This window comes from Exiguobacterium sp. E4787 (assembly GCF_018618375.1).
Taxonomy (GTDB): Bacteria; Bacillota; Bacilli; order Exiguobacteriales; family Exiguobacteriaceae; genus Exiguobacterium; species Exiguobacterium chiriqhucha.
Genome location: NZ_JACSLY010000008.1, coordinates 115344 through 163425, shown reverse-complemented (window position 1 = coordinate 163425; position 48082 = coordinate 115344). Strand labels below are relative to the sequence as shown.

The following is a 48082-nucleotide window of genomic DNA, read 5'->3' as shown; positions in this document are numbered from 1 at the left end:
GGTCGGTGACGGTGAACTCGCGGATGCGCTAGCCAAGATCAACGGGCGACCGAGAAAGTGCCTGGACTGGAAAACCGCACACGAGGCCTTCACCGAGGAAGTGTTGCGCTTAATTTGACAAACCGTCATATAAAAAGGGTTTCAATAACGAAAAATATAAAAAGGTGATGTTTTTTTGTCTAGGGTGTCAACATCCTTCTCCATTTGTCCGATACAGAGGTTAACATAACGAGTTTTCTCGAGAATGGGAGATGTTTTATGAGACGAAAGCACGACCGTACGATTACCATTAAACAAAAACTGATTACGATGTCGTTGGTGTTATTATTGATTCCTTCTTTATTGATTGGCTTTGTCGCCTACAATCAGGCGAAACAGAAAATCACCGAACAAATCATGCAATCGGCCCACGCGGGAGTGGAGCGGATGAATGATGAGATCACCAACCTGATTGAACCGATTCAACGCGATGTCGCTTTCTTTGCCGGACGGATTGATTCGTCCCTCTACGAGTCGGGGACGGAGAATCTTGACTTGGAAGAGAAGTTTCTCGAGTATTTGGAGACGCATCCGAACGTGACGAATATTTACTACGCCTCGACTGAAGGCGAGATGACGATTTATCCGGCGCAAGAGTTACCGGATGATTACGACCCACGGACACGACCGTGGTATGAGGCGGCAGAAGCGGCCGGTGGGAACGTCGTCGTGACGGACCCATATGTCGATGCAGCCTCGAACAAGATGATGATCACGCTGTCGCAGACAGGGACAGATGGTCGCGGGGTGATCGCGGTGGACGTCGACGTCGACGATATCGCAGCCGTCGCGGCGAGCATTCAAATCGGGAAAGAAGGCTACGTGACGATTCTTGATGCGTTGCAACAGTTCGTCACCCATCCGACAATGGCGGTCGGGGAGAAAGGGGAAGGCGAATGGATCGAACCGCTCTATGCAGAAGATGCGGGCCGCTTTGCCTATGAGTTCGAAAATAAAGGCAAGCAGATGGATTTCATGACGAACGAGTTGACTGGTTGGAAGATTGCCGGGACGTTACATGATGAGGAAATCACGGATGAGACGTCCGGAATTCTTTGGACGACCGTTGGGGTCATCGGATTGATGCTCGTCTTGGCAGCGGGACTGCTCTATGTCATCTTACGCTCGATTTTGCGACCATTGAACCGTTTGACGGTCGGGGCTGAACGGATTCAAGCCGGCGATTTGACCGAAGATATCGTCGTCGAGTCGAATGACGAAGTCGGTCGTGTCGCCGCGAGCTTCAACGAGATGACGCGTTCCTTGCGTGCCATCATCCAAAATCTCGATCAATCAATCGGACAAGTCGCCGCCTCGTCACAGGAACTGATGGCGAACTCGGCGCAGAACACGGCTGCCTCGGAACAAATCGCCGGAGCGGTCCAACAGATGGCCGCCGGAGCGGACGACTCGAAACGTCAACTCGACGATAACGCTGTCTCGCTCCAAGCTATCACCGGTGGCATCATGCGTATCGCAGAAAGCTCGACCGACGTGTCCGAGCTGTCCCGCGAGACGGCGCTCGAGGCTGAGAACGGGACGACTGCCGTCACTGAAAACGTGGCCCAGATGCAAGCGATTGACTCATCGGTCGAGACGTTCGGGAAAGTCATTCACTCGCTCGCCGAACGTTCGAACGAGATTGGCAATATCGTCGACGTCATCAACGGCATCGCGACCCAGACGAACTTGCTCGCTTTGAACGCTGCGATTGAAGCGGCACGGGCCGGTGAGAACGGGAAAGGCTTCGCCGTCGTCGCGAGCGAAGTGCGGAAGCTCGCCGAACAATCGCAACAGTCGACGAAACAGATTTCTGAGTTGATTGACAATATCAAACAAGAGACGGAGCGTTCGGTCCAGTTGATGAAAGAAGTGTCGGCCCATACGAAAGCCGGGCTCGAGACGACGGAAAACACGGCCAAGCGATTCCGAACGATTATGACCCAGACGCAGGCGATGACGCCGCGCATCGAAGACGTGACGGCGACGGTCGAAGAGATTGCCGCCAACGTCGAAGAGGTCTCGGCCGCAGCGACACAAATCGCCCATATCGCCGACGAGAACTCGGTCGCCTCGAAGCAAGTGGCGGCGACGACGGAGGACCAACTCGGTTCGATGGAAGAAATCGCTCAATCCGCGAAGTCACTTGCGGATATGGCCGAAGAATTGCAGGAGCTCGTATCACGCTTCAACGTATAATAAAAAAAGGGATGATGATCTGTTCTAGGCAGATTATCATCCCTTTTTGTTGTTACAAATATGCTTTACTGACTGATGACCGATTGAATGCTCTGGTTGGAAAGATAGTCATAGAATTGTGTTTCAGCGCTATCCATGACGCGCTTGATTCTGCATTCCGAGGCAGGTGTTTCCTGGACGAGCATGTTGTGTTGTTTGGACGTCGTGTTCGAGCATTCGAACAGGTGTTGACGGCCCTCCAACGCGAGAATGACATCGAGAAACGAAATACGGGATGCCTCGCGTGCCAGTTCATATCCTCCTTTTGCGCCAGGAATCGCATTGACGAGTCCATCTTTACGCAAGTTGGTCATGATTTTTGACAGATAGGTTTCCGATACGTTCAACACATCAGCCAGCTGTTTGATCCCGGTCGGTTCGGACGAATTGAGGTGTGCCAAATAAGCCAACGCATGAAGGGCGTAGTCCGTACTTTTAGAGAATTGCATGGATCATGCCTCCTTTTTGGCAATAATGATATAGACTGGTTGATTCGCAATCGTCGAATCGGGGTGAACGATTTCAAGGATATTGAATCCGCTCGCCCGCATCGATTGCTCCATCTCGTTGGCAGTGACGCGGGGTCCTCGTGCCGTAGCCTGTTTCTCCAATTCGAGACATAAGAAGCGTAAGCCAGGTTTTAAAGTCCGGTAAATTTCCGTGAGGGCGTCGTGCAGCGGAGACACCTCGTGGAGCGAAATCGAGGCGACGGTCTTGTCAATCGTGCCATTAGCCAAAGGTAGCTTTCGAAAATCTGCTAGAAGGGGAGATACATTCTCATGACCGAGCTTTAGCGCTTTCGTCTCGAGGTAATCGAGAATGCTTTGATCGTGATCGGCTGCAAACACCCGTGTGACCAAAGGAGCGAGTGGGAGACTCAAATAACCGGTCCCTGCGCCTAAATCGAGAACGTGGTCATCAGGTGCCAAAGACAAGTAACTTAATACTTTTTCTGCCGGCATCCGTTGAAATGAGTCAAGTCGGGCCGCTTTTTTAGTGACTTGCTCATGCATGATAAACACTCCTTTAATTATAGATATAATGAGTCTGTAATAACTATAATCAATTTTCTCAAGGTTGTAAAGGCTAGCCATCTTGACGGAATCGGATGTCCATATAAAAAAGGATGCACGGGCGCATCCTTTTAAGAACTATCGCTTACTCGACACCTGGTTACGACCACGGTTCTTGGCGACGTAAAGTGCCTCGTCCGCGTCTTGTAGCGCCTGTTCGACCGTCTTTCCGCCCTCGAGCGAACTGACACCGAACGAGCAGGTGACGCGTGGAACGGGGCCGAACGGTTCGGCATTAATCTTTTGACGGAGCTTATCGGCGAGCTGGACACCATCGGCGAGCGTCGACTGCGGGGCGACGATTAGAAACTCTTCACCGCCCCAGCGGCCGATTGAGTCCGACTTGCGAATGTTGCGCCTGAGCAGTTGGGCGATCGATCGCAAGACGAGGTCACCGGTCGGGTGGCCAAACGTGTCGTTGACGAGTTTGAAATAATCGATATCGAGCATGATGACGGCGGCGGGTGCCCGGGTATCGACCGTCTCTTGAGCCGTCGTCGATAAGACGTCACCGACTTTCTTTCGGTTATAGAGCTCCGTCAACGGGTCGAGTGACGATAAGTGCTCCATCCGCTCTTCGTAGCGCCGTTGTTCGGTCGCATCCTCTAAAATACCGACACCGCCATCGAGTTGTCCTTCGGCTGAGAAGCTCGGGGACATCGTCGTCCGGATGAAGCGTGGCTGCCGCTCCGGTGCCTTGTACCAGCCCGCCATGCGAATCGTCTCCCCGTTCAAGACGTTGCGGATGGCAGCCGCCAAATCGAACGAGGAGGACGAGCATCGTTCAAACGATAAGTTCGAGCTCGGTATCAGGCCAAGCAAATCAATGAATGCTTCGTTATAGCTGACGATTTGGCCGTGCAGGTTGAAGGCGAACAAGCCAATCGGAAGCTGGTCCCATGAGGAAGGATCGGGTTTCGTGGTGTCTCGGTCTTGGTGAATGGGTTCATGATCTGCCATTGCATGACATATGCGTGAACGCATACTTCCTCCTTTCCTAGCCGTAGCGGTAGTGTAGGACGTTAGTACTGATACTTTATACCCTAATTCGGGAAAGAACTAGCGAGTAATCTTTAAAAAGCTAACAAAATTTAGAATATGACGAGAAATCGTCACAGCTTGTTGTGAGGTGATCTTTCAGCTCAACCACATCAAAATCGCCCCATCATGTCGATGGCTAATCCGACACGATAGGGCGACTCAAAAGAATAGAGATTATAAGATTGGACTGAGCAATCGTGACACGCCTTCGCGCATCCGGACGGTCCATTTCCGGGCTGCGTAATCGTCGACAGTGTACTTCCGGCTGACGGCGACGTCTGACTCGAACAATGAGGCAAGTTCGAGCGCGACTCGCTCGTCATAAATGACGGCGTTCACTTCGAAGTTCAAGCGGAAGCTGCGGGCGTCCAAGTTCGTCGTCCCGACGGTTGAAATCTCATCATCGACGACGAGCGTCTTGGCGTGCAGGAAACCTTGTCCGTACATATACACGTTCGCCCCATAGTCAAGCAGTTCACCGAGAAACGATAGTGACGCCCACATGACGAACGGGTGGTCGGGTTTGCCGGGAATCATGATGTCCATCTTGACGCCGGACAGGAGTGCCATCTTACAGGCGTCCATGAAACTCGCATCCGGGATGAAGTAAGGCGTCTGAATAATGACGCGCTCCTTCGCCGACATAATCATTTTAATCATCATGTTTTTCAAATGTTCCGTGTCGGAGTTCGGACCGCTCGTCACGATCTGCATTGGCGACATATCCTTGATATCGTGGCGCGCGAAACAGAACGAGTTCTCCGGGTCGTGATGCTTGCTGCCGGAATAGTTCCAATCGAGAATGAACCGGTGTTGCAGGTGATAGACGACATCCCCCTCAACACGGAGGTGTGTATCGCGCCAGTAACCAAACTTCTCGACGAGGCCGAGGTATTCAGTCCCGACGTTGAACCCGCCGACGTAACCGATTTTGCCGTCGATGATGACAACTTTCCGGTGGTTCCGATTATTCAATTTAAAGTTGATGAGGCCAAGTGTCGGCGGGAAGAAGACACGGACCTCGCCGTTATGGGCAATCAATTCTTTGAAGTCGGAGTTGCGGAGGCTGCGCGAACCGACCGCGTCATAGAGGAGCCGCACTTTGACACCGGCCTTGGCCCGTTCAATCAGTTCATGGATGAGCGCCTTCCCGAGCGCATCCCGCTGAATGATGTAGTACTGGATATTGATTTCCGTCTCGGCGCTCCGAATATCGTCCATGAGCGCTTTAAACTTCTGTTCCCCGTCGTGCATGATGGCAGATTTGTTGTGGACGCTAATGAGCGATTTCGAAGAGCGCAAGTTCATCTCGAGCAGTTGCTCGTACTTCTCGAATAACGGTTGAGCAATCATCGTCTCTTTCCGGCGAATCTGCTCGATTTGACTGTCGACTTGAAGGGCGTGGAACGAGCGCTCTTCGACGCTCAAGTTGAAGAAGTTATCTTTCTTCAACTGACGTCCGAGAAACATGTAGACGATGAACCCTAGGATTGGTAAGAAAAATAAAACGAGCAGCCATGCCCACGTCGCCCCGACGTCACGGCGCTCCGCGAATATGACGGCTAATGCGAACAATAAATTCAATCCGAGGACGATATACAGTCCCCAACTAATAATGACCGACCAATCCATGCGACCAACTCCCTAAACGACAATTTCACTGCATAGATTAATAATACCTCATTCAAGGGAATAGTAAGCTATCGAAACATAAGGAGGAGACAGAGATGCATTTACAAGTGAATTGGAAACAAGGGATGGCGTTCCAGACGACGACGCCGTCGGGGCATGATGTGACGCTCGACGCCGGGGAGGAAGTCGGTGGTCTCAACACCGGTCCACGGCCGACCGAGATGCTCCTGCAGGCGACGGCGGCCTGTACAGGCATCGATATCGTCTCGATTTTGCATAAGATGCGCTTACCGCTCGAGCGGTTCGAGATGAACATCGACGGTGTCCGGGCGACGGAACATCCGAAGAAGTTCACGGCGATTCACATCTTATACGTCCTCGATGGGGACATGCCTGAAGAGCGGGTCCGTCGTGCCATCGAGTTGTCGGTTGATCGCTACTGTTCCGTATCGCACAGTCTGAACGTGACAATGACGTATAGTTACCAGTTGAACGGAGGCGAGGTCGTCCCGTTCACGTGATGTGAGCAAGATGGTTGAAACGAGTCGAAACAGTCCGTTATATTTGTATTTCAAATACTGCAATACAAAGGAGGACGTTATGATTCGACTCGCGACGAAACGCGATGCCAAGCACATCGCGGACCTAATCGAACAACGAGCCGTAGCGCTAAAACAACAAGGTAGCGACCAATGGACGGAATATTTGGAGCAGGACCTCATGGATCGGGTGCAGACGGACATCACCTCGGGACACGTTTACGTGTACGAGCAAGACGAATCGGTATTGGCCTCGATCGCCTTACTTCCGGCAGATGACTGGGATCACAATTTATGGGAAGATGGCGAACGCGGTCAATACATCCATCGAATCGTCGTCAGCGAACGGTTAAAAGGCCAAGGCGTCGGTCAACAACTGATGGAGCACGTCTTGCGTGAGGCCGACACACATGAACCGATTCGACTCGACTGTGTGGCCGACAATGCGTTCTTGAATAGTTATTATCCACGGTTTGGCTTCGTTTTCGTGGACTCACGGGACGGATACAACACGTTCGAATACAATATGGATGAGAGTGTCAGTGCATAAGGGGTCAACCAACCCCTTTTTTTGATATACTGAGAAGCGAATTGATGGGAGGAAACAAGATGATCAACACAATACTTGTCGGTTTCGGTTTTTCCGCGACGACATTCCATGTACCATTTTTACAGGAACTTGATGACTTCCATATTGCCGGTGTCGTCTCATCACGCCCGGAAGACGTACGAGCCGTCCTCGGCGACGTAATGGTTTATGCGACGCTAGACGATGCACTTGCAACAGAGGCCTCGTTGTTCGTCATCACGACGCCATCCGATTTACATAAAGACATGGTCGAACGGTGCCTGATAGCAGGGAAAGACGTACTCGTCGAAAAGCCGGCGTTCGTGACGACGGAGGAAGGCGAGGCATTGATTGCGCTCGAACAGGCAAGTGCGGGAATCGTTAACGTCTTCCATAACCGCCGAATGGACGGAGACTTCTTGACTGTCAAACGATTGCTCGAAGAACATCGTCTCGGTGATTGGAAAGTCGTCGAGTCACGGTTCGACCGGTTCCGTCCGACTGTCCGTGACCGTTGGCGCGAGAACGCTGGGCCGGGCGCGGGCATTCTATTTGACCTCGGCAGCCACTTGATCGACCAAGCACTCGTCTTGTTCGGGAAGCCGGACAAAGTATCGGCCGATGTCATGGTTCAACGTGACGGGGGCCAGTCCGATGATGGGTTCCATGTGACGTTGCACTATGGAGAGAAACGGGTCTATCTTCGCTCGAACCCGTTCATCGCCATCGAGGCGCCGCGATTCGAAATGCACGGGACGGAAGGCAGCTTTCTCAAATTCGGGCTCGATCCGCAAGAGGCGTGTCTCCGGAACGGGGAAGTCAGATGCCCCGACCGTGAGACCGGAACGGTCGTCACGGATTCTAAATCTACGATCGACATCGACCCAGGCGGTTACGTGACGTTCTATCAAGCGCTCGCGGATAGTTATACGACGCGGCGCCCGTTCGTCCCGCTTCGTGACGCGCTCTTGACGACACGGATCATCGAGACTGCCCGTGAGTCGTCCCGGTCCCAACGTATCCTCGACTTCAAAGCTTAATCTTGTGAGACGACCTGTCGTGCTCGGCACAGTCGTCTTTTTCCATAATTCAAAAGAAATCATGATGATTTTATTGTGAATGAACAAACTCGCTTCATGTTTGTTAACAACAAAAAGCTATCCGTCTCTTTCAAATAGTCAGCGGTGAATGGGAACAGGACATAGGAAACGACTTCAGACTGTCCTGTCACGCTTCGAACCAATGACGAATTTTAGGAAGAGGGGAACGAATGATGTTCAATCAAATCGTGAAACACCGTTGGGAGTGGGAGAACTGGTTACGGGAGGTCAACTGTGATTCGTATGACCATTACGACTACGTGTTGGCCAACTGTGAACCCGGCGAGCAGCCTGAGTTGTATATCGCGGCCAAGGATGACGGGATTTTACTGTACCCGTACATCCGTCGTCTGATCGCGCATCGCCATGACGACCTCGTGACGGCGTACGGTTATGGCGGCCCGTTCCGTGAAGGTAACTTCACGAACGAGGACGTCAAGGAGGCACGCCGACTCTTTCTGCAACGCGCTGAAAATCAAGCGACCGTCACCGAGACGATTCGTTATCATCCATGTCGCGTCGACCCGGACTTGATGCAAGTATTCGGGCAAGCCATCCCTATTCGGCAGACGGTCCACGTCCGACTTGATGATTCGTTCGAACAGCTTGAGCAACGTTTCAGCAAGATGACGAAACGGAACGTGAAGCGGGCCGTCCGTGAACAGGTGACGGTCGCTCGTGGTCAGGCGCATGAATTGTATGAGTTCATTCGACTGTATCGGGCCACAATGGACCGGCGTGCTGCGAATGACGCCTATTATTTCCCGGATCGATACTTCGAGGACCTATGGAACAGCGATACGTGTGAGACGGAATTATTGTTTGCCGTCCATGACGGCATCATCGTGGCGGGCGTGTTCATGTTATTCGGAGATGACGGGGCCCACTATCATCTTGGCGGGTCGGAAGCAGACTATTTGGCGCTCCGGCCGAACCACTTCTTGTTCCGGGAGATGATTCGTCGTGCGGTCGAGAAGGACAAGGTGTACCTTCATCTCGGTGGCGGTGCGACCGGGGAAGATGCGCTCTTTCATTTCAAGCAGAGTTTCTCGAGTGACGAGCCGCTCACGTATTACATCGGTCAAGCCGTGCTCGACGAGGTGGTCTATCACCGGTTGAATCAAGATCATCTGCTCCGCCACGGACCATCTGATTTCTTTCCGCTCTATCGGACACCGGTCGCAGAGACGGTCGCCGAAGTGCAAGCGGAACGATAACAAAAAGGTTCTCACTCGAGATGGAGTGAGAACCTTTTGTATTAAGCGGCCTCTTCGTCGGAAGCGGCCATTTTTTCGGTTTGGCGGGTGATTGGGAAGTTTTTGAACAGCTTACTACCGACGAGTCCGGCCACGATCCCGACACCGAACAAGATGAGCGCCGTCACGGTCACGGTCTGCCAATCGTTGAATCCGTACATGACGAGCAATCCCGGAATCCCGGCAGCGGAACCTGGGGCATCGTTCACCATACCGGTCATGGCGACGATGAGTCCGGCAATCGCACCGCCGACAAAGTTGACGCTGTAGATGGGAATCGGGTTCGCCGAGATGAGGTCGGCTTGCGTGAGCGGTTCGATGGCGACTGATAGTTGGTCTTTCTTCGTCCCGATGTTCAACCGCTTGAACAGCAAGAAGTTCATCGAGATCGACGCCGTCAACGCAAGGGCGGCGATGGCCATCGGCACACCTGTCAAACCGAGCATGGCTGTGAGAGCCATCGAACTAAGTGGCGACGTCGAGACGACCGTGACGATGCCACCAAGGACAAGTCCCATCACGACCGGGTTCTGTGTCGCAGCAAGTTCGATGACCGCACCGATTTGTGTCAGCGTGTTCGTGACGAGCGGATCGACGCCTGTCGCGACGAGGCGGGCGAGCGGAGCCATGATGATGACGTAAAAGATCATGTCGACACCGGCCGGCAGGTGCCGGTCCAATTTACGACCGGCGAGCGCGAGGATATAGCCGGCGAAGAAGCCGGGAAGAATCCCGAATCCGGCGACCGATAGTCCGAGCATGAGCGCGTAGACCGGATTGATACCGAGGGCGATTGATACGAGCGCGGCAGCGGCCGGACCTGATAATGAACCGGCTGCTTGTCCGACTTCTTCATATAAAGGAAGCGGGAGCAGACCGCCGATGGCGTAGGCGTTGAATGCCTCGACCAGGAAACTGGCGATGGCGGCGCCGGCAAGGGCGCCCATCGCTTTCATCCCGAACGGGGCTTTGTAGCTGAATAATGTGAATAAGGTAAGAATCAACAGTAAAAGTGCGATACCTTGAATAATGACCATATGGTGTACCTCTTTCTCTCTGTTCTATATTTCCTCTATAGTTAACCATTCGAACGGTTCTGTAAAGCCATTTCATCCATCTGACACGACTTTTTTTGGTGGTAGCGTTTCCATCTTAGGAATTGGATAATTGTGAACAAAATTAACTTTGAAATTCGCGAAAAAAACAAGCTCATATGTGTCAGTCCGGTCCGGAGTGGGAACAGAAAGAGGAAAGACTTTTCATATAGGAATGACCAAGGAGGAGTAGAGATGCAGATGGAGAACAAAAATTGGCACGCACTCGAACCGGATGCGGTACAAAGTTCGCTCGAGACGGACACGGACAGTGGTCTGTCGAAAGGGGAAGTGTCAAGTCGGCAAGAGCAGTACGGGAAGAACGTACTGCCCGAGAAAGAGAAGACACCTGAAATCATAAAATTTTTACGTCAATTCAATGATATTCTTGTCTTTGTCTTACTCGGTGCCGCGGTCGTCACAGGTTTTTTAGGGGAGTACATCGATACGATTGTCATCGTACTCGTCGTGACGATTATCGCGGTCGTCGGTTACCTTCAAGAGAACAAGGCCGAGCAAGCGTTAGAAGGCATTAAAAAGTTACTCGAGACGAAGGCGAGCGTCATCCGTGACGGCAAGCAGAGTCAAGTCGACTCGAGCGACCTCGTCGTAGGGGACATCTTGGTCCTCGCTGCCGGAGACAAGGTACCGGCTGACGCCCGTGTCATTCAAGCCGAGAAATTCAAAGTCGAGGAGTCGGCATTGACGGGAGAAGCGACGACGGTCGAGAAGAAAATCCAAGTCGTCCCGGAAGACGCCGTCCTCGGCGATCGCAAGAACATGATTTATTCAGGTACGAGCGTGGCGACAGGAAGCGCGAAAGCAATCGTCACGTCCATCGGAGAAGACACGGAGCTCGGCCAAATCAACGCCTCGATTGCTGAAGTCGAGACGGTGAAGACGCCGCTCATTCGCCAGACGACGAAGTTTGGTCAGACGGTATCCATCGCCATCCTCGTCATCTCGGTCGTCATTTACGCGTTCGGTTACTTCGTCCGCGATTTCGACCCGATTGAGTTGATGCTGACGACAATCGGTCTCGCCGTCGCCGCGATTCCAGAAGGGTTACCGGCCGTTATCTCGATCATCCTCGCGCTCGGTGTCCGGAACATGGCTGAGAAAAAAGCCATCGTCCGCAGCCTACCATCGGTCGAGACGCTCGGCGCCGTATCGGTCATCTGTACCGATAAGACCGGGACGTTGACGAAAAACGAGATGACCGTCAAACAAGTCGTCTCGGCCAAACACGACATCGAAGTTTCAGGGAGCGGTTATGAGCCGGACGGTGATTTGGAATTGAACGGTCAACCGTTCGATTTGGATGATGACGAGTCGATGATCGATTTGCTAACGGTCGGGAAAACGTGTAACGACGCCCAGTTGTACGAAGAAGGCGGCGAATGGGTCGTCAATGGTGACCCGACGGAAGCATGCTTGCTCACGCTCGCCGAAAAGGCGGAGCGGCCGATCGAACGTTTGGACGTCATCTCGAAGATTCCATTTGATTCGGAGTACAAATATATGGCGACGCTCGTCGATTATAAGGGCGAGCGCATGATCTTCATCAAAGGGGCGCCGGACCGCCTGTTCGATATGGCGGAAGACACGGAGTTTGACCGCACCTATTGGGATGAGAAACGAAAAGAGATTGCCGACCGCGGACAACGCGTGCTCGGAGGCGGTTTCAAGCGCGTCGACGCCTCGAAAGAGACGGTCGACCACGAAGACGTCGAGAACGGCATCACGTTCCTCGGGCTTTATGGTATCGTCGATCCGCCACGTCAAGAAGCAATCGAAGCGGTCGCGGCTTGTCGTGACGCTGGGATCCGTATCAAGATGATCACCGGTGACCATAAAGACACGGCCGTCGCCATCGCGCGAGAACTCGGCATGGAAGTCGAAGGTGCCCTCGAAGGGAAAGAATTGACGAACATGTCCGACGAAGAAATCAAAGAGGCGTCGGTTCATAATGACGTCTTCGCACGGACGAGCCCGAACGATAAACTTCGTCTCGTCAAAGGGTTGCAACAGAACGGCTTAATCACGTCGATGACCGGAGACGGCGTCAATGACGCACCAGCCTTGAAACGGGCCGACATCGGTGTCGCGATGGGGATTAAAGGAACGGAAGTCGCGAAAGAGGCCTCGCAGATGGTCCTCGTCGATGACAACTTCAAGACGATTTACAACGCCGTCCGTGAAGGACGCCGTGTCTACGATAACTTGAAGAAGACGATTTTGTTCTTGCTCCCGACAAACGGTGGACAAGCACTTCTCGTCGCCATGAGCATCTTGCTTGGTGCAGCGGCACCACTCAGCCCGGTTCAAATCCTCTGGGTCAACATGGTCGTCGCCATCACGCTCTCGCTCGCTATCGCGTTCGAGCCGCTTGAAGAGAGCACGATGAAACGGCCGCCACGTCCGGCGAACGTCCCGCTATTAAGTCGCTATTACATCTTCCGCATCACGTTCGTCTCAATCTTAATCGGGGGCGGTAGTTTAATTATCAACTATATGCTCGGCGATTTCGATTACTCGACCGATAAGTTACAGACGATCACGCTCAATACAATCGTTATGGCGCAACTGTTCCACTTGTTCAACTGCCGGACCGAACTCGCGCCAGCGTTCAACCGTCATTTCTTCGACAATAAAATCGCGTTTGTCGTCTCAGCATTATTGATCGGGCTCCAGTTGTTCATCACTTACGTACCGTTCATGCATACGCTGTTCGGTACCGCACCGCTCGAGCTGCAAGATTGGATTTATCCGGTCGCGTTCGGTCTCATCGTCTTTGTCATCGTCGAAATCGAGAAAGCCATCTCGCGTCGTGTTATCGGTAACAAAGACATACACTGATGTTTTAGTGAAGACGGAATGTGGAATTAATGCATTATGCAGAGGAGGGATGCTCAATGAAACGTGATGAATCACAGCCTGGGGTACACCCAGATCCAGTCCCGGATGAACAGTCAGATCCGGCCACAAAACCGGCACCGACACAACATCCAGATCCGGACCCGGAACAGGACAATGATGACTCAAACTAAGGACGCCGATGCTTGATCGGCGCTTCATACAAAAAGGGATTTCCGATCAATGTCGGAAATCCCTTTTTATTGTTATTTCTTCGGTGCCGGGCTGCGATACTCGGTCATCTTGTCGAATTCTTTCTCATTGAAATACTCGACGACGACGAAATCGCCGACCGGACATTCCCAACGGTCTTTGGCGATTTGACACTCTTTCAGTGTCACTTTCTGGTCGTACATATCAAGCTCGAGCGTGTCCTTCAAAAACTGATCGACTTGTTTGTCGTTAATTTTGAAGTATTCGCTCAAGATGATGTCTTCGCCTCTGTCGTTCGTATGCGTCATCACTTTAAAAAATCTCATTGGTGTACCTTCTTTCGTCTGTAAGCTGAATTCTCAGTATAAAGGAGCTGGACTGATTTGGGAACCGTCATCCCGGTTTCCATAGAGATGCCCCTTCCTTGTTGAATGTGAAAGGGGCTCGTCTCATTTTAATTTGTGGCGGTTCGGTGGTGCCTCGTTGAACGGTTGTTTATGGCGAATGATTAGCCAGAACAACAAACCGAACAAGGGGATATAAGGCAGAGGCCACAAACTCATCTTGTAGCGCTTGGCATCCCGATTCATCAACGTGATTTGGATGAAGGCGAGCAAGACGAAATCGACCGTCATCGTCCGGACGAACTGGTTCTGTTCGACGTAAGACCAATATTCGGCCACGTTCCCGGTCGTTGATGCGGCGATGAACAAGCCAATCGTGACGAGCAAGAGTAGCACCCCGAGCAGTCGCGTCGGGAGCGGCTTAATCGGTGTCGGATAAGGCGACTGCCGCGCGAACGCCAAGTACGGGGCAATGATGAAGCCGCCGACGATGAAACCGGTCGCTGCCGGTATGAGAGGATTCGGGCGCAACTGGTTCACTTCAGACCAAAGAAGCGGGAACAAGGCGAGCGGATAGACGCCTAGGATGCTGAAAAGGGAAAGCGAATATCCTTCATAGGCGTCCGTATTATACGTGATGAAATCGAGCAAAAACCGGCTCGAGAACGGTTCATTCGGGCCGAGGAGCGCGATAGCAATCGCAGTGGCCCACGGAATGAGTAAAAACTTTCTAGTCATGCCCAACACCTCGAGTCTGTCTCTGTTTCCATTAGTATACCCTGGAATCAAGCGAACAAAAAATGAGAAGTGTCAATCGACACGTTCTCATTGATTTTCACGAGCATACGCTTTAATCATCGTCACGAGTTGCTGGGTCTCGTCTGAGTCTGATTCGAGTCGGATCCCGTAATCATATAGGCTTCCCATTTGTCCGCGGTGCCTGACGTGGCCCGTTAAGTCGAGCGGTTGAATCAACGGGACGAGATCCAATTTGACCTGAACTTTCAGCCCTTCGGAAAGTGGGAATAAGTAGTCGCACCGCATCTTCAGACCGTGGGCACTGATATTGAGCAGCTGTGCTTCCCCGTCATGCAGTTCTTTGTCTTCCCAAATGAGGCGATATGGGATGAAGCGGGGATTCGGTAAAATATAGCGAAACGTTTCTTGTCGTCGATAGCGCATCGGTTCACCTCATTTCTCTACCTAGATTATCGGCTATTTGAAGTGAATCGTGAAGGGGGAAAGCCACCAAAATTTAGGAAGCGCGGTTTACAGGATTGCAAACGCTTTCTATAATAGAAAGACAGAGTTGGTGAAGGAGGGATCGCATGAACGTCAAGGACTTACTCCGACGCTATTCGATCGACGAACCAATCATCTACGCGAAAAATTTACACGGGCAGTGGATCAAATTGGAACAACTGCCGCCCTACACCATACTAGAGGTCGAGGCGACGGACGAGGCCATCGAGGCGCTCGCCATCGACGCGTACGTGGCGCTCACCGTTTGTCGGGAGAAATCGTCGCTTGAAGATGCACGCCCTTATGCGGTGCGGCTTCATATCAAAGGAAAGTAAAAACCGCGAGCCCATCGGCTCGCGGTTTTTGATTAAGCAGCTTTTTCTGTCTCGTCGTCCTGTGGGACGGTCCGTTTCGCATAATACATGAACGGTGTCGCCATCCAGGCGATAATGAACTTGGCGACATATGTCGTGATGAAGATGTTCCACCAGATATCCCATTCCATGCCCCAGAAGGCAATCGTACAGAAAGTGAGCGTATCGATGAACTGAGAGACGACGGTCGAACCGGTCGTCCGAAGCCACAGTTTTTTCTCACCCGTTTTGGCGCGAATCTTCGAATAGATGAAGACGTCGAACAGTTGCGAGACGAGGTACGCGGCGAGACTACCGAGCGTGATGAGCGGAAGCATCGAGAACAGCGCTTTGAAGCTCTCATGCATGAACAGTGCCTCTTCAAACGGCTCATAAAGCAATGCGAATTGCATGAGCACGGTCGAGACAATCAAGATGAAGAAGCCGAGCCAGACGCCTTTACGGGCGGTGTGACGACCGTATTTTTCATTCAAGATATCTGTCGCTAAATAAAGGGAACCGTAGACGATATTCCCGAGAGTAAAGATGAAACCACCGATTACAATCTGCTGCGTCACTTGGATGTTGGCGACGACCGAGGCCATCGCAATCCAGGCGAACAGTCCGACGCGTCCGAACAGCTTGTAGCTGAGGACGAGCAGACCGAGCGTGAGCAAGGCAGAAGGAATCCATAACCATTCATTGAGCATGGGGATCGTACTCCTTCCAAATCATTCATTCTGTCAACTTTACAAGTTTATAGAGGAACGGAAACCGTGTCAAGACAGTTTCTATGACCAAAAGAAAAAGCGACCTGTCCTTAAAAGGAAGGTCGCTTTATTTTGATGCCTCCGACGAGAATCGAACTCGTGCTGCAGCATTACCATTGCTGAGGTCTGCCACTAACCTACAGAGGCGGTTACATCTAGTATGTTACACAGTCTGTCATGAAATTTCAAGCTTTTTTAGAATAATAAGACCCCCGTCCTCCTCATGGTGAGAAGGGCGGGGGTGCGTTGAATCATGCTTACTTCGTCCGGACCCAAACAGCTCCAGCCGAATTGTCTTTCGCTTCGCCGACGACGTCGACGACGAGTCCGTATTGTGGAAGTTTACGGCCCGCATCTGGGATGAGCGAGTTGATGTACGTGTTGGCGTCGTTGAACTGTTTCACGCCTGGTTGAGCTTTGTAGTCATAGATGCCACGGCTCGGTGAATCGATGTACCATGGGAGCGTCTTATCTAAGCTGAACGCCGCATCTGCGATCTGGTAGCGCGTGCTGCCAGCGACTGTCTCTTGACCGTTCAAGTTACCGATAAGGGCCTCAGGATGCGAGTCGACGACACCGAGGAAACCTTCACCCGGGTGAATCCCGACCCAGTTGTCTGAGAACGAATCATCCGCATACCAGACGACGAGACCTGTGTTGTACTTGACGCCACGGCCGTTCAAGAGACCTGTGTCTGCACCAGCATGGTTGCGCCATTCAAGGTAATAGTAGTGAGGTTTCGTGTCATAGCCGTCCGACTTGACGAAACCGTCGAGCGTGACTTTCTCTGCGCCTTCCGCATCGTCTGCGAGAAGCGATTGACCGCCTGACGTAATCGACAAGTTGTCGAGTGCGAACCCTTCAAGGGCAAGTCCACCGTCTGTCACGTATTCGAAGACGATTTGCACGTCTTGACCCGCGAATTGAGACAAGTCGTACGATTTGTTCACCCAAGCACCGTTCGTCGATTCCGCACCGTTTCCAGTGTTGTCATCGCCGTAGACGTCAAGGACGACTTCTTTGCCACCGCTGAGTGCTTTCACGTACAAGTAGTCGTAGTCAAATTCGATATCGAAACGTGTGTCGAAAGCGAGCGTACCGTCCGCGCCGAGTTTGACCGTCGGTGTTGCGAGTTCGGTATGCAAGTTATCGCCTTTTGTCGAGTAGTAGTAATACTCGCCGAATGCTGGCTCGATGCCTTTTACTTTCTTGTCTGGAAGGTTTACTTTCAACAATCCAGGGTTCGTCGATTTCGTCACGGATTGATCTAGTTTCGAGACGAAACCTTGTTGTGTGATGTCTTCAAGATCAACTTCCGTGATGTTCGCCCAGTTGCCGCCCATCAATTTTTGGAAGTACTCTTTGTTTTGTGGCGAGAAGCTCGTCGGCTCCGTACCTGCCACTTTACCAGCCCAGCTGCCGCCACTCATGATCGACCATGATTGGACCGGTTCGCCTTGACCTGTGTATTGTGTGTCGTATTCATCTGGAAGACCGAGGTCGTGACCATATTCGTGAGCGAAGACGCCGACTGCGCCGTCTTCCGGTTGAATCGTATAATCGAATGCCGCCATTTGACCGCCCCAGTACGGGACGTCTGCTGTCGTTCCAGCTACACGGTAAGGGCTGTTCCCGACGACCCAACGGTGTGACCAGACTGCGTCATCACCAAGGACACCGCCACCCGCTTCTTGGCCAGTACCGGCATGGATGATCATCAAGTGGTCGACCAAGCCGTCCGGCTCGTTGAAGTCGCCGTCACCGTCGAGGTCATATAAATCGTATTCATCGTATTCGGCGAGGTCCATGCCTGAGGCGACCGCCGCGTTCAACGTATCTTTGACGAGTTGACGCGGACCTGGTCCGATGTTGTCATTCCCGCCAGCCGGATTATCACCACCGTAGTCTTTCGCCGTACCCGGGACAGTCAACCAGTCAGAAACCGTGCCGTCGACCGTGTAGCTGCCGCCCGACTGCTCTTCATAATATTGTTTGAACGTTTGGACTTTTTCACCGTTGAACAGTTCGAACGACTCATCGCCGAACATATACTGCTCGTAGTGTTCTTTACTGAAGTTGTCGCTATAGAGATAGCCTTCTTCTTGAACGACGTTGTTATGTTTGAAGTCGCTATACTCGACGAGAAGGACGAGTACTTTGTCTTCACGGACGGCTCCGTTATAGCCAGCTTGCTTGGCCGGGTCGACTTTGACTTGACCGTTCGGCTTGCCTTTCCGATAGTTCGCTTGTCCTTTTTTCGCTTTGTTGAGGAGACGTTTCGATTCTTTCTCGAATTGGTTATGTATCTTCTCTTTCGCTTCAGCGGCTTTATCGTTCAAGCCGTGCTTATGGGCGTCTTTCGCATTGCCTTGCTTCTTCTCGATATAGGCATCGACGGCCTTGTGGCGCTCAGTAGCCGAAAGCCCTTTTTTGATGACGCCTCGTTTCTCGAGCGCTTTGGCGAGCCGATCCTCATCGATGATGTTGTGATCGAATGGAGCATTCGTGCTCGGGGTTGGTAGCGGTGAGGCGGCGAGTGGAGCGGCACCGACGGCCGGGATCGCACTGACGCTCATGACCGATGTCAGCGCGACGGCGAGCGTCGTGCGACCGATGGAACGTTTTTTCATTTGTACTAACCTCCTGTGAAAATAATGGGAAATTGTGTGAGCTTGAATCCAACATTAAACTTGTGTCGGATTAATGTCAATATTCAGAAAATAAGAATCAAAAAAAGAGACTTTCGTCCCGATTGGTCCTAAAGACCTAAGGGGTCAAGTCTCTACATCGATGATGCCGTAATGAAATTTGGACGTTTTGCGAACAATCCTTTTAAAACCAAACGTTTCGAACGTCTCACTCTCAAAATGAGCCTTTAGGACAATCCGTCTGGCCGCGACACGACGGGCCTCCGTCATGAGTTCAAAAGACAGTGGATTCGTATTGGCGAGCGATCGTAATGGGTTCAAGTGAACCGATTCTGAAATCGTCTTTTCGAACATCGGATCGAAGTAGACGACGTCGAACGAATCGTCCGGACATGTCTTCAAATAGGTGAGGGCTTCCATCCAAACTACCTCGAGTCGACGCATCGCCTCATTGACCGCGTCGTGTTTCTCTTTCCAGACGGTCAGGCCTTCCTTGACGAGCACCGCGGTGACGAACTCACTCTCGAGTCCGACGGCGCGACCGGTCGGACCGACGGCGTGACTGAGGACGATGCTGTCCGAACCGAGCCCGAGCGTGCAGTCTAGGACTCGGTCACCTGGCTTGATTGCGGCAGCATCGACGAGCGGGTCGTTCCCACCGCGCGCAAGTTGCTTCACACGGAAAACCGAGCTCGATGGGTGGAAAAAGAACGGTTCATCTCCGTCGAGCGGGGTATATTCGACACGGCGCTTATCAAAGACGAGGACGCCTGTCTGGTGGCGTTGCTTTAACGTGTCGATGGAGTGTTTGCGTCGGGGGATAAAACGGACGTCGTACGTTGCTGCGTGAGCCGCGGCCCGTTCGATGGTTGCCTCGGTCGGGCGTAAACAAGTCGTAACGATATAAGTCATAGTATCTCCTTACTGAAAAAATGAGACGCAGAGGCGTCTCATTTTTTCTTGCTGAGTAAATCCGACAATTCATCGATGAGCGCCTTATGCGAGGCGAGTTCTTTCTTCTTCTCATCGTTCGGGTTGATCGGGCGTTTCGAGCGGCTTTGAAGCGCTTCGAGCGTCTCATCGATTGACGATTTGAGCGTGTCGCGATCTTCCGGCTTGAGCGTCACTTCATGCGGGTTTTCACCGCTTGCGTCGAGTTCGCGTAGACGAGCCATCAATTGTTTTGCTTCTCGGTTCAAATCGGCGAGTAATCTGTCAATTTGTTCCAAACGAAGCTTGATTCCATCACGTTCTGTAAACATTCGTTTCACCTCTTTTGTTGGGTAACCGTTAGGTATCTTCTCATTTACTTTACCATAATTATCGAAAGACGAAACTACCGGGAATATATTCCATTTTATTTGACTGAGGGAAACACTGTTTCTCTATGCCCACACGACATTCGACTGGTATACTGACTTAGCTAATAAGGAGGTGGTCGGATGCAGTCGACAACTCATCCACCGAAAGCGCTCAAAGGCGCCATTTTATCCATCACGACGTATTTGGTCTTATCTGTCCTAAAAGTCGTATTCGGTTATTTGTATAATTCGGAAGCCGTCCTCGCCGACGGATTCAATAACACGACCGATATCATCGCTTCAATCGCCGTCTATATCGGCATTCGCATCGCCGCGCTGCCCCGAGACGCGGAACATAAATACGGGCACGCCAAGATGGAGACACTCGCCGCACTCGTCGCATCACTGATCATGGTCGCCGTTGGGGTGTTCGTTCTATTGAACAGTATCGCCACTCTGATTGGGGGCGAATACGTGGAACCGAACCCGCTCGCGGCCGTCGTCGCGTTCGTGAGTGCGCTCGTCATGTTCGGCGTATATGCGCACAATTCGAGATTGGCCAAGCAGACCCGGTCACTCGCCTTGAAGGCGGCAGCGAAAGACAATCTCGCCGACGCCATGATTTCAATCGGGGCTACGCTCGGCGTCCTGTTTGCCTACTTTAAATTGCCGTGGATGGATACGGTGCTCGCCGTCCTCATCGCGGGGATGATTATCCGGACGGCGATTCAAATCTTTCTCGACGCGACCCATCAGCTCTCGGACGGGTTCCCACCGGACCTTGTCGATTCGTATGAAGAGACAATCCAACACTTTGATGCCGTCAAGGAAGTCCGTGAAATCAAAGGACGTCACCTCGGCAATCACGTCATGCTCGATGTGACGATTGCCGTCGAAGGAAGCCTCTCCGTCGAGGAGGCGCACGATTTATGTGATGACATCGAGCGCGAACTCGACGAACACCATGCCGTCGATACAGTCCACATTCACATCGAACCGGTCTGATTTCGGTTATCTTTTGCGCTTCACGGCGCCGTTCGTATATAATGAGTGTGGAAAGACAATGAGATAACTGTTAAGGAGGGCACGGGATGGAAATCGTGCGTCAACCTATTCGTCAGATTGATGAGATCGAATATGAGCATTTTAAAAAATACGGTCAAAGTTCTTACGGCATGTCAGCCGAAGAGTTAAAAGGCATCTTTGTCGAGATGGGCGAAGAGCAGGTGTACTCAGCCGACGCCCATAGCTATGGGGAAGACTTCTATTACGACCTCCGTGTCGATGGTCAAGTCGTCGGAAAAGTGTTGCTCTTGAAACTGGCTCGTGTCTATCAGCTTGATTTGATGGTGTTTGACCCATACAAAGACAAGGGCTATGCGACTGAAGGGCTTCGCCTCGCGCTCGAGCAATCCGATTTGAAAGAAGGGCATACCGTTCGTGCCGGCATCCCGCCGACTAGTCCGCATCAGAAAGCGGTACGCCATGTCCTCGAGAAGAACGGCTTCGAGAAACGGAACGGTCTTTACTATTTAAACTTTAAAAAACGATATGTAATCAACCATTGAACTGACGGCGTCTGACGCGTCAGTTTTTTCGTATGGAGGTTTTTGAGATGAAACAAGTGACAATCAATGACATCGCCAAACTGGCCGGGGTCGCGAAAAGCACCGTTTCCCGTTACTTGAACGGGGGCTCGGTCGGACAGGCGACCCGAGATAAGATTGAGCGCGTCATCCAAGAGACGAACTATGAGCCGAACCAGTTCGCGCAAAGCTTGAAGTCAAAACAGACAAAAATGATTGGTGTCATCGTCCCGCGGCTCGATTCCTATGCCGCTTCGCGGACGATGATGGGCATCGATGAACGACTGACCGAACGCGGGTATCAAATGCTCGTCGTCAACACTGCCCAACAGACCGAACGGGAGATTGAGCAGCTATATAACTTGGCGAAACAAAAAGTGGCCGGTATCATCTGGCTCGGGACGACCGTGACGGAACGGCACTTACAGGCGATAAAAGATATTCAAATCCCAGTCCTATTGATCGGTCAGGAACATGGACACGTTCATAGCCTCGTCTATCCCGACTTTGACGCGGCGTACGCCCTCGGAAAGCAGTTCATGGATTGGGGGCATCGCGATGTCATCTATGTGGGTGTCGAGGAGTACGACATCGCCGTCGGTCAAACGAGACGTGACGGTTTCTTACGCGCTTTCAACGAGGCAGGGGCGGATGTGAAGACGTACACGACGTCATTTAAAATCGATGACGCGATTCCGATTGGGGCTCAGATAGGGCATGAACTGTCGGCGTCACTCGTCGTCTGTGCGACCGACAACATCGCTCTCGGCGTATTGAAGGGACTTGCCAACGCCGGCAAGACGGTCCCGGGCGACATCTCGGTGAGTGGATTTGGAGGCTATGATTTCACCGAAGTGCTCCATCCGTCCATCACGACGGTCCACCTCCCATACCGTCGGACCGGGTCCCGAGCGGCTGACATGATTCTCCAGTTGTTAACAGGTGAAACCATCCCGATGAAAACGTTCACAATTTTTGAATTAAAATTGCGCGAAAGCGTTGACATTTTAAATTAAATCGTTTACATTTGTGTTGCGGAACCGGTTCCGCAACATTTTTTATTCGCTTATGGAACCGGTTCGATAGAAGCTACGAAGCAACACATTTGGACATGGAGGTGGACGGATGAACACCGTACATTGCATTGGTGAACTATTGATTGATTGGGTTTGTGAGGACGCGTCGAGCGACCTCGTCAACGGAACGACTTTCGTAAAGAAAGCAGGGGGAGCACCGGCAAACGTCGCCGCGGTCGTCAGTAAACACGGCGGAAGCTCAAGTTTCCTTGGTCAAGTCGGGGCAGACCCGTTCGGGCGCTTTTTAAAACAGACGCTCGTCGACAATGGCGTCGGTGTCGAAAACTTGGTGGAGGAAGGGGACACGACGTTTGCGTTCGTCTCGATTCAAGAGGACGGGGAGCGAGACTTCACGTTTCGACGCGGCAGCGATGGCGACTATGCCTTCGAGTCAATCGACTTGTCGGTCTTCAAATCAGGGGACATCGTCCACTTCGGATCGGCGACGGCACTCCTCGACGGCGAGTTAAAGAACGCCTATTTCAAACTGCTCCAGTTCGCCAAGCGTGACGGCCTGTTCGTCTCGTTCGACCCGAACTATCGGGACGCGCTCGTGACCGACCTCGAGGCGTTCAAACAAGATTCGCTCCACTTCATCGCCGAAGCGGACTTCGTCAAATTGAGCGAAGAAGAAGCGCACTTGTTGACGGGGCTTGAAGATTTGAATCAAGCGGTCGCGTCACTGCTTGAAGCGGGTGCGAAACGAATCGCCATCACGCTCGGCTCGCGCGGGACGCTGATTGCGACGAAAGATGTCAAAGATGTCATCGCTTCAGTGAAAATCGACAGCGTCGATTCGACGGGAGCGGGCGACGCCTTCGTCGGAGCCTATCTATATCGGTTGTCGACACTCGGGATGGATGACGACCGACTCTTGCAGGACATCGAATATGCGAACGTGACCGGTGCATTGACATGCACGGCATACGGCGCGATTCCAGCCATACCATCACAACAACGCGTGCTTGAAGCGCTAGGAGGGAAACCAGCATGAACTACAGACAAGAAGCAGAAGCGATTTTAGAGGCGATCGGCGGGAAAGACAACGTCGCCGCCGCGGCCCACTGTGCGACCCGGCTCCGCCTCGTCTTGAACGACGAATCAAAAGTCGACGAGAAGAAATTGGACGCCTTAGACGTCGTCAAAGGAACGTTCTCGACCGGTGGCCAGTACCAAATCATCATCGGTGCAGGTACGGTCAACAAAGTGTACGCCGAATTTGCTCAATTGACAGGGCTCGGCGACATGTCGACAAGCGACGTCAAGTCGGCCGGCGCAAAGAAAGGCAACCCGCTCCAACAGTTTGTCAAGATGTTATCGGATATCTTCGTCCCAATCATTCCGGCCATCGTCGCCGGTGGTCTCTTGATGGGGATTAACAACTTGCTCACGGCACCTGATTTGTTCTTTGACGGCAGCTCATTGATTGACCAGTACCCTGGCATCGCTGATCTCGCCGCGATGATCAACACGTTCGCGAACGCCGCCTTCGTCTTCCTACCTGTCCTGATAGGTTTCTCCGCCGCCAAGCGGTTTGGGGGGAACCCGTACCTCGGCGCCGCGCTCGGGATGATCATGGTTCACCCGGACCTCGTCAACGCCTATGCGCAAGCAACGGTTGGCGATATCCCGGTTTGGAATATTCTCGGCTTTGAAATCGAGAAACTCGGTTATCAAGGACAAGTGTTACCGGTCCTCGTATCCGCTTATATTTTGTCGAAACTTGAAATCAATATCCGTAAATTCATGCCAGCTTCACTCGATATCTTGCTCACACCGCTCCTCTCGCTCCTCGTAACGGCGTTCGTCACGTTCGCCTTCGTCGGACCGATCACACGCGAAGCGGGTAACTTGATTATCGACGGTCTCGTTTGGACGTACGACTCACTCGGCTTCTTCGGCGGTCTCGTCATGGGTCTCTTGTACGCACCGATTGTCATCACAGGGATGCACCACAGTTTTATCGCTATCGAGACGCAACTTCTCGCCGATATCGCACGTACGGGCGGATCATTCATCTTCCCGATCGCAGCTATGTCGAACGTCGCACAAGGTGCGGCCACACTCGCTGTCTTCTTCTTGACACGTGATCAAAAGATGAAAGGTGTCGCTTCGGCATCTGGTATCTCGGCACTCCTTGGAATCACGGAGCCGGCCATGTTCGGGGTCAACTTGAAACTACGCTATCCGTTCATCGCGGCCATTATCGGCTCAGGAATCGCCTCGGCGTTCATCGTCGGACGTGAAGTCCTCGCCGTCGCCCTCGGTGCGGCAGGTCTTCCAGGGATCATCTCGATTGCACCAGCGTCAATCGTCTCGTATATCATCGGTATGGCCATCGCTTTCGCGGTCGCCTTCGGATTGACGTTCGTGCTCGCAAAACGCCAAGCGAAAAAAGAAGCAGTAAAAGAAGCAGCTTAAGAAAAAGGAAGTGATGTTATGAGTTGGACGAAGGCAGAGCGTTATCGCTCGTTACGTGACGTGAGTGCCCTCGAGATGGAGACGCTCCGCACAAAGACGGCGGCTTCCCCGTGGCGGTTCGGATACCACATCCAACCGCCGACGGGACTCCTGAACGACCCGAACGGATTCACATATTACAACGGGGAATATCACATGTTTTATCAGTGGTTCCCTCTCGGACCGGTACACGGTCTCAAGCATTGGTATCATGTCACATCACCCGACCTCGTCAAGTGGACGGACCGCGGGGTAGCGTTAGTCCCGGAGACGACCGAAGATTCACACGGTGCCTATTCAGGCAGCGGGTTCGTGAAGGACGGAGAACTCCACGTCATGTACACCGGCAATCATCGGACGGATGACTGGACGCGTCACGCCTCGCAAGTAATCGGTGTGTTACGAGATGGGAAGATTGAGCGACGTAACGTCGCGATCCCGGACGTTCCGGCCGGGTACACCGAACACTTCCGTGACCCGAAAGTGTGGATCGAGGACGGTATCTATTACGCCGTCGTCGGCGCACAACGCACGGACGAGACAGGATGCGTCGTGTTGTATCGCTCAAGCGACTTGGACGAGTGGACGTTCCTTGGTGAGATTGAGACGGGACTCGATTCGTTCGGCTACATGTGGGAATGTCCTGACGTGTTCGAACTGAACGGGCAGCATGTCCTCGTCTTCTCGCCGCAAGGGATTGAACCGGATGGGCATCGCTATCACAACATCTATCAGTCCGGATTCTTGATCGGCAAGCTCGACCTTAAAACGTTGACGTTCATACACGGCGCGTTCGAGGAGCTCGATTTCGGTTTCGATTTTTACGCTCCACAGACGACAGAACAGGACGGACGTCGCGTTCTCGTCGGTTGGATGGGACTCCCGGAAATCGAGTATCCGACGGACCGGTTCGGCTGGGCCCACGCCTTGACGTTACCGCGTGTGCTCACAATCGAGGACGGATCGCTCAAGCAGCGTCCGGTAACGGAGATGACAACGCTTCGCCAAGACACATTCCTCGATGCGTCTGGAACGTCAATCAGCGTCGCGACACCGGAACGGTACGAGCTGGAGCTGAAAACGGACGGCTTAGACTTCAGCCTCGACTTGCTTCAAGTCGGAGACGAGTCGCTCGTCATCCGTTACGACGCGTCGGCGGGCGAATTGACAATCGACCGGACGAATGCCGGCGAGCCGTTCGCGACCGAGTATGGCACGACACGGACGAAAGCGATTGCCGTGACGTCGCTCCATGTGTTCGTCGACTCGTCGAGTGTCGAGTGCTTCGTCAATGACGGTGAAGCGGTCGCTACGCTTCGCGTCTTCCCGAGCGAGCTCGAGAAACAGTTGCGCTACGAAGGCGCGACTGCGAGCCTGACCGGTTGGACGTATCAATAAGGAAAAGCTGAGCTTCGGCTCGGCTTTTTTGTTTCCCATTAAATTGAGCACTATATGCTATTCTGAGAATAGGTAATAAATTACATATGATAAAGGGGATGGTTTACGTGTGGATGATTTTGGGATTACTGGCGATTGGGGCGACACTGGTCAATTTATATACGTTCAGCGTCGGGAAAGATTACAAGCTGCCGATGGCGATTGCGTTGTCCTTGACAGCATTGACAGTATGCGCGGATTACAGCTATTTATCTGTCTGGGTCGAAGCGGAGGATTGGAGTGCGTTGGCGGATGTCATACCAGGTATGGAACGGGCATTATGGGTTCTCACCAGCATCTCAATCATCTTGAACCTGTTGCCGATTTTCTTAGAGAGATCGCGAAGACAGGCATGAGTGATTCGATGTCAAAAATTGTGAAACCTTTCGTCCGGATTTTCGTAAAAGATGACTATCAACGCGAATGGGGTGGAGGGAATGAAGCGAAATCGAGCCATTATGACAGTGGCTTCGGCGATGTTCAAGGCTTTCATAGAGCCGGAGGAAAGTGAATTGGATAGAGAAGAAATGATTCAAGCGCGAGTCGCCCAGTCGTCAGGGATCGGTTCGTTCAATGAGACGGATTTCATCATGTTCAATGGAATCGAGAAAGTGAGACCGTTTGCGGACATGTTGCGGAATGCAGATGAGGCGCTCGAAGATTCCATTCACGGGGAACCTGACTTTGACCTGGAACTTCATTGGAAGGGCGGCGTGATGGCACAGTATCAGCTTTGGCTCGGTCAGAAACAGCAACCGAGCTATTTGATGGACGTGACCCATCCTCACTTCATCTATCGCGTGTCGGGAGACACGACGAATCAGTTGATTCAAGTGCTTGGGGTGGATGAGTGACCGACTGACGTGTGATGTGAAACTTTACCTGCTTGATTTGCGTATATCAACCATATACAGACAGAGGGAGTCTATTTTATGAAACAACGTCATATATCAGTTCTTGGTCTGACTGTATTAACACTTACTTTGACCGGCTGTGGCTCGAACGATTTCCGGACGGATGGGATGGAAGAGGTCCGTGTCTCGGAATCGGATGGATTCTCAAGTTTTCAGGAGAGTGACATCGTGACGTTCGACGAACCTGAAGCGATTCAAGTATTCGAGAACATGCTTCGTGAGGCAGACGAAATTCCAGGTGTTGCCAATGTGGTCGGACCGGAATACGATATCGAAATCCGGTTCGAAGATGGGGAGACGGACCGCTATTACCTGTGGCTCAATGATGATCCGAAATCGGACAGCAGCCTTTACGACGCGGACGACACGAACATTGGTTACCGCCTGCCCGCTGACGTGACAGAGGAATTGATTGGGCTCCTCGAGTCAGGTGACTAAAAAAGACGCCTTGCTGGCGTCTTACGAGTTGAAGCGGATAAAGCGTTCAATTCGTTGCTCACTCTTTCGCGCTTGACGCCCGATCCAAATCAAATGGCCGGGGCTGTTCAAGATGGTGAGCTGGGCATGCGGGATGAGTCGCTTCGCATGATGCGCGTGTCGGACCGGAACGGCCTTGTCATTTTTGGAGTGGACGATATACGTCGGGCACGTCACCCCGAGTAGCGCTTCATCGGTCACTTGTTGCCGCAAGTCGAACTGGGCACCGAGACCGAACGCCATTTGGTTCGCGACCCGTTTCAATAAGAAGATATCGTACGGGGTCACTTCGTCACGAATGACATCGAGTGCGAGCAGGCTCGTCGATTGAATCATGCGGGCTGTCGCTTCGAAAGGCTGTTTTTGAATCGCCCGGAGGACGAACTGTCTCGTGGCGAACTGTAGCGCGATGAACGCCGGTTGGGCGACGTTACGGCTGACGTAGTGCCGATACGGGAAGTCGACGACACTCGTCACTGCGGCCGCGAGCGTGAGACTGAGCGCATGCTCATTCTGCGACGCGAGCTCGATGGCGGTTGGTCCCCCGGCCGAGATACCGTACACGTGATACTGATGGATGGCCATGACTTCCATCATGCGACGCAAGCTAGCGGCGAACACTTGAGGTGAGGCTGAAAATGAGTAAGGAGTCTCACCGTAGCCGGGACGGGATGGGACAATGACCCGGAAATCGGACAAAACGAGCCGGTCCACATGGTACGGTTCGAGGCTTGACGACTGGGTCCCATGAATCAGGATGATGACCGGACCGTGACCTCGGTCCATATATTCGATTTTCGTGCCGTTGACGTGCGCGTAATGTTTCAAAACGGAATGGCCTCCTTAAACCGATTGTAATGGAAAATAACTTTATTTCATGGAAATAACATGCTAATGTCTGTTTATACATATTATACATAGAGAAGTGAAAGGGGATTAAACCGTGAACAACCGAGAACGGTTACTCGAGGTGAGACGGTTTTTCGAACGCCACACAGATGACAATCATCCAAAGACGTTAGAAGACTTGCTCGAATATTTATCTACTATCGGAGATACTTCTAAGTTAGCAAAAAAATCAGTGAAAGACGACATCCAAGCATTGACCGATTCGGGGTTCGAGGTGCAGGATGAGCTCGAGAAGAACGGCCTTGCCAAAAAGTATTGGCATTCGGCCCGCCTCTTCGAAATCCATGAGCTCCGGATGATGGTCGACGCCATCGTCGCGGCCAAGTTCATCTCGGAAGACGTGACGGAGCGCATCGTCGAGAAGCTCCAAAAACTGACGAGCATTCCGGAAGCGGAGACGCTCCAGTCGATTATCAAGACACCGAAGAAGAAACACGGCCAGATTCCATACCATATCGACCGTATCCAGCGCGCGATTCAAGAGCAGAAGGCAATCTCGTTCCAATACACGGACGTCGTCGGCTTTGACGCCACGAAGCGGACGTTCCCGCTCCGTCGGGATGGTGAACGTTACGTCGTCAATCCGATTGACCTGCACTGGAACCATGAGCAGTACTATTTGATCGGCATCGATGAATCAATCGGGGAAATCCGAAACTATCGCGTCGACCGGATCGTCAACTCAGAAATCGTCGAGGACGATCAACCGCGCATGAAACATCATTTGCCGGACGACTATTTCCAAAAGTCGTTCAACATGTATAACGGGCTCGACGAGGAAATCGTCATCGCCGTCGACGAGCGGGTCCTCCCGGTCATCTTCGACAAGCTCGGCGAAGACGTGTCGATCACGCAAGAAGGGGACCGCTTCCTGATCCGTTTTGACGCGGCCGTCTCGGACGGCTTCGTCTACTGGCTCTTGTCGCTCGGGACGCAAGTCGAAGTGCTCGAACCGGTGACGCTCCGCGACCATATGCGCGAGACGATCGAGGCGATGGCAGGACGATATGCGAAGGCGAGCATTCACTGAAACGATTGAAATGAAGGTATGATATACTGCTTGCGACACTTGTAGAAAGGGGACAGGCGGATGTTGAATTGGATGCCTTTAATCATTCCGATTGTCGCTGTCATTTTTGTCGCCGTCGTCGCAAGACGCGCCATGAAAATGGACCGAGAAAAATAAGCTAGGACGGACATCCTCCTCGTCATGAGGGGGATGTCTTTTCCATCATCAAAAGGAGGAGACCGTTGGATACGATTACACATACGCTATTCGGTTTGACGCTCTACGGAGCAGCCGATAAGCGTGAGCTACAGAAAAACGAAAAACGGGCCTTGTTCGTCACGACGCTCGTCGGGAGTCAAATCCCAGATAGCGACGTAATCTCGCGCCTATGGGACACGGAAGGCATGTATCAGATGTGGCACCGCGGCATCACCCATTCGATTTTCCTCGTGCCATTGTTCGCATTGCTGATCTACATGCTCGTGCGTCTCTTGTTCAAGGTGACCGATGTCCGTTATTTCTGGTGGGCGCTATTGTCCGTGTTCATCCATAATACGGCAGACCTGTTCAATGCCTGGGGGACAGGTTACTTTGAACCGCTATCCGACGTCCGGGTCACGTTCGGCGTCATCCCAATCGTCGATTTCGTCTATTGGGGCATCTTCCTCGTCGCCTGGCTCATCGCACGTCGAGTGGACGTCCGTCATACGGTATATCGCTACGCCTGGGCCGCGATTGTCGTGCACGTCTTGATTCAAAGTGCGCAAGGGGCGTACTTGTATCAGTCGTACTCCGCCGATCACGATGAAGTGGCGCTGTCGGCTTCGTTCATCCCGACCCAGTTCACCGTGATCACGAAGACAGACGAGTCGGTGTCGATTTATCGTGATTCGGTCTATCAAGCACCCGAAATCCAATACGAGTTGATGAGTGCCGACGATGCAGATCTTGCACCGCTCTTCGCCGAGAACAAAGAAGCGATCACGCTCAAACAGTGGTCCCCATTCGTTGTCGTCGTCGAGGATGGCGAGCGGCTCGGCTTATACGACCCGCGCTTCTTTGATGGCGAGTCGTCATTCCTTTATGAATACATCGAATTGTAGGTGATTCCGTGCGACGTCTCCGGTATTTATTCATTTTCGGTTACGAACAGGCACTAAGTTGTATCTTCCCGGTCGCCATCTTCGGGGCACTCGCGTTGACGAAATGGTTCGACTTTCCGATTCCGCGTTATGACGTGCTCTTCATCTGGTGTCTGTTCGTCCAAGTCGTGCTCATCAAGACCGGGCTTGAGACGATGGAAGAGGTGAAGGCCATCAGTTGGTTCCACGTCATCGGGCTCGGTCTCGAGCTGTTCAAAGTCCAGATGGGGTCATGGAGCTATCCGGACGAGGCGTTGACGAAATGGTTTGGCGTCCCGCTCTATGCAGGGTTCATGTATGCGAGCGTCGGCAGCTACGTCGTCCAATCGTGGCGTCGCCTCGATTTGGAATTTCTCAAGATGCCACCGCCGCTCATCGCGTTCGGCCTGGGAATCGCCATCTATTTCAACTTCTTTTGGCACCACATTTGGCTCGATTTGCGCTGGGTGTTGATCGGGCTCGTCTTTCTCGTCTTCGGCCGGGCCATCGTCACGTACCGGCTCGACGACCGTCGTTTCACGATGCCCGTCGTCGTCGCCTTCTTTTTGATTGCCTGCTTCATCTGGTTCGCGGAAAATATCGTCACGTTCTACAATGGTTGGGCGTATCCGAATCAGCTGAGCGGCTGGGCGCTCGTCGACCTCGGCAAGTTGTCGTCGTGGTTCCTACTCGTCATCATCAGCATCTTGCTCGTGGCGTGGCAGAAACGAAGACAGGAGCTCTCATGAAAAACGTGTGCACCCGCTTCGGGTCGCACACGTTTTTAGGTTACATCGTTTGTTGTTTGGAGCGGGCGATCATATGGATGATGAATATATAAAGCGGGAATGTCAATACGAGCGCGTTGATCACTAGTCCGACGGCAGGACTTGGCCACGCCGCTTCATTCGGAGCAGGGATGACACGCGTCCAGCCAAACGTGAATAAAGCCAAGTAAGGGAGCCATAAGAGATAAAGCGAGAGATTCCAAAGTGTTGGGGTCAACTGCACGATTTGCCGGATAGCTACACGCGAAAATACGCCGATTGAGGTGAGTCCGATCACAGCGATAACAGGTACATAGGCGCCGCCGATCCATAGAGACAGCCGTCCACTGTTGGCGAGGAGTTGGATGTTAATCAATAAGACGAGTGCCAGTAAAATTGATGTTGCTTGTAACTTGAGAAAGTGGATCATGACGATCTCCTTGAAAATGAAAAAGTGATGAAACTTTGTCTGATTGTAATCGTATAAAAAAATGAGGTGAGAAAGTTGATTGATTTAATCGGGTTTTGGTGTATCGCGTTCGCTCTTGTTGGCGCGACAATTATGTATTTTTGCCAGTGGCGGAAGGAGCGGAAGCTAGGGAAATTGTTCGCGTCGTTCAGCATGTTAGGACTCGTAATTCTCATTTTGCTCGTGACGGTCCCTGACACGTATGACAGGTTGATTGGTCAGTACAAAACGGAGACTGGGCCATGCTATGTCGTTGATAATGGTACGAAAGCCCGCAATATCGACGTCTATGTGAATGATGTCCCGTATGAGACTCGCGTTCGACCTGATATCCGGTTTGGTCCGGGAATCGAATATGATTGCAGCGTTACATTGACACAACAATTGAATATACTCGTCGACTATGAGTTACGTTCTGAAGATGGTGACGTTCTATTTTCGACATATTGAAGTGTTCCTTTCACGAAGGAATACTTTTTTGTTCTTTATGTATGAGTGATTTAAGATTAGCATAATTCACCTCTTTATTTTTTGAATATTGTTATTATTTAAAACATTACTGTGATAGAATCAAAAAACATACATATGGATTTTTTTAACTTTCAAATTAGAGAAATGTTTTATTTTGGAGAAAATCATGTCTCAAAAGGGGAGAATTAGATGAATTGGATTGCTCAAAAATCGGCTCAGTTTTTCATCACCATATTTGTATTGATTGCGATCAGTGCCTTGCCGTCACTCGTCGTGCAACTCGAGTTCGTGCCAACGAACTACTGGAACGGGCTCCAACAACAGTTCAGCCAATTGGCGAAACTCGATGAGATTACATACTACAACGTCACCGCACAACGCGAGTTACCGTTATTGCCAGACCTCGCCCCGCTCATGAAAGAGACGGTCATCATCTTTATGACGTCACTCATCGTCTCGGTCGGGTTCGCCCTTCTGTACGCCTATTTCTTTTATCGGAGCGGAAAGCGCGTGCGCACGGTGCTCCAGCAAACGAGTCAGACGCTCGAGATGATCCCGGATTTATTTTGGCTCATCTTCTCGCAATTCCTCGCCATCACGTTTTATAAGAAGACAGGGTTCGATCGGATTGAAGTCGCTGGTGGGTTCGCCGAATACATACGCTTTTTACCGATCGTGACGTTGACGCTCACGATTCTGTTCTTCTTCCTCAAATGGTTGACGAAACATATCCTCGAGGAAGAAGTGTCGTTGTTTCTCGAGCTGGCGCGGGCCAAAGGCGTCCGACCGGCCGCCTTGTTCTGGAGACACTTGTTGCCGAATTTGGTGTATCGCTTCTACCTCTTTTTCCGTTCGAACTTAATCACGGTGCTATCGAGTCTGTTGATTATCGAGTATTTATTCAACGTCCAAGGTATTTTCCGGTTCGCCGTCTATAACCCGGTCATGCCGATTCTGCTCGTCATCTTGTTGGTCGTTTATATCCCGATTTTCCTATTGGATTTAGTAGCGGAATGGCTCATTCCGAATGCCTGGAAAGGCGGGATCTGATGCGTCGTGCACTCCTACGCGATCCGATCTTTATGATTGGATTCGCGATATTTGTCAGCTTGTTGTTACTCAGTATCGGCAATACCGTATTCCGTGATGGCCAAGTCGATCAATTCTTGAACCGTTATTCCGATGAAGGTCGGTTGATTGGCATCCCGCCACTCGAACCATCGAAAGATCAGTGGCTCGGTACCGACCGGGCCGGGAACGATTTGTTCCAAATGATGATTGAAGGCTTCAAGTGGACGGTTGGTATCTGTGCGGTTGTTGCGCTCGGACGAATGGCGTTCGGCCTATTGATTGGAATTCCCCTCGCTTTTCGCGGGGCGCGCGTGAACCGAATCTTCAAAATGGTGTTAGATGGTTTTTTGATTCTACCCATCTCTTTGTTGGCCATGATGATGCTGTTCCCGTCCTTTTTCTTCGCAGACTCAACCATGGTGCCACCGCTATTGGACCGCGTGACGCTGCAGTTGACGGTGTTCGTGGCGCTCGGATTGCCTGCTGTCACACTCTATTTGATTACCGAGGTCCGGCAGTTGCTCAAACAAGAGTTTATGATCGTCGCCGAGACGTTAGGCGGCAGTGTGTGGCACCGGACAAGGAAACACTTATGGCCGCACCTCGTTCCGACGTTGGTCATCGTCTTCATGCAACAGTTCGTGCAAACACTCATGTTGCTCATTCATCTGTCGTTGTTCGGCGTCTTTTTCGGAGGCACCGTCTTCCTGTTTGAAGGGGTCCGACCGACGCTGTTTGAATGGTCGTCGATGTTCGGTTTTTATTTCACGCAGTTCACAGCGACGACATGGATGACGAACCATATGTTCCTCGTTCCGGCTCTCGGCCTGTCACTGCTCGTCTTCCTCAGCAACTTGCTGACGAGCCGCCTCGAGCGGGCGTTCCGATTACGACGCCAAGAGGCGGTCGTCACGGAAGAGACGATGTCTCAAACGGAGGCGGCGGCCGCGTCGCTCGCGGATCCGTTCACACTCGTTCATACAAATCATTCGACTCAATTCAAAAAACCGCCTTCTTCTATTTAGTTAGATTGGAGAAGGGGTTCATCGAACGCATATCGAATGAAAGTGATGTAAAGGATAGTTGGATGTCATCCAGTGTCGACGTAAAAGCGTTCAGAAACAATTCATTTCAAAGGAGATCATTAGATGGAGTGACGGTGTCATCAATTATTGAAGCACCTATCGACAAAGTATGGCGACTTTGGACGGACCCTGAACACATCAAACAGTGGAATCATGCATCCGAAGATTGGCATACGACGGAAGCTGAAAATGACTTGAGAGCCGGAGGAAATTTTCGAAGTCGGATGGAGGCGAAAGACAAGAGTATGGCCTTCGATTTTGAAGGTGTGTATGATGAGGTTCAAATTAATCACCTCATTCAATATCGCCTCGAAGACGACCGTAAAGTAAGCATTTCATTTGTTTCAGAAGGTGAGCAGACTAAAATCGTTGAAACTTTCGATGCGGAATCGATGAATCCGCTCGAGTTACAGCGCCAAGGCTGGCAGGCAATCCTCGATAGTTTCGCAAAGTACGTTAGAGAAAATTAATACGAAAGACACTTTGTATACATGTTAGCATCGACATATACACAGAGTGTCTATTCTTTATTATTTATGAGCCAATTATTGGATGGATTGTATCATTTTCTATTTGGTCGGGAGACTTTACGATTCAGTGCAACCAGAAATGGAGGTAGGAGACGATAAAGATCAAGACGTTCACACTCATGTTTATCATCGTCTATGTCGTGATAAGCCTTCCCGCAATGTTAGGAATTGGCTATGTGATTGATTGGATACCGGAAGCGAGTCTGTCCCAAAAACTAAAGGGATATGTGATTGAAGGATTGACGAATGGATTTCAGCTTAAGATTGCAATCTCAGCGATAGCCAGTCTGGTGCTAATCTTCTTGCTGTCGAGACGTAGAGCCAATCAGTCGCTTCGATAGACATCAAGAGATACTTGCGTTTGTTGTGGGATTTCTTCAAGGTGCTTCTCCTTCGTGTCAGTCGTCAATCACATTTTCTCCGGCTTGCCGCAGGTTCTCAAGTGAGGCCAGCATATGCGCGATCACATCGTCCGGGTGGCGTTCCGACGCACTGAGCTCGGCCACGACTTTGAGCGGGGCTTTCGACCGGTACGACCGGGTCGGGTTGCCAGGGAAGCGTTTGTCCGTCAAGTTCGGGTCGTTCTCGAAGTCACCCATCGGTTCGACGAGATAGATACGCTCACGAGCCTCACCGCTCGCCAGTTCGGCACTCCATTTGGCGGCGTCGAGGGAGGCCGTGAAATAGATGTAGTTCGACTGCTTGTCTTGATAGTTCGAGCGTCGCTTCGGTTCAAGCAAATCCCCCAGCTTCAGTTCGGCTTTTGTGCCGTGGAAAAACGGGCCGGGGTCGAGCGGTCTCATGTCATCAGTCATGCTTCATCTCTCCTTCAGTCAGGTTGTCTTCACAGTATAGTGGATGAATTTAGGAGAAGACAGTCTGTTTTTGGCTCGTAAATCACGATATAATAAAGACGGGAAGAGCGTTCGGCTCTTCCTTTTTCGTTACATAGAAATCAAAGTTGTTTACGGAACGAATAACTCGTGATGGCGTAGTCCATCTTATCTGTATAAAAACGGTGCGCCTCGGTTCGAGCGAGTCCTGACTCGAGGGCGATGTATTTGGCACCAAGGTCGCGGGCGTATTCGTGGACGAAGTGAAGCAACATCTCGCCGTATCCGTTCGAGCGATGGTTCGCGCACGTCACGAGGTCGTAAATGAAGACGTGCTTCTCGAGATAGAGATTGACACGTACCTCGATCCCCGCGAGTGAGACGATGGTATCGTCGGCGTATAACGCATACAGTTCATAGCCTTGCGGTCGCATAGCGGCGACGAGCTCGCGATAGGCCTCGAGCGTCAGGTCGGTGCGCAGTTGGTTCATGACAAGGAACGAGTCATCGAGTTCGCGTGACGACTCGATTGGTTTGATGGAATAGATGGTCGATGGAATGGGAATCATGCCTCCTTGAGGGGATATTGTATGTAGATTTCGCTCTCGTCAGTCAGGATTCCTTTCCTTACTTATAAACGGACAGAAGGGACAGATAGATCGTGAAACATGCGTTAGTGATTGGCGGCAGCGGGATGCTGGCGGGGACGGTCCTTTGGTTGGCAGAGGTTGGGTATCACGTGTCCATCATCGGACGGGATGCCGAGAACATGAGTCGATTGACCGAGCAATCGCCGGGTCGGCTGTTTGCCGTATTGGTCGACTATCGGGACGACTTGCGTCTGAAGGAGGCACTGCGACGTTCGATGGCGATTCATGGAGATTTCGACCTGGTCGTTGCCTGGATTCATTCTGACGCAGCTGACGCCTTGCCGTGTGTGTTGTCAGTACTGCGCGGGGGCACGGACGTGTTCCATGTTCTCGGGAGCCGCTCCAACTCAAGCGATGTGAGAAACGGTCTGACAATCCCTGAAGACGTCCGTTATCACCAAGTGCAACTCGGCTATCAGGTCGAGAAGGGGGAGCGCCGTTGGTTGACGCATGAAGAGATTGCCGGAGGCGTGGTCGAGGCAGTTCAAGAGAAGAAACCTCTTTATTCAGTCGGGTTTACTTCGAAGTGAGACGATTGATTCTAAACAAAACAAATGAGAGAAGGATGTGCGGTACAAATGAGGATTCTGATCGGTCAACCCCAAATGGAGCAACACCTAGAACAATTCATTCAAGATATCAACGCGAACCCTACGGTCGACTTGATTCTGTATCCAGAGGGTTATTGTCAGGTCACACATCTGGACGAGGTCAAACAGCTTGCGAAGCGATTCCAGAAATCTGTCGTGATGGGCTATCGGAACGAGCAGAACGTGGACCGCGCCCTCATCATCAACAAGCGAGGGGAGACGTTGTTGGACCGTGCCAAGACACCGGAAACGATGCCGCTGTTCATGCCGTCAACCATCGAGGACGACGGTCACCGATACGGGTATGTGCTCTGCCGAGAAATTTTCATGGGGCTGGACGGACTCAAATCGGAAGAAGACATCCAACTCATCTTCAATCCAATCGGCGTCGGCATGTTCAGCGAAGAGCAATATGCGGACTGGTCTGACGAAGCGAAGAAAATCGCGATGCAACAACGCTTCATCATTCTCGGGACGAGCCACGCCGACAGGTCGTACCGAAACTGTGGATTTTCGATTCCGATGGCGTATTGCTTTGATAAGACGGGTGAACCCGTATTCCTCTCGAAAAACGATACGCGTACGCGGATTGTCGATACGGAAGCGAAGACCGTCGTCGTGCTTGAAGATTCGCTCCCATGTCACTGACTCAAACGATTCAAACGACCGGTGTGTCTGCGTTGAAAGCCGTGCTCTTTGATTTGGATGGCACGCTGCTGAACCGGGATGAATCCGTGCGTCGGTTCATCCATGACCAGTATGCAAGACTGAAGGGACATCTGACCGGCATCGAAGAACGAGATTATGTCACGCGCTTCATCGAACTCGACCAGCACGGCTATCGATGGAAAGACGCGGTGTATGACCAGTTGATTCAGGAGTTTGAGATTAGCGGAATCACTCGACAAGAACTGCTCGATGACTATGTGAACCAGTTTCAGCATTTCTGCGTCGCGTTCCCGAATCTAAAACCGATGCTAAGCGCCTTGAAAGCGCGTGGGCTTCGGCTCGGCATCATCACGAACGGGTTTGGCGAACTCCAAATGAAGTCGATCCATGGTCTAGGCATCCGCGATTATTTCGATTGTGTGCTCGTCTCTGAATGGGAAGGCATGAAAAAACCAGACCCCGCGCTGTTTCAACGGGCGCTCGAACGATTAGACGTTACAGCAGGAACTGCTATGTATGTCGGGGACCATGCGCTCCATGACATCCAAGCCGCCAAGCGAGTCGGCATGCGGACGGTTTGGAAACGGAATGACCGCTGGGCGGAGTCCGAAGCAGACGCCGATGAATCGATTGATGATTTGTCCGAATTGATCATGATGCGATGAATCTATCGTTAGGAGAGGAAGGTGCGTTATGCCGCTTGATGTAGCATATATCGAGGAGCGGATGAAACATCATCGCGTTCCGGGTTGTAGTATCGCCTGGCTTGAACATGGGCAACTGACGGAATCCAAACAGTTCGGTACGGTATCGGCGGGGAACGGTCGACCGGTGACGGCGGACACGCGCTTCAATGCCTGTTCGATGAGCAAGTTTTTGACCGGTGTCCTCGTTCTGAAGTTGGTTGAAACAGGACGGTTAGCGTTAGATGTCCCCGTGAATGACCGGCTCGTCTCGTGGCAACTCACAGATGTTGCCTCAAAACGTAGCGAGGTGACGTTGCGTCAAGTATTGCGTCATGAGTCCGGAATTGTCGATGCGACGGACAGTTTCGGAGAGCTTGATGTCACCTTCGGACGACCTTCGATGACCGCTTTGTTGAACGGAGACACGCTGTATCACGACGGACCGGTTCATGTGACGGGTGAGCCGGGCCAAGCGTTTCACTATTCGGACGCCGGGTTCTGTCTGATTCAACTATTGATTGAGGACGTCATGGAGCGTCCGTTTGCGAATGTGATCCGTGACGAACTGTTCATCCCGCTCCGTATGCATGCGAGTGGATATGACTTCGAGGTGGAAGGTGTGGCGTTTTCGAGCGGACACGACAAGCACGGTCATTCCGTCGCCCCCATCATCCCGCACTATCCGTATCCAGCGGCGGCCGGGCTCTGGACGACGACTGAGGATTTGACGCGCGTTGTCATCGAACTGATGGATGCGGTGAAAGGGAACGGTCGCGAACTGTCTCCTCGAGCGGTAAAAGACATGCTGTCTGCTTCGTCGTTGAACCTGTTCGCCGGGCTCGGTGTCTTTCTGGATGGTGAACAGGAGCAACGCGAGCTATCCTCGCTCGGCTGGGGGATTGGTTTTCAAAGCATGCTCGTGGCGTACCCGTACATCGGCAAGTCACTGATCATCATGACGAATGCAGAATTAGGGGTGCATCAAATGGATGGTCTGATTGGGGATATTTATCGGGCGACAGTCAACTGAACGTGGACATGTTCGCAATGATTTCGTCGACGACCGCATTGCCATTTTCTCGATTCACGTCATAGAACATATCCATATGCATCAACGACACGTGTTCACCGCTTTGAAGCTCGTACTTTTCGAGTAACGGGCGAATCCGGTCATGGACGACACGGGCGGCCTCAGGGGACGTGTGTGGATAGATGATGGCGAACGTGTCTAGGGCGACGCGATACTTATGATCCGTTCGTCTCGTGGCCAGGTGGAGCTCGTCGCTGAAGTAGTTCAAGAACCATTCATATTCGGTCCGTCCAAACCGTTCCTCGAACTGTCTCAGCTCATGGATTTGAATGAACGACACCGTGAAAGCTTCACCGTGGCGGATGAGGCGATCGCGTTCGGCAGTCAAGTCCATCTGAAACCGTTCGGCGTTATCGAGCCACGTCTCAGGGTCGACGGCCACGAGCTGTCGGGCGCGCTCCTCTAACTCGAGCCGTGACAGCTGCACGTTCTTCACGAGTTGATGAATGAGGCCGGACAAGATGGACATGACGAGCAGCAAAATCGTGAAACTGATGCCTCTGCCGTTGAAAAACTGAACGTTTCCTGCTTCATAGATGGACGCGAACCATCGGAAATAGATGAATAAAGAGAGGAGGAGCGTGACAGACAAGGTGAGCCCGGCCCGCATCCCGAAGATGAGGGAAGATAAGACGATGGCAGGTAAAATCAAATAGCCGAGAAGGCCGGTGTCACTTTCGAACAAAAGGACGGTGAACGCCATCGTGCCGATCATCATACAAGCGATGAGCCCGAACAAATAAATTGAGTCAGTGGTCCATTGCTTCATGTTCATCCCTCCATCCGTTTCAAATCGGCTCGTGCTGAGCCACATCCTCAATTACCCGCTATATGTGGGGAATAACCAATCAAAGGTGTCCATCCTCTTCATTATAGAACATCAGATTGAAACGACGAGCTCGTTTTTCGAATCGGAGCGAGTGCGTTCTTCGAGTGAATCAAGTAAACGACACCACCGACATCTGTGCCGGTGGTGTCGTCAGTTATGGCGCTAAGTTGGTCTGGCCGTCGTGAATCAACGTGCCGAGAGATTCGCCCGAACAGATGCGCTTCATCGCGCCCGTCTCTTCGAAGTCGAACACATGTACCGGGAGATGATTGTCCCGCGCGAGGAGCAGCGCTGACTGATCCATTACCTTCAAGTCATGGCGCAACACATCGTTATAGTGGAGCGACGTATATTGTCTCGCCGTGTTCGATTGATTCGGATCGTCCGTATAGACGCCGGAGATTCCGTTCTTGGCGACGAACAGGGCATCGCAGTGCATCTCGACCGCGCGTTGAACAGCCGGATAGTCGGTCGAGACGAACGGCTGACCGTTACCGCCTGCGAAGATGAGGACATACCCTTTGGTAAGATGGGTGAGCGCCTTCAGTCGGATGTACGGCTCGGCCATACTCGGAATCGGCATGGCCGTCATGACCCGAACTTCGCGGTCGGTCTTGCTCTTGAGTACACCACGCAGCATTAAGCTGTTGATGACGGTACCGAGCGTGCCGATGTTGTCGGCCTCGACGCGATCGATGCCCCATGCGTCGGCCATGTTGCCTCGGAAGATGTTCCCTCCGCCGATCATCAGGGAGACGTTGATTCCCATGTCGATCAATGACAGGATTTCATCTGCAATTTGATTGAGGTTGTGTGCGTCGAAATTTGAGTTGTCTTCGCCGGCGATGGCCGCCCCGCTTAATTTGATGAGCACGTTTTGATAATTGTTCAACGCTACACTCCCTTTCGGATTCCAAATCTCTAAAACTATATAGGTTTTTCAATTAATTAGCAATCAATTATCTGTTTTTTACCGTCACTACTAAACAAAAATAAACTAGACTTTATCAATTAGACGTGTCAATAGGTATAGTTCAGTTCATGGGAGTGGTGGTAGTCAATTATCTTCATCATCAGCTTCAAAAAAATTTTGGTCATTCATCTGTCCTTCAATTGGTTTGACATAGGATTCACAGTGCAGATTTCAATGCCATTAGGATCTTGCAACTGTAGAACGTGCTCACTTGAAATCGTAACGTGTGTCAAAACTGCGCGCTTTGCTTGAGATGCCGTAACTTCAAGGACCGGTCGATTAATTAACTCATGTAAAAACACTTCAAGGCCCATTTTTGGTGTATCAATTCGAAGATGGAGAATCTGCTCGCCCGAGTTTGATTGAATCGCATCTAGATGCGTCTGCAATTCAATTCGAAATCCGTAGGGCGTCTGAATGAAAGCACGGCGCTCATTTTCCTGAACTGTCAAGCCTAATTGTTCTGCTCGTTGCAACGTCTTCACCTTGTCCGCTTCAGTTAACAGAAAACCGATATGATCAAAGATAACTTTTTTCCGTAACCAAATGTGATGTTGATTGTGCTTTTTTCATCTCGATGATACAGAAAAGGATGTGTTGATGTCGGAAATCGTCCCAGTCAAGCGGAGGATTAAACGCTGTGAAGTCTCCGTCATGTTTTCCAATGCGTTGCGTTACTTGAAAACCGAGCTGTTTATAAAACCTTTCTGTTTCTTCAACAAATGGTGTCCACATATGATAATGAAATAACATAAATTTCTCTCCTTTAGAACCGAAGTTGTCGATATTACACAGTTCCACAACCCGATTGTCATTTTTAGATGAGTGTAAAAATGAGCGGAATCCAGACCACAAATGACGATAATACATTCCAATTTACAGACTCGATATTCATCAACTTTTCACGAAACATTCGATTCCATCGAATCCATCTCAAACCTCCCTCGTTTCGAACGTTCAAGCACTACCCGAACCGTGACCAAGCCGACGAGTAAGAAGGCGAGCGAGAAGGCGACATATGTCGAGCGAATCCCGACATATTCAGCGAGGAGACCGATGCCGAACGTTAACTCGATAATCAAGACGGACTCCGCTACGTTGATCACCCCGGAGAAGCGGCCCATCAGGTCGGTCGGGACGTTGTTTTGATAGAACGACAAGAAGCCGGTGTTCGCGAACGACAAGGCGAATGTGAGCAAAAAGAACCCGACTGCTGCAAGCACGAATGACTCGGAGAAAGCGAAGACGAGATAGCCGACAGGCGTTAGGATGGCACCGAAGCTGATTAGGAATGGTAACGTCAGCCGGGCACTGAACGTCGCGTTGATGATGGAACCGGTGATAATCCCGGCTCCGGCGACACTGACGAGAAAGCCGTAGCGGCTCTCGGAGAAGCCAAGCACTTGCGTCGCGAACGACGCCTCGAGTGAGTCGAGCCCCGACATGAAAATCGTCATGACGCAGAATAGACCATAGACGAGTGTCACGTAACGCATGGTCGACGCGAATCGGACGACCGACTTCCAGTCCTCGATAATCATACGCAGGCTTAATACCTCGACCTCGTCGCTACCGGTGAACAATGTCGGTAGAAGTGAGAGAATCCCGACGGACGCGAGCAACGCCAACGCGTTCAACTGGATGGCTAACGTCGGTGTGCCGATCATGAACAACAATCCCGCGATAGCCGGGCCTAAGATGAACCCGGCCGATTGGACGAAGTTTTTGAGCGCGTTGAACCGTTGCCGGTCACCGCTCGGGACGAGCTTCGTCATATAGACGAGGGAGGCCGATTCGAAGACGGAGCTCGCGACATTCAAGACAAACACGAGCACATAAATGAGCGCGAGTGAGTCGATGAAGGCGAGACTGAAGACGACAATAGCGCGGAGCGCATCCAGCCACATCATCAAGCGGCGCGTATCGGTGCGGTCGATGACCGAGCCTGACCAAACGTTCGCGCATAGTGCCGCGAGCGGGACGAGGATGTAGAGGACCGACACAGCGAACGGTGATTGCGTCATCTCAAGGACAATCAAGTTGAGGGCGATGAAGTACACCCAGGCGCCGAGGTTCGAGATACCGACACCAGCAAGTAAAAGTAAAGGTTGTTTCCAAGTACGCATATCCAACGTCCCCGTTCAAAAGTAGATTTTGAACAGTATGTCACAAAAATGATTGATACACCAGAAAAATCCAAATGATTTCAAAATTTTATGGATTTGATTATCCGACTTGCTCACTTTCCATAGATTGGACAAAGAGGCTGCGATATACTTTTTGATAGAGCCAGATGGCCGTCGCCCCGAACGTAATATAGACAACCGCCATCAGGAGCGGCGGAATCAATCCATACAACGAGACGCTCACGGCGCCGATGAGCAACGCCTGGTGAATCGGGACGTACAACAACTCCCCGAGTGTGAACACGAGCGTGCCGATCAGCATCACCACGACGGAGCCGCTGACGAGGAGCAACGCGAAGCCGCCACTGAACAGGACGACCCCGGTATATAAGACCGAGCGCTCGTTGAAAGGCTTCGTCCATTTCAAGACGAGAAAACTGAACAGGAGCACGAGCACCGTGTTCTCACTCCGCAATACGCCGAGCAGCATCGTCCCGTCTAACGAGACGCCGAATAGCGACTGTGGCGTCGTGAACGTGTCTACGAAATGAATCGCGAGATAATGGGTCAGCTGCAGCTCGAGCGACAACGTTAACACGCCGGCAATCAGATAGATTGTGAACAATCGGTCGCGAAACACGATTGCGTATCCGTGACAGAGCCCGCGCCAAGAAAGTGGGGTCGTGCTCGGCTTCGGTCGATATGTATCGTTCAGTCGCATCCGGATCATCAGCATGCAAGCGAGTGAAGCCAGCGCAGCGCCTATCAAGAGGTCGAATAGATGCGCTTGAAACAGGAACCCCCCGACGATACTGCCGACAACGATGGAAATGTTGAGCGTCCAGTAACTGAGCGCGTACAAGAACTTCCGATTGTCCGTCGTACTGTCATCAATCAAAATCGCCTCGTTCGCCGGTGTGACGATGCCGTTGACAATATTGTTCATCAAAAAGAAGACGAACGTCAGTGTCGGGTCGCTCAAAAACGTGGAGTTGCAGATTGCCATACCGCCGAGGCTCAAGAAGCCGAGGCGTTCGCCGGAAACGAGCACTCGTTTGCGGCCGTAGCGGTCAGCCCAAGCGCCGCCATACAGACTGCCTATGAAGGACAGCACGGTCGTCGTTACAATCAAGACGCCGGCAAGCGTCACGCCGAACTGTTGGGCAAAGTAGATCGTCATGAATGGAAAGATGGCCGTCTGCGTCAATTTTTGAATGAAGTTGATGCTGATGCGGATTTTTAAATTGGGATGTAACGAGTGGAACATAGGGTCACCTGACTTTCATCGAATTATCGACCTGTGATTGGTCTACCTCGATTATGGAAGGTGTGGCGGTTCGCGTCGTATCGAGAATTGCGCAATTGGACCGCAATAATAGGAGGGTCATCATGCAGTTAAAGATGGAGTTGTCGAATGCGAGGATTCATGTCAGGAAGGAACGAAGTGGGTGGCAAGAGGATGTGATCGAGACGGATAGGCATCGATTGACCGTGACGCTCGTGGGGAAAATCGGGGTTCGTCTCGAATCGCGTGAATTTCGATTACAAGACGGAGAGGCGATATTAAGTGAACCAAAGGTACTGTACCAGTGTTTCGTCACGAGTGAACAGGCCACCTTCGTGACATTCGACTTCGATAAGCATGACTTCGACCGTTGGTGGCATCGGTCGAGCGGAGACGATGCACCGGTCATGTTTCAAGAGCTGTCGACGATTGTACCGGAGACGTTGAAGCGCCATCTCGGTATGTGGACGCGCGATTTCATCGAGGACGGACGAGCAAGTCTGGAAGACGATGTCTATTCGTTCCTCAAGACGTATGTCGCGGAACATGCTACGTTCAGCGAAGATGAGTCATATGACGCCGTCTTTACGTATATCGAAGAGAATATTGCATCGGTCATCCGTATCGAAGAATTGAGCCGGTTGGCGAACCAGAGCAAATATCAGTTCATCCGCAACTTTAACGCGTTGACCGGATACACCCCATCACAATACATCACCCGAATGCGGCTCCAAAAAGCGAAACATTTGTTGCGCTATTCAAATTTGAATTTGCTCGAGGTGAGCATCGCCGTCGGGTTCAGCAGCCCGGCCCAGCCGAACAAGCATTTCGCCGACTGGGTCGGCTGCAAGCCGGCACGGTTCCGGGAGAACAAGGGGGCATCGGGTCGAGACGACTTAACGGGTTGTGTCTGCGAAGTGGGCTGTAATGGCCTGAGGCACGTCCTTGAGCGGTCCCGTCAACTGGATGACGTGCGGCAAATGGTAAAACGTGCTCGTCGTCTCGAAATCGTCGAAACGATTTGCTGGGTCATAGATGAATAGCGGCACGTCCGCGCCGAGGGCGATGCCGAGCTCGATGTGACTGCTTTGGCCGGCAGGCAGCAAGATAACGACAAAGTCCGACGCTTTGATCGCCTCGAACTCACTCGTGCCGATGGCTCGCAAGTCTTCAATTGTTGTGGCACGGTCGTTCCTCGTCCAGTCGTATGTATATGTGTGACCGTCGTTGATGAGGTGATTGCGCAACGCTCTGACCTGTTCGATGTTCGCAAAGCGGGAGCCGATATAGAAGTGCATGTCAGTCCTCCTAAGTATGTCATGTCGTTTGATTCAGATTGAAGGCGAAACCTCACCATAACATAATTGTTTCGAGTGTTCGCACGAACCCAATCCCAATCCAATTTGGAGAGAACAAAAGGTACACGATGTACATGATGAGGCTCGTGCCACTAATCGTAATCGCTTGAAAACGATGCGTCACACGACGTTCCCTCATAGTTTGACTCGGTCGAATCGTGTCACCGCGAGTTCATGGATGACGAGCAACAAAATCGCGATAAAAAAGACGAGTAGCGCGACGTATTCCGGATTGGCATTTAGAAAGTAGTTAAACCCGAACAGTGGTGTCACGAACAGGATGTAGAGCGGATACTGAATCGCGAACAAGGCGTCTAACAGCACGATGTCATACACGTACGACTCGAAACTGATCAAGGTGAACACGGTCACACTGGCAAACAAGATGGCCATGATCAACCATTTGGCGACTCGATTCCGCAATAAACACGTCCCGATCATGCAAACGAGTAGTAAGCCGGATGTGACCGCATGAATCGGCAACATCGTCGCATCGGGAAACATAATGGATGGAATCAGGTTCACGATGAACGCGAGTACATAGACAGATGACAAGATGATGAGGCATTTCTTTGGATTGCCCATTAGGTCACCGCTTTCTTCATAAGGGTTATATTTACATTTACTTACAAGTGTAATTTTACACTAAAGGGATAGTATGTCAAGATGAATAGGGGAAGTCAGACCAAAAAGAAAGGTGGATCAACAATGACAAAAGACGAATTGAAGGCACTAATGTCGACGGACGAAGTCGAAATCAAACTCGAGGGTGTAGAAGGATTGCCTCGCTTCGTATTCATCAACGAGCGCGAGCGGTTCGAGGAAGTACAGTAGGTTAGAACAGAGCTTTGACGATTATTTAGGAAGGGGCAATTGTTCAAATGAGTCTGAAACAACAATTACACAAGGCGATCCTCTCAAACGACCAAGCGACCATTCAACGTCTAGTGAAATCGCTAGTACACGAAGTGGTGTTAGATACCTTTCTTGAAGTTGCGTTTGATACGGATAATTTGGCGGTCTATGAAATCGTATGCTATCTAATTCAAGTTGAACAGACCGCTGAGTTGGAAGAGGCTGCGTCGCTTCTTATGAGCCAACCGTTCTGTCACCATCCTCATGCCTACGAACGAGCCTACGAACATGCGAAACGTGCTGTCGAACTTGATACTAGACGCATAGATTTGAAGGAATACTTGCTCTTTTTCAATGCAATTCCCGACAAATTAATGACGGATGCGGAAGCGAACGACTTAGCGATCGAGATTCTAAAGTTAAGACCTTCAAGTCAGGTGGCTAAGTTG

General features: G+C 51.6%; 54 protein-coding genes, 1 tRNA gene and 2 pseudogenes (1 of these 57 running past the window's edge). 32 read left to right on the top strand and 25 right to left on the bottom strand.

Annotated features, from left to right (window positions below; all coding sequences use genetic code 11):
• Both KNP80_RS16000 and KNP80_RS10750 read left to right on the top strand, forming a co-directional pair.
• A pseudogene (locus tag KNP80_RS16000) lies at positions 1–118 on the top strand (IS30 family transposase); the annotation flags it as partial.
• Positions 119–258: 140 nt separating this feature from the next.
• The gene (locus KNP80_RS10750; protein WP_214834744.1) at positions 259–2238 is read left to right on the top strand and encodes a methyl-accepting chemotaxis protein; all 1980 of its coding nucleotides are present in this window, start codon (positions 259–261) and stop codon (positions 2236–2238) included.
• 65 nt (positions 2239–2303) lie between these two features.
• On the opposite strand, the gene KNP80_RS10745 is transcribed toward KNP80_RS10750, so the two are convergent.
• From KNP80_RS10745 to cls, 4 genes are all read right to left on the bottom strand, one after another.
• Positions 2304–2726 carry an RrF2 family transcriptional regulator gene (locus KNP80_RS10745; protein WP_214834743.1) on the bottom strand — a complete coding sequence of 141 codons (423 nt, stop codon included), beginning with the start codon at positions 2724–2726 and terminating at the stop codon, positions 2304–2306.
• A gap of 3 nt (positions 2727–2729) precedes the next feature.
• Positions 2730–3290, bottom strand: a complete 561-nt coding sequence (locus tag KNP80_RS10740; protein ID WP_214834742.1) for a class I SAM-dependent methyltransferase — start codon at positions 3288–3290, stop codon at positions 2730–2732.
• A gap of 138 nt (positions 3291–3428) precedes the next feature.
• The gene (locus KNP80_RS10735) at positions 3429–4310 is read right to left on the bottom strand and encodes a GGDEF domain-containing protein (protein WP_214834741.1); all 882 of its coding nucleotides are present in this window, start codon (positions 4308–4310) and stop codon (positions 3429–3431) included.
• 255 nt (positions 4311–4565) lie between these two features.
• The gene (gene cls / locus KNP80_RS10730) at positions 4566–6023 is read right to left on the bottom strand and encodes a cardiolipin synthase (RefSeq protein ID WP_214834740.1); all 1458 of its coding nucleotides are present in this window, start codon (positions 6021–6023) and stop codon (positions 4566–4568) included.
• A gap of 95 nt (positions 6024–6118) precedes the next feature.
• Here cls and KNP80_RS10725 point away from each other — a divergent pair, with 95 nt between their 5' ends.
• The 4 genes from KNP80_RS10725 (at position 6119) to KNP80_RS10710 (ending at position 9447) form a co-directional block, all read left to right on the top strand.
• Positions 6119–6544 (top strand): OsmC family protein, encoded by a 426-nt coding sequence (locus tag KNP80_RS10725; protein WP_214834739.1) that lies wholly within the window; start codon positions 6119–6121, stop codon positions 6542–6544.
• Between the two features lie 79 nt (positions 6545–6623).
• On the top strand, positions 6624–7112 hold the full coding sequence (locus KNP80_RS10720) for a GNAT family N-acetyltransferase (RefSeq protein ID WP_214713666.1): 489 nt from the start codon (positions 6624–6626) through the stop codon (positions 7110–7112).
• A 59-nt stretch (positions 7113–7171) separates the two neighbouring features.
• On the top strand, positions 7172–8170 hold the full coding sequence (locus KNP80_RS10715; protein ID WP_214834738.1) for a Gfo/Idh/MocA family oxidoreductase: 999 nt from the start codon (positions 7172–7174) through the stop codon (positions 8168–8170).
• Positions 8171–8403: 233 nt separating this feature from the next.
• Positions 8404–9447: a lipid II:glycine glycyltransferase FemX gene (locus KNP80_RS10710; RefSeq protein WP_214834737.1), complete on the top strand. Its 1044-nt coding sequence runs from the start codon at positions 8404–8406 to the stop codon at positions 9445–9447.
• 41 nt (positions 9448–9488) lie between these two features.
• On the opposite strand, the gene KNP80_RS10705 is transcribed toward KNP80_RS10710, so the two are convergent.
• On the bottom strand, positions 9489–10523 hold the full coding sequence (locus KNP80_RS10705) for a PTS sugar transporter subunit IIC (RefSeq protein ID WP_214834736.1): 1035 nt from the start codon (positions 10521–10523) through the stop codon (positions 9489–9491).
• Between the two features lie 252 nt (positions 10524–10775).
• Between KNP80_RS10705 and KNP80_RS10700 the strand changes: the two genes are divergently transcribed.
• Both KNP80_RS10700 and KNP80_RS15935 read left to right on the top strand, forming a co-directional pair.
• Positions 10776–13439: a cation-transporting P-type ATPase gene (locus tag KNP80_RS10700; RefSeq protein WP_214834735.1), complete on the top strand. Its 2664-nt coding sequence runs from the start codon at positions 10776–10778 to the stop codon at positions 13437–13439.
• 56 nt (positions 13440–13495) lie between these two features.
• Positions 13496–13630, top strand: a complete 135-nt coding sequence (locus tag KNP80_RS15935) for a hypothetical protein (RefSeq protein ID WP_260570643.1) — start codon at positions 13496–13498, stop codon at positions 13628–13630.
• A 72-nt stretch (positions 13631–13702) separates the two neighbouring features.
• On the opposite strand, the gene KNP80_RS10695 is transcribed toward KNP80_RS15935, so the two are convergent.
• The 3 genes from KNP80_RS10695 to KNP80_RS10685 form a co-directional block, all read right to left on the bottom strand.
• A complete protein-coding gene (locus KNP80_RS10695) occupies positions 13703–13975 on the bottom strand; it encodes a hypothetical protein (RefSeq protein WP_021067350.1) in 273 nt (90 codons plus the stop codon).
• Positions 13976–14098: 123 nt separating this feature from the next.
• A complete protein-coding gene (locus KNP80_RS10690; RefSeq protein WP_214834734.1) occupies positions 14099–14731 on the bottom strand; it encodes a hypothetical protein in 633 nt (210 codons plus the stop codon).
• 87 nt (positions 14732–14818) lie between these two features.
• Entirely contained in the window at positions 14819–15175 is a 357-nt protein-coding gene (locus KNP80_RS10685) for a PilZ domain-containing protein (RefSeq protein WP_021067352.1), read from the bottom strand.
• Positions 15176–15321: 146 nt separating this feature from the next.
• On the opposite strand from KNP80_RS10685, the gene KNP80_RS10680 reads away from it, so the two are divergent.
• Positions 15322–15570 carry a hypothetical protein gene (locus KNP80_RS10680; RefSeq protein WP_214719659.1) on the top strand — a complete coding sequence of 83 codons (249 nt, stop codon included), beginning with the start codon at positions 15322–15324 and terminating at the stop codon, positions 15568–15570.
• A 32-nt stretch (positions 15571–15602) separates the two neighbouring features.
• Here the strand turns inward: KNP80_RS10680 and KNP80_RS10675 are convergent, their stop codons facing one another.
• The 5 genes from KNP80_RS10675 to KNP80_RS10655 all read right to left on the bottom strand — a co-directional run bounded on the left by KNP80_RS10675 (position 15603) and on the right by KNP80_RS10655 (position 20268).
• On the bottom strand, positions 15603–16298 hold the full coding sequence (locus KNP80_RS10675) for a queuosine precursor transporter (protein ID WP_214834733.1): 696 nt from the start codon (positions 16296–16298) through the stop codon (positions 15603–15605).
• Between the two features lie 136 nt (positions 16299–16434).
• Positions 16435–16505: transfer RNA gene (locus tag KNP80_RS10670), tRNA-Thr, on the bottom strand.
• A gap of 110 nt (positions 16506–16615) precedes the next feature.
• Positions 16616–18988 (bottom strand): immune inhibitor A domain-containing protein, encoded by a 2373-nt coding sequence (locus KNP80_RS10665; RefSeq protein ID WP_214834732.1) that lies wholly within the window; start codon positions 18986–18988, stop codon positions 16616–16618.
• Positions 18989–19132: 144 nt separating this feature from the next.
• Positions 19133–19918, bottom strand: coding sequence for a class I SAM-dependent methyltransferase (locus KNP80_RS10660; RefSeq protein WP_214834731.1), 786 nt, complete (start codon positions 19916–19918; stop codon positions 19133–19135).
• Between the two features lie 38 nt (positions 19919–19956).
• Positions 19957–20268 carry a hypothetical protein gene (locus KNP80_RS10655; RefSeq protein ID WP_021067357.1) on the bottom strand — a complete coding sequence of 104 codons (312 nt, stop codon included), beginning with the start codon at positions 20266–20268 and terminating at the stop codon, positions 19957–19959.
• A gap of 180 nt (positions 20269–20448) precedes the next feature.
• Between KNP80_RS10655 and KNP80_RS10650 the strand changes: the two genes are divergently transcribed.
• From KNP80_RS10650 to KNP80_RS10610, 9 genes are all read left to right on the top strand, one after another.
• Positions 20449–21312: a cation diffusion facilitator family transporter gene (locus KNP80_RS10650; RefSeq protein WP_214834730.1), complete on the top strand. Its 864-nt coding sequence runs from the start codon at positions 20449–20451 to the stop codon at positions 21310–21312.
• 86 nt (positions 21313–21398) lie between these two features.
• Complete coding sequence (locus KNP80_RS10645; RefSeq protein WP_214719652.1) at positions 21399–21875, top strand: GNAT family N-acetyltransferase; 477 nt, start codon at positions 21399–21401, stop codon at positions 21873–21875.
• A 47-nt stretch (positions 21876–21922) separates the two neighbouring features.
• A complete protein-coding gene (locus KNP80_RS10640) occupies positions 21923–22909 on the top strand; it encodes a LacI family DNA-binding transcriptional regulator (RefSeq protein ID WP_214719651.1) in 987 nt (328 codons plus the stop codon).
• A 109-nt stretch (positions 22910–23018) separates the two neighbouring features.
• Positions 23019–23963, top strand: a complete 945-nt coding sequence (locus KNP80_RS10635) for a carbohydrate kinase family protein (protein WP_214834729.1) — start codon at positions 23019–23021, stop codon at positions 23961–23963.
• Entirely contained in the window at positions 23960–25390 is a 1431-nt protein-coding gene (locus KNP80_RS10630; protein WP_214834728.1) for a sucrose-specific PTS transporter subunit IIBC, read from the top strand. Before KNP80_RS10635 ends, KNP80_RS10630 begins: the two co-directional genes overlap by 4 nt.
• Positions 25391–25408: 18 nt before the next feature.
• Positions 25409–26827, top strand: a complete 1419-nt coding sequence (locus tag KNP80_RS10625) for a sucrose-6-phosphate hydrolase (RefSeq protein ID WP_214834727.1) — start codon at positions 25409–25411, stop codon at positions 26825–26827.
• 107 nt (positions 26828–26934) lie between these two features.
• Positions 26935–27222: a hypothetical protein gene (locus tag KNP80_RS10620; RefSeq protein ID WP_214834726.1), complete on the top strand. Its 288-nt coding sequence runs from the start codon at positions 26935–26937 to the stop codon at positions 27220–27222.
• Between the two features lie 81 nt (positions 27223–27303).
• Positions 27304–27720: a YhfM domain-containing protein gene (locus tag KNP80_RS10615; RefSeq protein ID WP_214719646.1), complete on the top strand. Its 417-nt coding sequence runs from the start codon at positions 27304–27306 to the stop codon at positions 27718–27720.
• A gap of 78 nt (positions 27721–27798) precedes the next feature.
• Entirely contained in the window at positions 27799–28218 is a 420-nt protein-coding gene (locus tag KNP80_RS10610) for a YhfM domain-containing protein (RefSeq protein ID WP_214719645.1), read from the top strand.
• Between the two features lie 21 nt (positions 28219–28239).
• Here the strand turns inward: KNP80_RS10610 and KNP80_RS10605 are convergent, their stop codons facing one another.
• Positions 28240–29085, bottom strand: a complete 846-nt coding sequence (locus tag KNP80_RS10605) for an alpha/beta fold hydrolase (RefSeq protein WP_214834725.1) — start codon at positions 29083–29085, stop codon at positions 28240–28242.
• A gap of 115 nt (positions 29086–29200) precedes the next feature.
• Here KNP80_RS10605 and KNP80_RS10600 point away from each other — a divergent pair, with 115 nt between their 5' ends.
• The 3 genes from KNP80_RS10600 to KNP80_RS10590 all read left to right on the top strand — a co-directional run bounded on the left by KNP80_RS10600 (position 29201) and on the right by KNP80_RS10590 (position 32045).
• Positions 29201–30196, top strand: coding sequence for a helix-turn-helix transcriptional regulator (locus tag KNP80_RS10600; RefSeq protein ID WP_214834724.1), 996 nt, complete (start codon positions 29201–29203; stop codon positions 30194–30196).
• 221 nt (positions 30197–30417) lie between these two features.
• The gene (locus KNP80_RS10595) at positions 30418–31278 is read left to right on the top strand and encodes a metal-dependent hydrolase (RefSeq protein WP_214834723.1); all 861 of its coding nucleotides are present in this window, start codon (positions 30418–30420) and stop codon (positions 31276–31278) included.
• 8 nt (positions 31279–31286) lie between these two features.
• Entirely contained in the window at positions 31287–32045 is a 759-nt protein-coding gene (locus KNP80_RS10590) for a DUF817 domain-containing protein (protein WP_214834722.1), read from the top strand.
• A 40-nt stretch (positions 32046–32085) separates the two neighbouring features.
• Here KNP80_RS10590 and KNP80_RS10585 read toward each other — a convergent pair whose 3' ends face one another.
• Complete coding sequence (locus KNP80_RS10585; protein ID WP_214834721.1) at positions 32086–32493, bottom strand: hypothetical protein; 408 nt, start codon at positions 32491–32493, stop codon at positions 32086–32088.
• Between the two features lie 192 nt (positions 32494–32685).
• On the opposite strand from KNP80_RS10585, the gene KNP80_RS10580 reads away from it, so the two are divergent.
• From KNP80_RS10580 to KNP80_RS10565, 4 genes are all read left to right on the top strand, one after another.
• Positions 32686–32982: a hypothetical protein gene (locus tag KNP80_RS10580; RefSeq protein WP_214834720.1), complete on the top strand. Its 297-nt coding sequence runs from the start codon at positions 32686–32688 to the stop codon at positions 32980–32982.
• Positions 32983–33192: 210 nt separating this feature from the next.
• The gene (locus KNP80_RS10575; protein ID WP_214834719.1) at positions 33193–34053 is read left to right on the top strand and encodes an ABC transporter permease subunit; all 861 of its coding nucleotides are present in this window, start codon (positions 33193–33195) and stop codon (positions 34051–34053) included.
• Positions 34053–35099 (top strand): ABC transporter permease, encoded by a 1047-nt coding sequence (locus KNP80_RS10570; RefSeq protein ID WP_214834718.1) that lies wholly within the window; start codon positions 34053–34055, stop codon positions 35097–35099. The genes KNP80_RS10575 and KNP80_RS10570 overlap by 1 nt, the downstream gene beginning before the upstream one ends.
• A gap of 134 nt (positions 35100–35233) precedes the next feature.
• Positions 35234–35629: an SRPBCC family protein gene (locus KNP80_RS10565; protein ID WP_353047995.1), complete on the top strand. Its 396-nt coding sequence runs from the start codon at positions 35234–35236 to the stop codon at positions 35627–35629.
• Positions 35630–36087: 458 nt separating this feature from the next.
• Here the strand turns inward: KNP80_RS10565 and arr are convergent, their stop codons facing one another.
• Positions 36088–36504, bottom strand: coding sequence for an NAD(+)--rifampin ADP-ribosyltransferase (gene arr / locus KNP80_RS10560; RefSeq protein WP_214834716.1), 417 nt, complete (start codon positions 36502–36504; stop codon positions 36088–36090).
• A 140-nt stretch (positions 36505–36644) separates the two neighbouring features.
• Positions 36645–37091 carry a GNAT family N-acetyltransferase gene (locus KNP80_RS10555; protein WP_251128930.1) on the bottom strand — a complete coding sequence of 149 codons (447 nt, stop codon included), beginning with the start codon at positions 37089–37091 and terminating at the stop codon, positions 36645–36647.
• Between the two features lie 92 nt (positions 37092–37183).
• Here KNP80_RS10555 and KNP80_RS10550 point away from each other — a divergent pair, with 92 nt between their 5' ends.
• The 4 genes from KNP80_RS10550 (at position 37184) to KNP80_RS10535 (ending at position 40147) form a co-directional block, all read left to right on the top strand.
• Entirely contained in the window at positions 37184–37702 is a 519-nt protein-coding gene (locus tag KNP80_RS10550; RefSeq protein WP_214719634.1) for a Rossmann-fold NAD(P)-binding domain-containing protein, read from the top strand.
• A 75-nt stretch (positions 37703–37777) separates the two neighbouring features.
• Positions 37778–38410 carry a hypothetical protein gene (locus KNP80_RS10545; protein WP_251132373.1) on the top strand — a complete coding sequence of 211 codons (633 nt, stop codon included), beginning with the start codon at positions 37778–37780 and terminating at the stop codon, positions 38408–38410.
• Positions 38401–39096: an HAD family hydrolase gene (locus KNP80_RS10540; protein WP_214832693.1), complete on the top strand. Its 696-nt coding sequence runs from the start codon at positions 38401–38403 to the stop codon at positions 39094–39096. The genes KNP80_RS10545 and KNP80_RS10540 overlap by 10 nt, the downstream gene beginning before the upstream one ends.
• Before the next feature lie 28 nt (positions 39097–39124).
• On the top strand, positions 39125–40147 hold the full coding sequence (locus KNP80_RS10535) for a serine hydrolase domain-containing protein (protein ID WP_214834715.1): 1023 nt from the start codon (positions 39125–39127) through the stop codon (positions 40145–40147).
• Here KNP80_RS10535 and KNP80_RS10530 read toward each other — a convergent pair.
• From KNP80_RS10530 to KNP80_RS10510, 6 genes are all read right to left on the bottom strand, one after another.
• Positions 40140–40976 carry a GGDEF domain-containing protein gene (locus tag KNP80_RS10530; RefSeq protein WP_214834714.1) on the bottom strand — a complete coding sequence of 279 codons (837 nt, stop codon included), beginning with the start codon at positions 40974–40976 and terminating at the stop codon, positions 40140–40142. The two genes, KNP80_RS10535 and KNP80_RS10530, sit on opposite strands and share 8 nt — an antisense overlap.
• A gap of 214 nt (positions 40977–41190) precedes the next feature.
• Entirely contained in the window at positions 41191–41928 is a 738-nt protein-coding gene (gene pyrH / locus KNP80_RS10525) for a UMP kinase (RefSeq protein ID WP_214834713.1), read from the bottom strand.
• A 206-nt stretch (positions 41929–42134) separates the two neighbouring features.
• Positions 42135–42485 (bottom strand): hypothetical protein, encoded by a 351-nt coding sequence (locus KNP80_RS15835; protein WP_251128928.1) that lies wholly within the window; start codon positions 42483–42485, stop codon positions 42135–42137.
• Positions 42486–42528: 43 nt separating this feature from the next.
• Positions 42529–42762 (bottom strand): hypothetical protein, encoded by a 234-nt coding sequence (locus KNP80_RS15830; RefSeq protein ID WP_251132372.1) that lies wholly within the window; start codon positions 42760–42762, stop codon positions 42529–42531.
• A 149-nt stretch (positions 42763–42911) separates the two neighbouring features.
• The gene (locus KNP80_RS10515; RefSeq protein ID WP_214719628.1) at positions 42912–44135 is read right to left on the bottom strand and encodes an MFS transporter; all 1224 of its coding nucleotides are present in this window, start codon (positions 44133–44135) and stop codon (positions 42912–42914) included.
• Positions 44136–44235: 100 nt separating this feature from the next.
• Positions 44236–45402, bottom strand: coding sequence for an MFS transporter (locus KNP80_RS10510; RefSeq protein WP_214719627.1), 1167 nt, complete (start codon positions 45400–45402; stop codon positions 44236–44238).
• Between the two features lie 53 nt (positions 45403–45455).
• On the opposite strand from KNP80_RS10510, the pseudogene KNP80_RS15995 reads away from it, so the two are divergent.
• Positions 45456–46277, top strand: a pseudogene (locus tag KNP80_RS15995) (helix-turn-helix domain-containing protein); the annotation flags it as partial.
• Positions 46278–46316: 39 nt separating this feature from the next.
• Here KNP80_RS15995 and KNP80_RS10505 read toward each other — a convergent pair.
• Both KNP80_RS10505 and KNP80_RS10500 read right to left on the bottom strand, forming a co-directional pair.
• Entirely contained in the window at positions 46317–46718 is a 402-nt protein-coding gene (locus KNP80_RS10505; protein WP_214719626.1) for a group-specific protein, read from the bottom strand.
• Between the two features lie 195 nt (positions 46719–46913).
• Entirely contained in the window at positions 46914–47363 is a 450-nt protein-coding gene (locus KNP80_RS10500; protein ID WP_214832691.1) for a hypothetical protein, read from the bottom strand.
• A 123-nt stretch (positions 47364–47486) separates the two neighbouring features.
• On the opposite strand from KNP80_RS10500, the gene KNP80_RS15930 reads away from it, so the two are divergent.
• Positions 47487–47612, top strand: coding sequence for a hypothetical protein (locus KNP80_RS15930; RefSeq protein WP_285800943.1), 126 nt, complete (start codon positions 47487–47489; stop codon positions 47610–47612).
• 47 nt (positions 47613–47659) lie between these two features.
• Positions 47660–48082, top strand: partial view of a hypothetical protein gene (locus KNP80_RS10495; RefSeq protein ID WP_214719624.1) — the 5' portion only. It continues 12 nt past the right edge of the window; 423 of the gene's 435 nt are visible here — the first part of the coding sequence; the start codon lies at positions 47660–47662; its stop codon lies off the right edge, out of view.

What these genes read in the sequence shown, in the direction of transcription:
- KNP80_RS10545 (WP_251132373.1), top strand. Translation starts at nt 37,778, where the DNA reads ATGGAGCAACACCTAGAACAATTCATTCAAGATATCAACGCGAACCCT.
- KNP80_RS10580 (WP_214834720.1), top strand. Translation starts at nt 32,686, where the DNA reads ATGTTAGGACTCGTAATTCTCATTTTGCTCGTGACGGTCCCTGACACG.
- KNP80_RS10750 (WP_214834744.1), top strand. Translation starts at nt 259, where the DNA reads ATGAGACGAAAGCACGACCGTACGATTACCATTAAACAAAAACTGATT.
- KNP80_RS10630 (WP_214834728.1), top strand. Translation starts at nt 23,960, where the DNA reads ATGAACTACAGACAAGAAGCAGAAGCGATTTTAGAGGCGATCGGCGGG.
- KNP80_RS10660 (WP_214834731.1), bottom strand. Translation starts at nt 19,918, where the DNA reads ATGACTTATATCGTTACGACTTGTTTACGCCCGACCGAGGCAACCATC.
- KNP80_RS10575 (WP_214834719.1), top strand. Translation starts at nt 33,193, where the DNA reads ATGAATTGGATTGCTCAAAAATCGGCTCAGTTTTTCATCACCATATTT.
- KNP80_RS10535 (WP_214834715.1), top strand. Translation starts at nt 39,125, where the DNA reads ATGCCGCTTGATGTAGCATATATCGAGGAGCGGATGAAACATCATCGC.
- KNP80_RS10745 (WP_214834743.1), bottom strand. Translation starts at nt 2,726, where the DNA reads ATGCAATTCTCTAAAAGTACGGACTACGCCCTTCATGCGTTGGCTTAT.
- KNP80_RS10625 (WP_214834727.1), top strand. Translation starts at nt 25,409, where the DNA reads ATGAGTTGGACGAAGGCAGAGCGTTATCGCTCGTTACGTGACGTGAGT.
- KNP80_RS10530 (WP_214834714.1), bottom strand. Translation starts at nt 40,976, where the DNA reads ATGAAGCAATGGACCACTGACTCAATTTATTTGTTCGGGCTCATCGCT.
- cls (WP_214834740.1), bottom strand. Translation starts at nt 6,023, where the DNA reads ATGGATTGGTCGGTCATTATTAGTTGGGGACTGTATATCGTCCTCGGA.
- KNP80_RS10505 (WP_214719626.1), bottom strand. Translation starts at nt 46,718, where the DNA reads ATGCACTTCTATATCGGCTCCCGCTTTGCGAACATCGAACAGGTCAGA.
- KNP80_RS10740 (WP_214834742.1), bottom strand. Translation starts at nt 3,290, where the DNA reads ATGCATGAGCAAGTCACTAAAAAAGCGGCCCGACTTGACTCATTTCAA.
- KNP80_RS10695 (WP_021067350.1), bottom strand. Translation starts at nt 13,975, where the DNA reads ATGAGATTTTTTAAAGTGATGACGCATACGAACGACAGAGGCGAAGAC.
- KNP80_RS10570 (WP_214834718.1), top strand. Translation starts at nt 34,053, where the DNA reads ATGCGTCGTGCACTCCTACGCGATCCGATCTTTATGATTGGATTCGCG.
- KNP80_RS10700 (WP_214834735.1), top strand. Translation starts at nt 10,776, where the DNA reads ATGCAGATGGAGAACAAAAATTGGCACGCACTCGAACCGGATGCGGTA.
- KNP80_RS10685 (WP_021067352.1), bottom strand. Translation starts at nt 15,175, where the DNA reads ATGCGCTATCGACGACAAGAAACGTTTCGCTATATTTTACCGAATCCC.
- KNP80_RS10675 (WP_214834733.1), bottom strand. Translation starts at nt 16,298, where the DNA reads ATGCTCAATGAATGGTTATGGATTCCTTCTGCCTTGCTCACGCTCGGT.
- KNP80_RS10735 (WP_214834741.1), bottom strand. Translation starts at nt 4,310, where the DNA reads ATGGCAGATCATGAACCCATTCACCAAGACCGAGACACCACGAAACCC.
- KNP80_RS10500 (WP_214832691.1), bottom strand. Translation starts at nt 47,363, where the DNA reads ATGGGCAATCCAAAGAAATGCCTCATCATCTTGTCATCTGTCTATGTA.
- KNP80_RS10610 (WP_214719645.1), top strand. Translation starts at nt 27,799, where the DNA reads ATGAAACAACGTCATATATCAGTTCTTGGTCTGACTGTATTAACACTT.
- KNP80_RS10540 (WP_214832693.1), top strand. Translation starts at nt 38,401, where the DNA reads ATGTCACTGACTCAAACGATTCAAACGACCGGTGTGTCTGCGTTGAAA.
- KNP80_RS15930 (WP_285800943.1), top strand. Translation starts at nt 47,487, where the DNA reads ATGACAAAAGACGAATTGAAGGCACTAATGTCGACGGACGAAGTCGAA.
- KNP80_RS10725 (WP_214834739.1), top strand. Translation starts at nt 6,119, where the DNA reads ATGCATTTACAAGTGAATTGGAAACAAGGGATGGCGTTCCAGACGACG.
- KNP80_RS10690 (WP_214834734.1), bottom strand. Translation starts at nt 14,731, where the DNA reads ATGACTAGAAAGTTTTTACTCATTCCGTGGGCCACTGCGATTGCTATC.
- KNP80_RS10715 (WP_214834738.1), top strand. Translation starts at nt 7,172, where the DNA reads ATGATCAACACAATACTTGTCGGTTTCGGTTTTTCCGCGACGACATTC.
- KNP80_RS10655 (WP_021067357.1), bottom strand. Translation starts at nt 20,268, where the DNA reads ATGTTTACAGAACGTGATGGAATCAAGCTTCGTTTGGAACAAATTGAC.
- KNP80_RS10680 (WP_214719659.1), top strand. Translation starts at nt 15,322, where the DNA reads ATGAACGTCAAGGACTTACTCCGACGCTATTCGATCGACGAACCAATC.
- KNP80_RS10585 (WP_214834721.1), bottom strand. Translation starts at nt 32,493, where the DNA reads ATGATCCACTTTCTCAAGTTACAAGCAACATCAATTTTACTGGCACTC.
- KNP80_RS10665 (WP_214834732.1), bottom strand. Translation starts at nt 18,988, where the DNA reads ATGAAAAAACGTTCCATCGGTCGCACGACGCTCGCCGTCGCGCTGACA.
- KNP80_RS10555 (WP_251128930.1), bottom strand. Translation starts at nt 37,091, where the DNA reads ATGATTCCCATTCCATCGACCATCTATTCCATCAAACCAATCGAGTCG.
- KNP80_RS10615 (WP_214719646.1), top strand. Translation starts at nt 27,304, where the DNA reads ATGAAGCGAAATCGAGCCATTATGACAGTGGCTTCGGCGATGTTCAAG.
- KNP80_RS10635 (WP_214834729.1), top strand. Translation starts at nt 23,019, where the DNA reads ATGAACACCGTACATTGCATTGGTGAACTATTGATTGATTGGGTTTGT.
- KNP80_RS10645 (WP_214719652.1), top strand. Translation starts at nt 21,399, where the DNA reads ATGGAAATCGTGCGTCAACCTATTCGTCAGATTGATGAGATCGAATAT.
- KNP80_RS10710 (WP_214834737.1), top strand. Translation starts at nt 8,404, where the DNA reads ATGTTCAATCAAATCGTGAAACACCGTTGGGAGTGGGAGAACTGGTTA.
- KNP80_RS10640 (WP_214719651.1), top strand. Translation starts at nt 21,923, where the DNA reads ATGAAACAAGTGACAATCAATGACATCGCCAAACTGGCCGGGGTCGCG.
- KNP80_RS10720 (WP_214713666.1), top strand. Translation starts at nt 6,624, where the DNA reads ATGATTCGACTCGCGACGAAACGCGATGCCAAGCACATCGCGGACCTA.
- arr (WP_214834716.1), bottom strand. Translation starts at nt 36,504, where the DNA reads ATGACTGATGACATGAGACCGCTCGACCCCGGCCCGTTTTTCCACGGC.
- KNP80_RS10515 (WP_214719628.1), bottom strand. Translation starts at nt 44,135, where the DNA reads ATGCGTACTTGGAAACAACCTTTACTTTTACTTGCTGGTGTCGGTATC.
- KNP80_RS15935 (WP_260570643.1), top strand. Translation starts at nt 13,496, where the DNA reads ATGAAACGTGATGAATCACAGCCTGGGGTACACCCAGATCCAGTCCCG.
- KNP80_RS10650 (WP_214834730.1), top strand. Translation starts at nt 20,449, where the DNA reads ATGCAGTCGACAACTCATCCACCGAAAGCGCTCAAAGGCGCCATTTTA.
- KNP80_RS10510 (WP_214719627.1), bottom strand. Translation starts at nt 45,402, where the DNA reads ATGTTCCACTCGTTACATCCCAATTTAAAAATCCGCATCAGCATCAAC.
- KNP80_RS15830 (WP_251132372.1), bottom strand. Translation starts at nt 42,762, where the DNA reads ATGTTATTTCATTATCATATGTGGACACCATTTGTTGAAGAAACAGAA.
- KNP80_RS10705 (WP_214834736.1), bottom strand. Translation starts at nt 10,523, where the DNA reads ATGGTCATTATTCAAGGTATCGCACTTTTACTGTTGATTCTTACCTTA.